This window comes from Flagellimonas eckloniae (assembly GCF_001413955.1).
Taxonomy (GTDB): Bacteria; Bacteroidota; Bacteroidia; order Flavobacteriales; family Flavobacteriaceae; genus Flagellimonas; species Flagellimonas eckloniae.
The window spans coordinates 1,036,697-1,094,367 of record NZ_LCTZ01000002.1 but is presented as its reverse complement, the minus strand read 5'-3'; the positions used below and the strand labels follow the sequence as shown (position 1 = coordinate 1,094,367).

The window sequence follows — 57,671 nt, the reverse complement described above, 5'->3', positions numbered from 1 at the left end:
CGTATCCTCATAGTTTTGAATTAATCTGGGTGTTACATTATAATCGGAAACGTGAATTTTTGACAATTCAAAACCTATGTCGCTAAGCTTTAAATTGGGAAGATTTACACTTTTAAACAGATTGGTAAAGTTGGAATAGGTATCGTAATTGACAAGATGGATTGAGGGGTTGAATTTTTCTTTCCATCGTTTTTTGTACGGTGTGTAAACCACATACGGGTTTCCATCATCTTTTACGATTTCATTTTCTTCAAAAATGACCTGATCTTTATAGGTTTTAAAAACAATTTGGTTCGATTTTAAAAAAGTCCTTACTTCCTCATCTCGTTTTTGGGCATAGGGTTCGTAATCATGGTTGGTATAGACAGTATCTATATTGAATTTGGTTAACAGTTGCTTTAGAATTTCGACGGGACTGCCAAAATATATTGCCAAACTACTTTGAAACTGATTTTGAAGTTCACTCCTTAACTTTTGAAGTTGTCCATGAATAAATGAGACACGAGCATCATCTTTTGGAAGTTTCTCCAGAATTTCCACATCAAAAATAAAAATGGGGACTACAGGAAACCTGTTTTGAAGGGCATGATATAAACCTACGTTATCGTTTAGGCGTAAGTCACGTCGAAACCAAAAAATTGATACCGCTTCCTTCATTAATTTATATTCAATGTGGACATGCCTCCATCAACACCTAAAATTTGTCCAGTCATCCAACCACTTTTATCACTTAACAAAAACACTGCTAGATTGGCAATGTCCAATGTATGGCCGTATCTTTTTAAAGGGTGCCTTTCAGACATGAGTTCTTTTTTTCTATCATTGTTTAGAAGACGTTTTGCCAAAGCGGTATCCACTAAGGAAGGGGCAATGGTATTTACACGAATATTTGGTGCATATTCCGCGGCCAATGATTTTGTAAACCCTTCAATGGCTCCTTTAGCGGCTGCAACACTAGTATGAAAAGGCATTCCCATGCTTACTGCAACTGTGCTGAAGAATACCATTGATGAACCAGTAGCCATTCTTGGGAGGATTGTTTTTACCACATTGACCAGTGCGAAAAAGTTTAGTTCCATATCCTCTTTAAAAGTATCTATGGAAAGCATTTTAAATGGTTTTAGGTTTATGCTTCCTGGGCAGTATGCGAACCCGTGAATTTCATTTGGAAGCTGCGCTTCATCAAGCGTATCCGTTGTGGCATCAAAAGAAATATAATTTACATCCAGATTTCCCAACTGCTCATTGGTCCTGGAAGCTACGTACACTGTATGTTCATCCAATAAATCCTTTGCAATTTCAAAACCTATTCCATGGGAACCACCAATCAGTAATATATTTTTACTCATTTTTAAATGGATTTTAATTCCAAAATATTTGGTACATCGTCTACTTTTCCGAAAAGCTCCACTAGTTTTTCTTCGCGATATTTAAAAATTTGGTGTAGTTGCTTTTTTACTAGAATTGGATATGCAATTTGGCCTAGAATTCCAAATGGAAGCTTTAAATCAATAATATCCTCCATTTCGACACCCTTCTTGGTTTCCTTCAAAAAATGCTTGTGATGCCATAGCGCATAAGGTCCAAAACGTTGCTCGTCAACAAAATACTCACCTTCTACCACATGGGTTATTTCTGTAACCCATTTGGTACTGAAGAATGGAAAAGGTTTAACAATATACTGTATTATTTGCCCTGAAAACATCGGTCTATCTGCACCCGAAAGTATGTGAAACCCCATATGGTCAGGAGTTATGACCTTTAAATTTTTAGGACTGGAAAGAAATTCCCAGGCCTTTTGCTTTGAAATGGGAAGCAATTGTTTTGAATAGAGTTGGTAGAGCTTCATTATTTTTTTTACAAATATAAATTCAATTTGTTTAATAAAAAATTAAATTAATTAAACAAAATATCAGATAATCTAGTATTTCCCTTCTTAATCGTTATGTTTTAGTAGAAATTGATTTATGGAATACCTTAGCGTCATGAGAAAGATTTCCATAATTCCATTATATATCTTTTTGATGTTCAATGTTTTCATCTATGGACAAAAAGATTTAGTGCAATTGGGAGCATTGGATGCTAGCATTAAAGAAACCTCGGGGCTTATCTACTACAACGGGAACCTTATTACTCATAATGATTCAGGAAACACACCACAGCTGTTTGAACTCAACCCAGAGAACGGGGAAATTTTAAGGACGGTTACCATTACCAATGCCCAAAATGTGGATTGGGAGGATTTGAGTCAAGATGAAAATTTTATTTACGTAGGTGATTTTGGTAATAATAGGGGAAATCGGGAAGATTTAGGATTCTACATCATAAATAAGAATGAGTATCAAAACTCCACCACGGTTTCAGCCGAACGGATTTCATTTGCTTATCCTGACCAGTTAGATTTTACTACTACCGTTAACAGTGATTGGGACGCCGAAGCTTTTTTTGTTTTGGATGATAATTTAATTGTGTTGACAAAACAATGGCAAGAAATGGGAACTGTAGCCTATAAAATTCCGAAAACGGCTGGTAACCATATAGCCCAACGAATGGATAGTTACCAAATTGATGGGCTCATTACCGGCTCCACGTACAATGAAACTGAAAACAAGTTAGTGCTAACGGGTTATTCAGAATTGTTGTTCCCATTCATTGTTGAGATTGATGGTGTGTCTGACACCACGATTTTTGCTGGTACGGTCTCCAAATCACCTTTGGATATTGGCATAGCACAGATAGAAGCAATTGCAAATTTTGAGGACACCTATTTTATTACATCTGAAGAATTTATAAATAGTACACCGCAAATAATCTCAACGTCACGTTTATTTTTATTTACACTAGAAAATATAGTTCAAGCGAATGAGAAACTGGTTCTATATCAGCCAGATGGCAATTTCTTGCTTAATTATCGATTGGATACTGAAGATGAAGTATTTGAGCAAGCAATTTTTGATGTTTCGGGCAGAAGGGTTTTCTATAATCCCATCGCAATTTTCAAAGATGGTTCAATAGATACTTCTTATTTGCGCCCGTCCCTTTATTTTCTATCATTTTTCTTGGAAGAAGGAAAAGTTGTAAAGCCATTTATAATAAATTGATGCTGTTTCTCTTTTAAGTGTTTCTTAACAAGTTGGACATCCCTTTATATTTAGTTTTGTTTCACTAACAAATCTAAAACACTTTTCAAATGAAAAAATTACTTTTATTACTATGTGTTGTATCCGTTTCCATTACCATGGAAGCCCAGATTACAACACCTGCGGCAAGCCCTGGCTCTAAATTGAAGCAAAAAGTAGGTTTAACCGATGTTACGGTAGATTATTCACGCCCTTCAATGCGTGGAAGAACAATTTTTGGAGACTTAGTTCCCTACAACAAATTATGGAGAACAGGAGCTAATGCATACACAAAAGTTAGCTTTAGTACTGATGTTACCATAGCCGGTACAGAAGTAAAAGCTGGAACATACTCCATTTTTACAAAGCCAGGTGAATCTAGTTGGGAAGTATTCTTTTATACTGATACTGAAGGTGGCGGAACTCCAAGAGAATGGGACGATAGTAAGGTAGCGGCAAAAACAACGGCTCAAGTTTACCCAATCCCTATGGATATTGAGACCTTTACTATAACTATTGATGATTTAACCAGCAATGGTGCTAATTTAGGATTGATGTGGGAAAAAGTTTATGTTGGAATTCCTTTTACTGTTCCTGCTGATTCTGCCGTTATGAAAGATATTGAAACAACCTTGGCCGGGCCAAGCGCTGGAGACTATTACACCGCGGCGGTTTATTACCTCAATGAGGATAAAGATATTTCCAAAGCTAAGGAGTGGATGGAAAAAGCAATGTCCATGACCAAAGAGCCTAGATTTTGGCAACTGCGTCAGCAGTCCTTGATTTATGCCAAAGCCGGGGATAAGAAAGCAGCCATTGAAACGGCTAAAAAATCACTAGCTGCATCTGAAACTGCAGGTAATGACGATTATGTGAAAATGAACAAAGATTCATTAAAGGAATGGGGAGCACTTTAAGAGCTTCAAACTTATAAGAAAATTGAGCCCACTTTTTAAAGTGGGCTTTTTTTATACTTTAATGGGAGGTTTCCTTAAAAACCAGTCAAAACCTTCAATAAGTATTGCTAATGCAATGACCAAAATACATCCAAAGGCATTGAGCCATAGGTAGGACATCCAATCAAAATACCAGCCAACAATAACAATAGCCTGTGTAATAAGGGCAGCAATAAAAACAGCATTCCCTTTAACAAACTTAAAAAAGAACGCGAGGAGAAAGATACCAAGTACATTACCATAAAATATGGAACCAATGATATTGACCAATTGTATGAGGTTATCAAAAAGGTTTGCGACGCAGGCAATCAGAATGGCAATTATTCCCCAAAGCAATGTGAATGCCTTAGTGGCAAGTACATAATGTTTCTCACCTTGTTCCCCTTTCTTATTTCGTTTATACAAATCTAGGGCGGTAATTGTACCAAGTGCATTTAATTCAGATGCTGTGGATGACATTGCTGCCGATAATATAACTGCCAAAAGAAGTCCTATCAAACCAACGGGAAGGTTGTCCAATATAAAATGAATAAACACATAATCCTTGTCATTGGTTTCTACTGACCCGTCTGCTTGGGCTATCAATGTTTTGGCTGCATCCCGGCTAGCTCTTTCTTTTTGATTTATTTTGATAATATCCTGTTTTGCTTGTTCTACAGCATTGTACTCCTTCAATTTAAGCGCGGCGGAAAAAGCGTTTTGGGCCATTTCCTTTTCTTGTTCCAAAATCAAATGTCCCTCTTGTAAAGCTTTGTAATCTTCTGAATATTCTGATTGCAGTACAGCCTCGGTAGCTGCCGGATTAAAACTTAATGGAGAGTGGTTGTATTGATAGAAAACAAAGACCATGGCTCCAACAAGTAGAATAAAAAATTGCATTGGAATTTTAAACACCCCATTAAAAATCAATCCTAATTGACTTTCCCTTACCGATTTTCCAGAAAGATAGCGTTGCACCTGACTTTGATCTGTGCCAAAATATGCCAACGCTAAAAAGAAACCTCCGGTGATGCCGCTCCAAAAAGTGTAACGGTTATTGGTGTCCAGACTAAAATCAAGGATTTGAAGTTTGTTGTTTGCCCCAGCAATCTTTAAGGCCTCTCCAAAAGAAACACCTGTTGGCAAGGAACCCAAGATAAAGAAGAAGGCAAAGAACATGCCCACCATTATAATGAACATTTGTTGTTTTTGTGTTACGCTTACTGCCTTCGTGCCTCCTGACACAGTATAAATAATCACCAAAATCCCGATAATGATGTTCAAGCTTCGCAAATCCCAACCCAGTACTGCCGATAGAATTATTGATGGTGCAAAGATTGTGATTCCTGCCGCGAGCCCCCGTTGAATTAAAAACAGAATGGCTGTAAGTGTACGGGTCTTTAAATCGAACCTGCCTTCCAGCATTTCATAAGCCGTAAAAACCTTAAGCTTTCTATAGATAGGTATAAAGACCAAGCAAATAACTACCATGGCCAAGGGCAATCCAAAATAAAACTGCACGAAACCGAGGCCATCATGAAACGCCTGGCCAGGTGTGGACAGAAACGTAATGGCACTTGCCTGGGTTGCCATGACCGAAAGCCCAATGGTCCACCATTTGGCATCATTCCCACCACGAATATAGTCGTCTACATTTTTACTGCCCCGCGTTTTCCATACTCCATAACCTACAATAAAAAGCAGGGTGCTCCCTAGAACAATCCAGTCTAATACTCCCATTCAGGTTTAATTATTTAGTATCATGATGAAGTAAAACAATATAATATAGAAGACGTTTAGCAGTAATACTGCTGTGTATTCTTTTTTCCAATTTAATTTATTGTTCATCTTATCCTTTGATATCACTTTCTGTTTTCACCTCACTTTTGCCAATGGAAAGCATATTTGCAAAAAGCTTATATGCTCCAGAAACTCCAGCGGGGAGTTCTCTAAAAAAGCTTAGACCTGTGTAGATATAATGGCCTTTTCCATGAGGAGCAACAAGAAGACTACCATCTTTTGGGGTTTCACCTTCATCTCCCATTGAAAGAATGGGGGTGAAATCCGAGCTCCACTTATTTGGAAAATACAAACCTCTTTCCTGTACCCAACCATCAAAATCACTTTCTTCTATCGTATTTGGAAAGTTAACCAATGAATGATCATTGGCAATGATATTTACTTTTGCCGTTTCGTCGGTAACACGATCTCTGGACAACGTAAGATTGTATGGAGCAATATTTTCAAATTGTTTACTCCATCTACCGGCAGTATTATATTGCACAATCATATTACCACCATTTTCAACATAATCAAACAATATCGGCTGCTTAAACTTTAAATCATCATCAACATTATAAGCTCTAATTCCCACAACTACGGCATCATATTTAGTGAGTGAGCCTTGTTTAATATCTTTTGGGTCGATGATATGAACCTGATATCCAATTTGTTCAAGACTTTCCGGCACTTTGTCTCCAGCCCCAACAATGTAGCCGATATGTTCTCCGGATTTTTGAATATTCATACGGACCACCTTGGCTTCAGAAGTCAATAAAACCGACTGTTTGGGTATATGGTCATACGCAATTTCCACAAGTTCCTTGTCAAAAGACTTAGTGGCCATGCTAATCTTAGGGACAATTTTTCCTTCACTATCTTCAGCGGGGGGCGTAACCTTAAAAGTAACCGTTTGCTCCTGTCCTTTTTGGGCAATTGAAAATGAAATATTTTTTGGAGAAACATTCCATCCACTAGGATGTTGTAATTCAATTTCACCAGATATGCTGTCTTTTCCCGCCTTTATATTGACCAATACATCTTTCGTTTTGGAATCTGAAAAGATTAAAACCTTTTCCAGAATTGTTGAAGTTGCATCGGGAAGTACCACAAATGGTTCATATAGTTCACCTTTATCAGGCTTTGAAAATCTATGAACAACTGGTTTTTGAAAATCAATTTCAGCACCATCAAAATCTAAAGTCAATTTCGCAGTAAAAGCGCTTGGTGTTTCCGCTTTTCCAATCATTTTTTGATCTCTAACTTCATACATGCCCAAACTACCCTGTTCTTTTAACCAATATGGGCCTGAAATCGTTGCCGTCTCTGGAATAGGGAATTCAATACTCAAGTTTTCTTTTTTGTTCTCTGCCAAAACTTTGTTCTGAATAGTATTAGTTTCTGTTCCCAACAACCTAATTTCCTTGAGAATAATGTTTTGTGAGCTTCGATTTAGAGCTTCCACATTAAGTTTCTGAGTATTGCCTGGGGTAGTGGAAGCGGACTCAGAGCTTACTTCTAAATACAAGCCTGAACACGCCAAAATTATGGACTCCAGTTCTTTTGATTTTAGAGTTTTCCAATGTTTATCTTCTATTTTTTGTAATAGTCGATATGCTTCAACCAGTTCGGGAACATGCTTTGAAGGGTTAGTAAAGTCAAACTCCTCTTCAACTTTGTAAAGAATATCGCCAATTGCTTTCCCGCCTTTTACTCTTGACCATGTTGTGTTTATTCCATCAAAAAGATCATTGTTTTGGGGAAGGTCTCCTTTTAATAATTCTACATATTCATCTTGCGAACCTCTCGTACTTATCCTTCCAAACCCCTGGCATAAGTGCTGACTACTAGCTAACGAAGCTATTTCGTTGTTGGAAAGACCCAAATCTGGATAAAATACACCAACATCCATCTTCAACAAATTGGACTTGTCCGCTTTTTCAAAATTTTCACGACTTCCATAAAACCACCATGAGGTGTTAAAAAATACCCGTTTGGGTTGCCATACTTGTGTGAGTTGTAATTGGTCTGCATATGCATTTGGGTCATTTGTCAAATCAAACGCTTCTAAACTCAACATAGCAGATGCCGTATGATGCCCGTGCGTGGATCCTGGAGTTCTATGATTGAATCTATTAATAATAACATCTGGCTTTATGTTTCGTATGGCCCAAACCACATCGCCCAAAACTTTTTCTCTGTCCCAAATTTTTAAGGTTTCATTGGGATGCTTTGAATATCCAAAATCATTGGCCCGTGTAAACCATTGTTCCCCGCCATCAACTCTTCTGGCCGCCAAAAGCTCCTGTGTTCTTAAAACACCTAAAAGTTCCCTTAATTCTGAACCTATCAAATTCTGCCCACCGTCTCCTCGAGTCAGGGAAAGATATGCGGTACGTGCTTTGGTCTTGTTGGATAAATATGAAATGAGTCGCGTGTTCTCATCATCTGGATGCGCAGCAATATAGAGTGCCGTACCCAAAAAATTCAATTTTTGAAGATTGTGATGTATTTCTGTAGAGGATAGTTTTTCCGGCCTTTGGGCTAAGGTATTTGAAACAACGGTAGCTATAGTCAGCACGCTGACCCAAAAGTTTCGCATAGGGAGTTTTTTAGTGGTTGCGCCAAATATAGAAAGATTAAAAGGAGGTGGAATGGAATTTAGAACATCTTTAACAGGGTTATTTCTGACAAAATCCAGCCCAAATTACAATCCCAAACTGTCCCTTAGTATCAAATCTTCGTTCCCATTCTGACCCCAGTAGGGAGTTTTTAGGGATTTTAATTTAGTTGCTTTCGTAGTCATCATTTTTGCTTTAGGACCAAAACCACTTTTAAATTCTTCGGACCAACTTTCAATAGTATGGGGGAATTCGGTTGTAAAATTGATGGTGAGGCTTCTTTCCAAATCAGGATAGTTAAGCGTATATGAGCTAATATCTCTTTTAGAGACCAGTGTTGCTTTTGCATTATACGCCTTTATTTCTTTGTGTCTGAGACGAATATATTCCAAAGATGGGATTAGCTTTAGATCGCCAACGGGCAAATCTTCAGGATGTATTCTAATTTTAGTCCAGATCTCATTTTCAAGAATGTTTTTTTCAAGGGACAGGTTTTGATCGGCCTCATTTTCAAAGTAGGAGTGCGATGTAAATTCAAACAGTTCCCTATTGTTGATTTGTGAATAAACATGCCCGCACCATTCTTGCATAGACAAACTAGTCTTTATGGCATGTTGGTTGTCATAGACAGGATAAAAAGTACTGCTCATTATGGAATAGGGGTAAATCCCGGTCAAGTAATTTTTTGTAGCATTCAGTTTTAATACATTGACATTGTCAGGATTATTTCCATCAGCTTTTACCTGTTTTCCCGGTAAAAAGGGTTCCGTGACATAAATCAGCACAGAATTCCCATCTCTTAGTTGGCCATAACGTGCCTGCTCCAATTTATAGGAAGTGATTTCGGCTTTTCCTGCATACCAGTATTTCTTAAAGTCTTCCGAAAGTTGCTTTTTTGGTATAGCAGCTGTCTTTAGTTCCTCGTTGGTGTTTAGCGCAATTTCTTTATTTGAGGCATTGGTTTTATCAATGCAGGAAGTTATAGTGGATAGACCAACTATTAGAGTTAGAACCTTAAATACAATTTTGGATGATTTTTTCATGGCAATAGGATTTTAGTAAAATTACGTATCCCCATCTAAGAAACCATGCTTGTTAACGTTTTGTAAACTAAATGAGTGGGTAATCCAACAACATTGGTATACGACCCCTTTATTTCCGAAATTCCAATCATGCCAATCCATTCCTGTATACCATAAGCTCCAGCTTTGTCGAATGGGTTACACGAATCAATGTAATAATTGATTTCATCATCTGTGAATTCAGTAAATTTCACTTTTGTTGTTTCATTTACGGTTTGTTGGGAAGTTTTTGTGGTAAAACATACGGAGGTTATTACTTCGTGCCAATCCCCAGATAAGGTGCGAAGCATTTCAAAAGCTTCATTTTTATCTGAAGCCTTGGCAAGGGACCTATTGTTGTGCCACACAACCGTATCGGAAGTAAGTACAATTTCATTCGATTTTAAGTTGGTTTTAAAAGGAGTGGCTTTTAATTCTGCCAAGTAATCCGATATTTCTTTTCCTTTTAAGTAATCCGGATAGATTTCTTCAACAGATTTTGGCTGTACTTTAAAATCCAATCCCATTTCCTCTAAAAACCTCTTTCTCCTAGGTGAACCTGAGCCTAGAATCAATGCATAATTTCTAATTTTTTTGTTTAATGGACTGGGTTCAATCATTTTTGGCGCTAAAATTATCATTCCAATCACCCCGTACCTTCAATACCTGTTCAATGATATCACGAACACAACCTTCCCCACCATTTTTGTGTGAAACGTAATCTGAAATTGCCTTTACTTCAGGCACTGCATTTTGCGGGGCAGCAGCAAGCGCTACCATTTTCATTGGAGGAATGTCAGGAAGGTCATCACCCATATAAACAACGCTTTCGGCATTGATATCATAAATATCCAGATATTCTTCCAAAGGATCTTGTTTATGGTGTGCACCCAAATAAATATCAGTTACCCCAAGGCCTTTTAAGCGTTCTTTTACACCCTGGTTAGTACCTCCTGTAATAATACAGACATTGTACCCTTTTTGTAAAGCGGTTTTAAGGGCGTAGCCATCTTTGACGTTCATTTTTCGCAGCATCTCACCGTCATTGGTGATTAAAATGGAGCCATCTGTGAAAACACCATCCACATCAAAAACAAAGGTGGTGATATTGGCCAATAGTTCCTTATAGTTCTTCTTCATACATTTTTTTTATGGCTTCACTGAATAAAGCGTAAAGTTCGGTTTGTTTTTCGTCTTTTAATAAATTTAAATGTCTTTCCAAGGTTTTTTTATTATTACGTCTAGCTGGCCCAGTCTGAGCATCTCTTGGTGATATGGATTGTACTTTTTCTGCCGTTTCAAGGATTAATGGTTGCAAAAGTTCAAATGGCAGGTCTTCTTGTTCGCAGATTTTCTCACTGATACTGTACAGATGATTGGTAAAGTTATTGGCAAAAACAGCTGCAAGATGTAGCCTCTTCCTTTTATTGGAATCAATTTCATGAATATTGTCCGATATGAGATTTCCCAACCTACGCAACACGCTAAGAGCTGATTCATGCTTTGCTTCAATACAAATGGGAATAGCGGTGAAATCCAACATTTTACCTTTGGTAAAAGTTTGAAGCGGATAAAACACGCCGCAATTCTCCAAACCAATAACATCCATTTCCACTGTTCCTGAAGTATGGGCAACAATTCCAGATTTTTTTGCAAGCAATTTGGAGACTGGTGCAATGGCGCTATCACTTACAGCAACAAGATAAATGTCTGCATCAGCAATTTGAGTGAAATCCGAGGAAATAGCGGATGTTGACCCAAAACTTTTAAGTGCATCCTGATTTCTGCCCACTACTTGTGCAACTTTTACTTCTCTCGATTTGGTAAAAGCATTGAACAAATGATTGGCAACATTTCCTGTGCCCACTATTACAATAGATAGCATGCCCAAAACTACGAATTTAGGTAGAAACCATTTTGTGGAATAATTAACAAATCTGTTTAAGCTTTTCTACTGCCATCAACGAAGTTAAATGGCAAAAAGATGGTATTTTTGCAAGCTGAAAACACATCTGCAATTAGATGATAGATATTCTTAAAAAGACCCTTTTCTCTACAAAACTTATGGCTGTTCTTTTTGTGGTATTTGCTACGGCAATGGCCATAGGAACTTTTGTGGAAAGTTGGTACAGCACGGAGACGGCCAGAATCTACATTTATAACGCCACTTGGTTTGAGGCCATTATGGTGTTTTTTATGATCAACTTTTTGGGAAATATGTTTCGTTATAAGCTTTTTAGCTGGAAAAAATGGCCTGTTCTTATATTACATCTTTCCTGGATTTTAATTATAATTGGCGCTTTTGTTACCCGTTACATCAGTTATGAAGGAATGATGCCCATTCGTGAAGGTAGCACTGAAAATCGATTTTATTCAGATAAAACATATTTAACGGTTTTCGTTGATGGAGATGTAAACGGAGAGACCAAAAGAAGAATTTTAGAAGATGATTTAATTGTTACCCAAGAAGGAAAACGTTCCAGCCTTCCTTGGAAATCAGATTTTAACGGACAACCTTTTACCATTTCCTATGTGGACTTTATTGAAGGTGCTGAAGAAGGATTGATTCCAGATGAAAATGGAAACGAATATCTTAAAATAGTTGAAGCGGGGGATGGGCAACGTCATGAACATTATCTGGAAAATGGAAAAGTAGCAAGTATTCACAATGTACTGTTTGCATTGAATAATGACACCCAAGGCGCCATAAACATTTATGCCAATGGGACTGACTATCAAATTAAGTCACCTTTTAAAGGTGGATTTATGCGAATGGCGGACCAATTTAAAGGAGATGTGGTCAATGATAGTCTACAGCAGTTTCAGTTACGTTCTTTATATACCATGGCAGGAATGCAATTTGTAATTCCAGAACCTATTGTTAAGGGAAAATACGGAGTTGTAAAAGTTCCGGATAGTGAGGTTACAGATGCTACTCAGGATGCATTGGTTGTTTCTATTTCTGCAAATGGGGAAACTATTGAGCAAAAACTGTTAGGTGGAAAGGGTAGTTCCAATTTTTCAGATAAGATAAAAGTAGGAGGGTTGGATTTTTCCTTGAATTATGGTTCCAAGGTTTATGAACTTCCTTTCTCCATTCAATTGAACGATTTTATTGCTGAAAAATACCCGGGTACTGAAACAGGTTATGCTTCTTTTATGAGTAAGATTACTGTGAACGACGATAGACCTTTTGATTATGATATTTTTATGAACCATGTTTTGGACCATAATGGATATCGATTTTTTCAATCCAGTTTTCATCCAGATGAAAAAGGAACTGTTTTATCAGTTAATCATGACTTTTGGGGTACATGGATTACCTATACTGGCTACTTTTTACTTTATCTAGGGCTAATGGGCATTATGTTTTTTGGAAAAACACGTTTTCGTGACCTCCAGAAATCTTTAGAAAAAATCAAAGTAAAAAAAGCGGCATTATCCGCAATTGCATTTTTGATGACCACAGCCTTGTCATTTGGACAGCATGATACTTCTGAAAATCATGGGCATGCGAACCTTCCCACCCAACAACAGGTAGATTCGATTATTAAATCTAGCATAGTTGCAAAAGAGCATGCTGAAAAATTCAGTGAATTGGTCATTCAAGACAGTGAAGGTAGAATGAAACCCATTCACACTTTTGCATCAGAAGTACTTCGTAAATTAAGCGGAAAGAGTACATATAATGGATTGACTGCAGACCAAGTGTTCCTATCCATGATGATGAATCCTGGTGTTTGGTACAATACGGAGTTCATTGCTTTGGCAAAAAAAGAAAATGACAGTATTCGAAAAATCATAGATGTTCCCAAAGGAACTGAATATGTAAAAGCTACCGATTTTTTTGATATCAAAGGGGTATACAAATTACAGCCCTATTTGGAAAAAGCTACATCTACAGCCAACCCTTCCAATTTTGAAAAGGATTTTAAGAAGGTTGGTGAGCGGTTAAGTTTGTTGAACATAGCGCTCAGTGGCCAAATCATTAAAATTTTTCCCTTATTGAATGATGAAAATAACAAATGGATTTCCGCAGTGGAATACCGTTCTGGACAATTCCAGGTTTCAGATTCATTGTACGCCAATTTTATTAAAAATTCAATACCCTATTACTTGAGCACACTTAAAAGTGCTATTGTAACCGGCGATTATAAAGAATCGGATAAACTGTTGGAGGCCTTTAAGCAAAATCAAAAAAACCATGGATTTGAGGTTTTACCAAATGAGAAAAAAATAAAGACAGAAATACTTTATAACAAACTGGACATTTTTAATCGCTTGTATAAATATTATGCGTTAATCGGGGTACTTCTCTTTCTTGTTTTGATTTTCAAAATCTTTAAGGACCGAGAAATTTGGAAGGCAACCGCCTATGCGCTTAAAGGATTGGTAATTATCTTATTTATTTGGCATACCGCTGGTTTGGTATTGCGATGGTATATTTCAGGGCACGCTCCGTGGAGCGATGCCTATGAAAGTATTTTATATGTTTCTTGGGCAACCATGGGTATAGGTTTGGCCTTTGGCCGCAAAAGCGAGCTTACTATTGCTGCAAGTGCTTTTGTAACCTCCATGTTGTTATGGATAGCACACCAAAGTTGGGTAGACCCCTCCATTGCCAATCTAGTACCGGTACTGGACAGTTATTGGTTAATGATACATGTGGCAGTAATTGTTGGTAGTTATGGACCATTGACAGTAGGTATGATTTTAGGGGTAGTTTCTTTGCTGTTGATTATCCTTACCACCGAGAAGAATAAAGAGCGCATGGAGCTCAATTTGAAGGAACTCATTATTATTAATGAACTCGCACTTACCGTTGGGCTCGTAATGCTAACTATTGGTAACTTTTTGGGTGGCCAATGGGCCAATGAGAGTTGGGGTCGTTATTGGGGCTGGGATCCCAAAGAAACTTGGGCCCTGATTTCCATTATGGTTTATGCCTTTGTTTTGCACATGCGTCTGGTTCCTGGACTAAGAGGAAATTGGATTTTTAATTTTGCCAGTATCATAGCGTTTGCCAGTATTATGATGACCTACTTCGGTGTCAACTTTTATTTGGTTGGGTTGCATAGCTATGCCAGTGGCGACCAAGTAATAACCCCCAGTTTTATTTGGTATACGGTACTTGGAGTCTTTGTTTTAGGAGGTATAAGTTTTTGGAGGTATAGAATACATTACATTAAATAATTCTTCCAAAAGTTATCTATTTCAAAAAAAGTTGCATATTTGTTTCATCATGAAGTTATAAGAATTATGTACACCATAGATGTCACCTTTGGTTTGGAGCCAAATAACTAACCGAAAATCCTTTTCGGCAGAGTGACATTTACCTTCTTTTTTAAACATAATTCTTTCAAAAATGACAAACTTTAATATACCTTCTTTAAAACAATTATTTAACTATTTCTGGATTGCGATATCTGGTAAAGAGACAGAATTTACATCCGGCAGTATCCGCAAGGCCATATTTATGCTTTCCATTCCCATGATTTTGGAAATGCTCATGGAATCCATCTTTGCTTTGGTGGATATAGCCTATGTTTCCCAAGTCAGTGTGAATGCAGTAGCGACCATTGGACTTACAGAGTCTGTAATTACCTTGATATATGCATTGGCCATAGGTTTAAGTATGGCAGCTACAGCGGTTGTTGCCCGAAGAATTGGCGAGAAAGACGTTCAAGGAGCTAAAGAGGCTGCAGTACAGGCTATAGGTTTGGGAATACTAATTTCTATTTTGCTTGGTATTTTCGGAATCTTATATGCAAAGGAAATATTAGCGCTAATGGGCGGTGAACCCGACCTGATTGCTGAAGGGTATGGCTATACCAAACTCTTAATAGGAGGTAACATAACCATAATGTTACTTTTTTTGATCAATGCTATTTTTCGAGGTGCCGGTGATGCGTCAATAGCCATGTGGACCTTGGTATTATCTAATGGATTGAATATTATTTTGGATCCTATCTTTATTTTTGGCTGGGGTCCGGTGCCCGAGTATGGGGTCATGGGTGCTGCAATAGCCACAAATATTGGACGTGGAACAGCAGTTTTATTTCAATTGGGAATTTTATTTTTTGGTTGGGGTAAAATAAAGCTGGCTTTAAAGGATTTGGTATTAAACTTTAAAGTCATGGTCAATTTGGTCAAAGTTTCCTTAGGCGGTATAGCCCAATTTTTAATAGGAACTTCCAGCTGGGTTTTCTTAATGCGCATTATGTCCGAGTTTGGAAGTGAGGTGCTGGCCGGCTATACCATTGCCATTAGGGTAATGATGTTTACGCTAATGCCGTCTTGGGGTATGAGCAATGCTGCGGCAACATTGGTCGGACAAAACCTAGGAGCTAAAAAACCTGAACGTGCAGAAATATCAGTTTGGAAAACTGGAAAGTACAACGCCTACTTTATGGGATTGGTTTCTTTGGTGTATCTATTGTTTGCCAAATCAATAATTTCATGGTTCAATGCAACACCAAGTGTGGTAGAAAATGGAGCATTATGTCTGCAAATTATTGCAGCTGGCTATATTTTCTATGCATATGGAATGGTACTGACCCAAGCATTTAATGGAGCGGGCGATACCAAAACACCTACCAAAATAAATTTTTTCTCCTTTTGGATGTTCCAGTTGCCAGTTGCATATACTGCCGCTTTGGTTTTGGACTGGGGTGCCACAGGGGTCTTTATTGCAATTACCGCTGCCGAGGTAGTATTGGCCATAATGGCAATGATATGGTTTAAAAAAGGAAACTGGAAAAAAGTAGAGGTGTAATACGTAGTCTTTTAGTGATTGTATTATTTTTATACATCACTTATTTGGGTAATGTACTTTTATAGATATTTATTTCCAATTTTTCTTGGGATGATTTTCAATGGTCATGCCCAGAACTTATTGGAAAAAGAAAATATCGTTCCGGCTAACGCAGCTGATGCCGAAAAAATATATGTACAGCTTAGTGGAAATACCTATAGCACCATAGAGACCATTTGGTTCAAGGCTATCGTAGTTAATGCCTTCAACAATACACCAACAACAAAAAGTGGTATCCTGCATGTGGAGCTAATTGATCTTTTGGACCAACGTATTGTTGATAATAAGCTTTTAAAAATAAACAGCGGTATCGCAGATAGTTTTTTTCAGCTGCATTCCAACTATCGTGAAGGTAAATATATAATTAGGGCCTATACGGAGTGGAATAAAAATTTTGGAACGGACTTTATATTTTCAACTCCCATAAATATCTATCAATTCCAGCTAAAGGAAAATAAACCAAACCCTATTAGGGATGTTGTTTTTACGAAGGACCTATCAGAAAATAAATTTACTATTTCCTCTAAGGTATTTCCCTTGGAACTGGACAGTCTTCATAAGGGTAAATCAATGGTATATCTAAATTGGGAAGGAGGTACCGATTCCATTGAAGTAAAACATAAAAAAAACCTAGGAACCTTAATTGAATACAATGTACCTCTTGATGCGCAGATAATTAATTATCAATTAAATACACAGAACAAGAAATTTATAAAATCTGTGGTGCTGGATGAGGAATATGGTTCTTTAAGTTTTTTTCCGGAAGGAGGATCATTGGTAAATGGTCTTGAGAGCAATGTTGGATTCAAATATCTAGATTATAGAGGGAAGGGAGCAAAAGTTGAGGGAATTGTGATGGATGAAGAGGAGAACAAAATCATAAGTTTTGAAAGCAATGCATTGGGCATGGGGAAAGTAGCTTTACAGCCCAAAGCAGGAAAAACCTATTATGGTGTTTTACAGACAAAATACGGAAATACGTTTAAATATGCATTGCCAAAGGCCAAAACGGAGGGTACGGTTCTTAACATTTCCAATACAAAAAGCTATCGGAATCTTTTTTTTCGGGCCAAGTCCAAAAAACCCGATAGTGTTTTTGTAAAGGTATTCCATAAGGGAAAGGATATTTTGTTTTTAAAATCGAAGTTAAAAAGGGGACGATTTGCCTATCGTATTATGAATGAACAATTACCTCACGGGGTAATTCGCGTCACCGTTTATGACAAAAATTATAAACCAATAAATGAACGTCATTTTTTCAATTCATTACCTAATGAAAATTTGAAAGTGTCAATTAAAATTGATAAACAGGAATATAAATTGAGGGATAGTGTTGTAGTTTCAATTGGCACACAAAAAAACAATACTCCAATTCCTGCATCAGTATCCGTAATGGCGATAGATTCAGCGTATTTTTCGGAAACCAATGTCAGTAGAAGTAGTATTATATCATATTTTTTATTGGAATCGGATATAAGAGGAGAAATAGAAAACCCATTCTATTATTTTCAAAACTATAAACACTTGTCAGATTTGGATGATTTAATGTTGACTCAGGGATGGAGCAACTATAAATATGATGAACCAAAAAAGGCCAAATATATTCAAGCGGAAAAGGGTCTGGAATTAACTGGTACCGTAGGAGGAGTACAGAGGGTCAAGAAAAGAAAAAAACTAAAAAATAATACGTATACCATCAATATGGTTTCCTTTAGTGACCCAATACAGGCGTATACCCAGGAAATTGACAGTACGGGATACTTTAAGTTTGCACTTAATGAAAGCTATGGAAATGGGATGAAATTTGTCATTCAACCAGCGGATTTACGTAACAAAAGCGATTTTTTCAAAGTAAATATTAAAAGACGCAAAATACCTGAGATAGCTTACGAACTTGACAAAGTTATTGTACCCGTTGATAGTATTATTGAAAAAAGGGTTGTTGAAAAAATGAAGGAGAACATTCGTTTGGATCCTTTTCTGTTGCCGAACACCATAGCGCTCAATGAAGTAGTTGTAAGCGATTATGAGCTTACCCCAAAAAGGACGGAAATGAAGGAGCTGCATGGTCTTCCGGATGTTGTCATTGATAACAATGAGCTTATAAAAAATAAAAAGAATTGGACAGGACAGTTATATCAATGGCTATTGTTCAATTATCCAGAAGAATTGGAAGTCATAAGGGTAGGTCCAGGGGGAGGTTTTCAGATAGCACGTGTGCATGGGGCAGGATTCACGTATGTTGTAGTTGATGGAATCCCAGTGGATATAGATAATTATGATATCATTGGTAATATTCCATTGGAAGCAATAAAAAGTGCAGAGATTTTAAGAACCGCTTCTACTGCCAATAGGTACTGTTTGGAAGTTTTTAACTCTCCTTGCATATCCCCACCTGAATTTCCAGCTATTTTGGCCTTATATACCTACTCGGGCAAAGGACTTTTCGGTGCCTTTCCTAAAAAAACCAGCCTGCTAAAGGACACTGCACCCCAATATTCACCGAAAAGGGAATTTTATGCACCCGAGTATACGAATCCTTCCAGCATAGATTGGAGTGCGCCAGACCTTAGAACTCTACTTCATTGGCAACCCAATATTAGTACCAATAAAGATGGTACTGCTGACATAACTTTCTTTAATGGGGATACCACCGGAAAAATGATAGTAATTTGCGAAGGTATAACGGTAGATGGGAGCGTGGGCTATTCAGAAATAACATATGAAATTGTGGAATGATTAAACCACTAAATTTTGTAACTTCATTTCTCTATTAAATCAGGGAGAGTAGAAGGAAAATCTTTTGTAGTAATTATTTTGATAATTTATATGGACCAAAAAGGAGTAAATACGGTTTGCATACATACTGGGGAATTGGAGGATAAAGAATTCAAGGGAGTCATTTCCCCTTTGTACATGAGTACTTCTTATGCTTTTGAAGATGTTGATGTAAAACGTTATCCAAGATATTTTAATACACCGAACCAAGAAGCATTGTGTAAAAAATTAGCAGCATTGGAACATGCCGAAGCGGCAATGATTTTTGGAAGTGGGATGGCGGCCATTAGTACAGGACTGATGACTTTTTTACAAGCAGGGGACCATATTGTCTTGCAACAGACTCTTTATGGTGGCACTTATAATTTTGTAGCTACCCAACTGGAGAAGTACGGCATTGGGTATTCATTTACCAGTGGATGGGCGGTTGAGGATTTTGAAAAAGAAATCAAACCAAACACCAAGGTGATTTATATTGAAACTCCCTCAAATCCGTTATTGACGATAACCAATTTAAGGGAAGTTTCAAACTTGGCTAGGCAGCGTGGCATTTTAACAATGATTGATAATACTTTTGCCAGTCCCGTTAATCAAAACCCTATTGATTTTGGTATAGATGTGGTGCTCCATAGTGCAACAAAATACATGGGTGGCCATTCGGACATCTGCGCAGGAGTTATTGCATCATCCGAAGAAAATATGGAGAAGGTTTTTCAGACCGCTATTTGTTTTGGTGGTAGTTTAAGCGACTATACCGTTTGGCTTTTAGAACGAAGTATCAAGACAATGGGAATTCGAGTTAATGCCCAAAATGAAAATGCCATGAAGATGGCGATGTATTTAAGTAGCAACAAAGATGTTGAAAATGTGTACTACCCTGGTCTTGAATCCCATAATGATCACAACTTGGCCAAATCCCAAATGAAAGGGTATGGAGGAATGCTCACCTTTGAATTAAATTCAGATATTGATGTTTCTTTGTTTTTTAAGAGCCTTAAACTAATTAAACCTGCAATGAGCCTAGCGGGAGTGGAAAGCACAGTGTCATCTCCAGTGCATACTTCACATGCACTTATGAGTCCTGAAGACCGAATAAAACAAGGAATCAATAGTTCCCAGGTGCGTTTTTCGTTAGGAATAGAAGAAATTGAGGACTTAGTAACCGATATTGAACAGGCCATCGCCAAAGTTAAATCTGCGACAGTTCCCGCATAACAGAATAGTAATGAAATTAGACATTTTAGTATTTGGAGCCCATCCAGATGACGCAGAGCTTGGAGCTGGCGGAACAATTGCAAAAGAAGTAGCTAGAGGCAAGAAAGTTGGTATTATTGATTTGACCAGGGGTGAATTGGGAACGAGGGGGTCGGCTGAAATCAGAGATAAAGAGGCCGAAAAAGCTGCAAATATTTTAGGAGTATCCGTGCGGGAAAATATGGAATTTGCTGATGGTTTCTTCGTAAATGACAAAAAACACCAAATGGAGGTCATTAAAATGATTCGAAAATATTGTCCGGAAATTGTATTGTGCAATGCTATTGATGACAGACATATTGACCATCCAAAAGGGAGTAGATTAGTTAGTGATGCATGCTTCTTAAGCGGTTTAGTTAAAATCGACACAATATTGGCAGGTGAAGACCAATGGCAGGAGGCTTGGCGACCAAAAAAGGTATATCACTATATCCAATGGAAAAATCTGGAACCTGACTTTGCCGTTGACGTTTCCGGTTTTATTACTAAAAAGACAGAATCCATTTTAGCGTATTCCTCACAATTTTTTGACCCGAAAAGCGATGAACCTGAAACTCCAATAAGTAGTAAAAATTTTATTGACAGTGTTAATTATAGAGCTAGGGATTTAGGAAGACTTATAGGTGTGGAACATGCCGAAGGCTTTACCGTAGAACGTATCCCTACAGTGGATAATCTAGATGATTTAATTTGATGTACTAGCCAGCTTTTTGATATCTTTTTTCCGCTTTTGGTACAGTAAAGAAAAAAGTTGAGCCTTTTCTGAGTGCACTTTCTACCCAGATTTCACCCTTGTTCATTTGAATCATTTCTTTACATAACGAAAGGCCTAAGCCTGTACCTTTTTCATTATTGGTTCCGTAGGTGGTAATGTTGGTTGTGTCGGTAAATATCTTTTTTTGGATATCCTTGTTCATCCCAATTCCAGTATCCCGTATCATCACTTGGAAAACATCCCTCTTTTCTTCCAATTCAATTGTAATAAGACCATTTTCGGGCGTAAATTTAATAGCGTTGCTCAGCAAATTTCTAACGGCGATATCTATTTGATTTTGATCCGCCCAAATAAGCTGGCTTTCATTAAACTCTTGAGTGATTATTTTTATTGATTTACTGGCTGCTAGTTCGGACAGCAATTTCACATTTCCGGATATTATTTTATCTATGGAAGTTCTTCTGGGTTTGGTAGTTACACCATTAAGTTGGGTTTGTCCCCATGACAAAAGATTGTTCAAAGAGAATGATATGTGCTCAACATCAGCCTTTAATTTTGGAATGAACGAGATAAACTCGTCTTTTCCAATTTCGCCATCTGTGAATAATTTAAGCATTCCCTGGAGTGCCCCAATAGGACCTCTTAGATCATGGGCTATTATTGAGAAGAGTTTGGTTTTGGTTCTATTTATTTCATGTAATTCGGATTCTCGTTCACTTACCACTTCGGATTTTTCATGCAACTCCTTGTTTAACTTCTTTTGAATATTCTCACTTCGTCTTATCAAGAATGTAACAACGGCTAAAATTAATAGGATGATGACCGTAAAGTAGATGTAATTGCGCTGTTTGGCCAAGGCTGTTTTATTTGAAGCAATAAGCTCTTTTTTTTCCTGTTCATATCCTATTTTTGCTTCCAATAAAGACAGACTTTGTCTATTCTTATCCAGTGAAAGTGAATCTGAAAGTTTTTTGAAGATTTCAAGATAGTTTAAAGCAACAGAATGGTTTTCATTGTTTTTATGAAGTTCATATAGGGTCTCCGCACATTCTATCTGTCCCTGTAAAGTTTTAATTTTCTGTGATAATTGTAAGCCTTCGTTAGCGTATTGTAAAGCAAGACTATCTCTGCCCAAACCTAAATATACTTTTGCCATCCCCTTTAAAAGCTGAATTTTAGCTCTTTCGTCATCAAGGTGTTGCCTATGTAGCATATCACTTTGATCGTACCAATATAAGGCCCATTGGTATTTTTTTTGTTCAAGATAGACATCCCCTTTTACGGCATAGGCATAGGCTAACCAGTCATAAATTTTATGCTTTTCAAAAGTTATAATACTCTTGTTAACATTAAACATGGCATAGTCAAAGTTTTTTGCCTCCTTATACAGGTAGGCCATATTACTTTGGGTTTCGGCATGAATTTTATCATTCCCCAATTGTTTGTTTATTGCTATAACGGTATCATAAAAACTCAATGCATTTTTAAAGTCCTTTTGGTCAGCATACAGATTGGCAATACTTTCGTTCAAAATGGAAAGCATATGTTTATTATCTATTTGCTTAGCAACATCAATTCCTTGTAAGAAAAGATTAAGGGCCTGAGCGTAATTACCTTCATAACTATAATCATGTGCAAGACCGTTGATAAGGTTTAATTCGCTTTTTTTATCCTGGGTTTCCTTACAAAGTTTGAGTGCTTTCTTGAATATGAATTTTGATTTCTCTCTATCTCCTTCATCTGAATAGTAATTCCCAATGTTCTCCAAAGCTTTTATTTCTCCATGTACAAAACCAATGGCCTTACTGAATTTTAAGGCCCTCTGCGATATATTTTTCAAACTATCGTTGTTTATAAAACGGTACACATGGGCAAGGTCGGCAAGTAAGTTTATATGGGTGGTATCCTTTGGATTGAACTTATTTGCGGTTTCCAATCGTTTTAATCTGAATGTGAGGCTATCCCTTTTGTTTTGTTGACCTTGTGATGGGAGTGCAAAAAGGAGCACGCAAAAAAGCATGATTGCTTTTCCAAGGAATTTTCGGAGATTAAAGTAATTCGCCATTTGGGACATAAGACATTTAAATCTTAAATAGTAAAAATAGTTTTGAGGTTCATTGTTTTGAAGTATTTGTTGTGAAAGTGCAAAAAATGTGTGTTTTGGCCATGAAAAAGTGTATTTCGTCGATGATAGGCAACAAAAGCTTTTCTAAATCTTGAAATATAGGCTAGGAGTTATAAAGTCAATTTGAACAATTAATAAGTTGATGGCACCAAAAAATTTGGTTTTACAAGTTGTTTAAAATTTACCTTTAGGTAAACAGTAATTTATTTTGGTTGAATTGATAAAAAAGGTATTTTTGCAACCGCTAAAATGGTGGTTGTAGCTCAGCTGGTTAGAGCATCGGTTTGTGGTACCGAGGGTCGCGGGTTCGAATCCCGTCTTCCACCCTTTATAAACAAAGTAAATCCTGGCAAAATTCCTTGCCAGGATTTTTTGTTTTTCTAAGTTTTTGAAATAAAAAAGCCTAAGTTTTTCAAGGCTTTTTTATGGATGACCTAATTATACTTTAATTATTCACTGGTGAAGAGCGGGTATAGCTCATATCTCCAAATGAATTGGAAATTGAATCAAAGGTTAAGGTTAAATAGATATCTTCTTCTACGAGCCAAACCCCAAGGGATTTTCCTTCCAAGAATTGAAATCTCAGAGTATCAAAATCAAGATACTCCTCTTCGTTTCCTTCTACACCAAAGTCATCAATAATCCGAATTAGGTCAAAATTTCCATCCAGTATATCACAGATTGAAGCAATATTATTTAAACTATAAAAATGGGTTGGGTCGCCTAGGGTACCATATAAGTTAAAATTATCCCATGCTTTTGTTTCCCCACCTTGCTCCAAAATAGCCCAACGAACACCTTGGGGACCACCTGCAGGTTCAGCAGTGCCAATATTGGCAACTGGCTCAGAATCTCTACCTTTATATTCCCATTCAAGGTCCTCATTTTCAGTAGGTACTTGAGTAATTTCATTTACCCACCAAGATATATTGGTTATATAACCATTGTTTGATCGGGTTAGGGAGACGTTTTCTGTTAACTGGTCATGGAATTGACTACCATCAACCCAGTTCGTTAGCCCTCCAGGTTTGGAGAACTGCATATCTGGTCCTGTCCATATAACGGCTTTGACCAATTCAATGCCATCACAATTATTGTCGATACCATCATTGGCTATTTCTGTTGTGTCTGGATTAATGTTGGGATTAGTGTCATCACAATCAAAAGTGGTATCATTATCTGTATATAAATCTTCATCAGGATTTTTGCAGAATGATAAGGGATCACCAACACCAAAACCATCATTATCTTCATCCAAATAAAAAACCAAATCGCATCCAGGATTAATGTTTGGGTCATTGTCATTGGTATCACCATCCTTGGTAACATATTGCCCCACAGCTGTAGTTGGTGCTTTACAGGCAGAAGTGGATTCTATTCCACCAAAACCATCTAGGTCTTTATCAAGGTAGAAGGTTTGGGTAGTGCAATTGTCATCGTTGCTGCAAGAAATCATAACAAAAAGGGCAATACCGACAAAGCTTGCCCTAAAAATTGAGGAATAACTAGTTTTCATTACTAATGAAATTAAGGTTGATAAAAAAATAAGAACACAGTAAAATTAGAGATGAGGAGTATTGTACTGGAGGATAAATTGGCGGTTGGCCTGTTTGGGTTGACAGATAATGTTATTTGACCAATTATCCGATGAAAGGATAAGAATATACGTTGACCTGCAATTTGAATTTGAATAGTATTCAACTAATAAAAGGTCTAAGAATCAAAAATAATCTTGTATCATAAAAAAGCCCTCTTTTAAAGAGGGCTTTTTTTATGTTTTAAGTATACCTTTCTTTATTTGGCTGCTTTGTCTACCACAACTTTATTTTCTCTATTGGCCACTTCCCATGCTGTATAGAAAACAAGTCGAGTTCTATTTTCCAATAGATCGTAGTTTATCTTGTCCGGTGTATCTCCGGGCCTATGGTAGTCTGCATGTGTTCCATTAAAATAGAATATGATCGGAATGTTGTTTTTGGCAAAGTTGTAATGATCACTTCTATAATAAAACCGGTTTGGATCATTTTCATCATTGTAAGTATAATCCAGTTCAATGTTCATATATTTTTCATTTACTGCTTCGGAAAGCTCATGTAGCTCTGTACTAAGTTTATCCGATCCAATTAGATAAACATAGTTTCTATCACCATCACGTTTTGGGTCGATTCTACCTATCATATCTATATTAAGGTTGGCCACTGTTTGTGCCAATGGTAGAATAGGTTCATAATCTGTATAATATTTTGAACCCAAAAGACCTTTTTCCTCACCGGTAACATGTAAAAAAACTATGGAACGTTTAGGTCCTTCACCAGCATCAGCAGCTTTTTTAAATGCTTCTGCAATTTCAAGCAACGCCACACTTCCAGAACCATCATCATCTGCTCCATTGTTGATTTGACCATCTGAAGAGATGCCTATATGATCCAAGTGGGAGGAAATTACAATATATTCATCAGGTTTTTCGGAACCTTTAAGTATGGCAGCTACGTTCTCAGAACTTACTTCATCATTCCCACTAGTTATATCAAGTATAATATTGGTTGAAACTACCTTGGGAGTATCGTCATTTTCAATATCGGATTTGATGGTACCAACGGCTGTTTTGTTCAACAAAATCATAAAATCATCACTTGCCTCATCCTTCAATGTCATTTTTCCACTCTGGTTTTTTTTCATGTAATTAAAATAACCTTTGAAACGCGAAAAATTTTGTGCATCAAAATAGAGAACCCCAGCAGCCCCTTTGTCTAGGGCTATCTTATTTTTTTTGCCAACTCCTTCAGACATATTGCTCCATGCCGATTTTTCATTGGTTTTTGATAAAGTATAGGTGCCATCGGCATTTTTTGGCTCTCCTGACTTGATCAATACCAATTTTCCTTCTACATCGATTCCGTTGTAGTCTGAATAATCTCCATCTTCAATACCATAACCGAGATAAACAATTTCATTATAGGTGCCTTTAGCTGAACTAAATGTGACCAAATCTTCCCCTATTTGAAAAGCTGTCCCATTAAAAGTTGCATTTCCCGTGGGCACATTAGCCACTTGCAATGGAACATTTTGGAAATAATCACCGTCTTTTTTTGCAGCGGGAATACCCAGAGCCTCATATTGTTTCTTAAGGTATTCAACCGCTTTTTTCTGCCCTGGCTGGCCAGTTTCCCGACCTTCAAACTCATCGGATGCATAGGTGTAAAGATGGCCTTTTAATTCATCTTGGGTTATTGTTTGGGCATATGTGATGGGACTAATTTCTTTTGTTTTAGCAGGAGTTTCTGAAACTGTTTTTTGTGAAGTATTACACGAAAAAACTGATGCTAGAACGACCAGAGCTATTTTTTTCATATTTAAATTTATTAAGCAAAATTTTCCAAAAATAATCAAAAGATTGCTAAAGAAATGGTATTGAATCAGTTTACTTTTTCATGCTCATTTGTGTATCTTGGTATAACATAAAAACTTTTAAATTTCCTAGTAGATGAAATGGAGTGGAGTTATGCCAGCTGTTACAACCAAGTTTACCCAAAAAGATGATTTGGATTTAGAAATGTTCAGCATAAATATCAAGGCACAGGTAGATGCCGGTGTACATGCAATTATTCTTGGCGGTACTTTGGGAGAGGCAAGTACGTTGGATGATGATGAGAAAAAGATTTTAATTGAGCATACAGTTAATCTGGTTGAAGGTAGGATACCGGTTGTTATCAATATAGCCGAGCAAACCACCAAGAATTCCATAAAATCTGCAGAAAATGCAGAGAAATATGGTGCTACGGGAATTATGATGCTTCCCCCAATGCGTTATAAATCTACAGATAATGAAACCCTGGCCTATTTTAAAGCCGTTGCAAAAAGTACTTCCCTACCTATAATGATTTATAATAATCCGGTCGATTATAAAATTGAAGTGACCTTGGAAATGTTCGAGGAACTTTTGAAATGCGAAAATATTAAAGCTGTAAAAGACTCTACCCGAGATATTACAAACATAACCCGAATTAGAAATAGATTTGGAAATCGGTTGAAAGTTCTGTGTGGGGTAGATACTCTTGCCATGGAAAGCTTACTAATGGGGGCCGATGGTTGGGTTGCCGGTTTGGTCTGTGCATTTCCAAAGGAAACAGTTGCCATTTTTGAGCTGATTAGAAGCGGAAGGGTAGAAGAAGCGCTTGAAATTTATCGTTGGTTTATGCCTTTACTGGAATTGGATATTAGCCCACAATTGGTTCAAAATATAAAATTGGCCGAAGTTGCGACCGGGATTGGAACTGAAAATGTTCGCTTACCACGATTACCTCTGCAAGGAAAGGAACGGGATAGGGTGCTTTCAATCATTGAAAATGGTATGAAAACAAGACCAAAACTCCCTATGCTATAATGGGTGTACACACTTTTAAATGCATTGATGCACATACCTGCGGAAACCCAGTTCGCTTGGTGATGGAAGGTGGTCCAAAACTTCAAGGGAACACCATAGAAGAAAAAAGACAGCATTTTATTAAGGAATTCGATTGGATAAGAACAGGATTGATGTTTGAACCTAGAGGTCATGACATGATGAGTGGGAGTATTTTATATCCACCCGCCAATCCAGATAACGATATAGCGGTCCTTTTTATTGAAACAAGTGGTTGCTTGCCGATGTGTGGTCATGGAACAATTGGAACAATAACCATAGCACTGGAAGAGGGATTGTTGGAACCCAAAATACATGGAAAGATAAAGTTGGAAACCCCAGCAGGTTTGGTTGAAATTGATTATCACAAACCAGCTGCAAAGGTTGAATGGGTTAAACTTACCAATATTAAAAGCTATCTGGCTGGTGAAAATCTTACCGTCAACTCTTCTGTACTTGGTGAATTAGTCTTTGATGTAGCGTTTGGTGGAAATTTTTATGCCATTATTGATCCGCAAAAAAACTTCTCTGGAATACAGGATTTTACAGCCAGTCAGTTGATTGGTTTTTCACAAGAAATCAGGAAGAAAATAAATGAGGCGTATCCAACAGATTTTATTCATCCTGAAAACTCTAGCATAAATCAAGTATCTCATATTTTATGGACCGGTAATCCAATCGATAAAAATTCATCGGGTAGAAATGCTGTTTTTTATGGTGATAAAGCAATAGACAGATCACCTTGTGGTACCGGAACCTCGGCGCGAATGGCGCAGTTGTACTCAAAAGGGCATTTAAAATTAGGAGACGAATATATTCACGAAAGCTATATAGGTTCTAAATTTGTAGGAAAGGTGGAACAAGAAACAATGATTGGCAATACCAAGGCAATTATACCAAGTATTAAAGGGTGGGCCAAGATTTATGGAAGGAATACAATTACAATAGATACTGATGATGACCCATATGCTTATGGGTTTCAAGTAATTTAATATGGGGAAAAATAAAAATGTAATAGTTGTTGGAGGAGGTATTGTAGGCCTTTCCACCGCTTATTTTTTACAAAAAGAAGGGCATCAGGTAACAGTATTGGACAAGTCAAATATGGATTCTGGTGCTTCTTATGTAAATGCTGGGTATATAACACCAAGCCATATAATTCCCTTGGCCTCACCGGGAATGATTACAAAAGGAATCAAATATATGTTCAATTCTTCCAGTCCATTTTATATGAAACCACGTTTGGACAAGGATTTTATAAAATGGGCCTGGTACTTCAAAAAATCTTCAACAAAACATAAGGTCGAACGTGCAATGCCCATCATTCGGGACATAAATCTTTTGAGTAGGGAACTGTACGAAGGAATAAAGGCATCTGGAAATTTAGGTAACTTTCATTTGGAACGCAAGGGATTATTGATGGTATATCAAACCGAAAAAGCAAGAGATCATGAACTTGAAGTTGCACAAAAGGCAGATGATCTAGGCTTGGAAGTAAGCAATTTAGATAGTAACGGATTACAAAAAATAGAACCCAATATTAAACTCAACGCCAAAGGTGCTATTTATTATGAATGTGATGGACATACAACCCCAACACAATTTATGAACCGGATGATAGACTATTTATCGGAAAATGGAGTTGTCATTCAAAAAAATGAAGAAGTATTGGACGTTGTTTTCAATGGTGACCAGCTAAACGAAGTAAAAACAAGTAAGAATAGTTACAAAGTTGATGAAGTGGTTTTAGCTGCAGGTTCATGGACCACAGGCCTTTCAAAAAAGCTAAATATTGATTTGCCATTGCAGGCTGGAAAGGGTTATAGAATTAATGTAGGGACACCCACAAATATTTCCATGCCAGCAATTTTAATGGAAGCAAAGATGGCTGTAACCCCTATGGAAGGCTATACACGTTTTGCAGGAACAATGGAGTTTTCCGGAATCAACAATATTATTCGAAAAGAAAGGGTAGAAGCCATTGCAAAAGGTGCTGAACGTTATTACAAGGGGCTAAAAATTTCTGAAGAAGACAAAAGTCAGGCGCAATGTGGGTTAAGACCTGTTACTCCGGATGGCTTACCTTACATTGGGAAATCGAAACAATATAAAAACCTAACCTTTGCAACAGGTCATGCAATGATGGGCTGGAGTTTGGGGCCAGCCACAGGGAAATTGGTCTCAGAACTGATCTCTGAAAGGAACCTCTCCATGGATATAACACCCTTTGATCCGCAACGTAAGTTTTAGCGCGTATTATTTTCTTTACGTTATTTTCGATATCAAACACGTTTTTAATTTTTTAATTGCTTCAGTAAGAAGTAATTTTGCAACATGCTGAAAAATTACCCTTTACTTTTAGTATTGTTGTTCAATCTTAATTTGTGGTCTCAAGAGATACAAATATTTAAGGTTCAAGATTTTGATCTTAAAGGGAATGTAAAATCATGTTTGGTTATTACCAATTATGGCAAGGAACAATTTGAATTCAACCAAGACGGATTTTTAACAAAGACAATTACCCAGTACAACGATACAGATCAGGATATTACCTATTATAAATACAGCAATGGTGTACTTCTTGAAAAGCGGATGGAAAGCTACAAGGGTAATGTGCTGGATGCGGCAACATCAATGGTAAATTTTTATTCTGTCGATACTACCAATCAAAAAAAGATTTTTGAAAAAATTATTTCTTACGATAAGGAATTCTTGGAGCAGCAAGAATATATTTATAATGAGAAAGATAGATTAACCAAGATTGTGACTTCCAATGCTGGGGGGGTGGACGAAACCACTTTGGACTATGTGACCGTTAAAAATGAGACAACTACTAGCTACTATATTAATGGCATAGTTGAAAAATCCATTCGTATTTCAGAAAGAAAAAAGGCAAACAAATCCCAAAAAGTTGTTTTGACCAAAGAATATATAGATGGCGATCCCCATATGGCCACTGAAGAAGTATTTGATATGGATGGAAAGTTGATATCGAAAGAAATTTTTATTTATAATCTTGAAAAGAAAGCATTTGACTCTGAGAAAAAACTATTCCATTTTTACGATTTGGAGGGAATGCTCACAAAGGTCATTACAAAAACTAAAACTTCAGAAGCCTTCAAAGAATATATTTTTCAGTTTGATAATAGCGAGGAAAAGAATTGGGTAAAACAAATCATTACTCCTGAGAATACATACACAACGCGCAAAATATCCTATTACCCCGCTGGGATGAATCAAGAAGCTCCAAATTAATAGACTCAATTTGGGTTTGGAATATTTTTAAATGAGGCTTTTAATTATTTCTGGCTTTATTTCATGGCCGCCACTAAACATTTCTATTTCTGCATTTCCTTTAAATAAAGAATCCACTTTGACCTTTTCTGATTTTAAACGCACTGTATTTAAATACTCATCAGATTCGCCATAAATAACCTTGACTTCTGTTGTGTTGAAATCCAAATGTTCAAAATCTTTTTCAGTTAACTCATTAGGAATACCTCCTGCATAAAGAATCAATTTTTTACAGTGTATTTTTCTTTGGGCTACCCATCTGGCAACAACTGAGACACCTTGCGAGAATCCAAAAAGGATAAGATTTAGATGAGCTGGTATTTTTTCGGTCTCAAAAACGGTATCAACATAAGTAATGACATTGTCTATTTCTGTTGAAGTATTTTCCTTGGTCAACCAGCTAGCACCAACATATTTATACTCATCTTTTAAATAATACTTTGAGGGAGCCTGTGGTGCCACAATATAGTTTTCCTCGGAATTCAGACTTTCAAAATGTTTTATAAAGTATTTACTCAAATAACCTATCCCGTGAAATACAAACCAAACGTTTTTGGTTTTTTGTGTAATTGTATTTAAGGTAACATAGGTATTCTTTGTAGTGTAGGATATCGTCTTTTCCATTTGATGCATTATTGCGATAGCTTTGCGTAATTTTACAAAAATTTGGAGGATGAACGAGCATAAAGAAAAAATTCTATCCATCTGCAATGGTATATGCAAGGATACTTTGATGGAAACTTTGGATATTACCTATATAGATGTTGGAGAAAATTTTTTGGTGGCCAGAATGCCCGTTACCTCAAAAGTCCATCAACCTGATGGTGTTTTGCATGGAGGAGCCTCAGTTGCTTTGGCAGAGAGTGTAGGCAGCGCAGCTTCCTACGTTTTTTTGGATGGACAGAAATTTTATGTAAGAGGTATTGAAATTGCCGCAAATCACGTGAAATCAATTCGTGATGGGCATGTTTATGCCAAGGCTACCATAATCCATCATGGAAGAACTACCCAACTTTGGGAAATAAAAATCACGAATGAAGCTGGAGATTTAATTTCCAACTGTAAACTGACTACCATTGCCTTACCAAAAGAATAAGGGTTTTTACGCACTTTTAAATCTGGCAAAGGTTAGTTTGGAACAAAATCTACCATTTTGTTTGTACCGAAAGCCTACTGAAACTTTGGTAAATGGTGTTTTTCAATCTAATAGCGAACTTAATCATACGGTTACCTTTACTGAAAAAGGATTTGTTTTTGCTCCTTTTGATTTAAATAATGATGCTGTTCTTATAGCTCCGGATAAAATTGTTGTTGCTTCTTTTGAGGTTGAAGAAGTTGTAAATTCCAGTAAAGATTTTATAAATGATTCAGGAAGGAGTTCTCATATTGAACTGGTTGAAAAAGGAATAAACGCGATTAAGAAGGGAGCACTCAAAAAAGTAGTGCTTTCACGGAAAATAGAAATACTACTTTCAAAAAAGCCCTTAGAGGTTTTTCAATCCCTATTGGGAAAGTACCCAAATGCCTTTTGTTATTTATTTTTTCATCCAAAATTGGGGATGTGGTGTGGTGCTACCCCAGAAACTTTGGTACATATAGAGGGAGAAAAATTGCGAACAATGTCCCTGGCAGCAACAGTACCTGTAAACGATTCAACCAAACCAGAGTGGGGTAGTAAGGAAGTTGAGGAACAGAAGATGGTAACCAATTATATTAAGCAGAAGCTACATTCTAGCATGAAAGAGCTGCAAGTTGAAGATCCGGTATCAATAAAAGCAGGGAAACTTTGGCATTTAAAATCTGAGATTAAAGGAAGCATAACACCCAAAACGACCATTAAAGAAATTATAGAAACTTTGCATCCAACCCCTGCCGTATGCGGTATACCAACCCAAGAAGCCAAGACCTTCATTCAGAAAAATGAAAACTACCAACGTACTTTTTATACTGGTTTTTTGGGAGAATTAAATCTTTCAAAAGAAAAACAGGCCGCGTTATTCGTAAACTTACGGTGTATGGAACTAAAAAATGGAAAAGCTTCCGTTTTTGTAGGTGGAGGAATAACAGAAGCATCAATTCCTGAGAATGAATGGACTGAAACCCAGAACAAGAGCAAAACCATGTTGAGCATTACATAATTTGTTTGGGGTAATAGCTTTTTCAAGTGTATTTTTGTAGTCAATGATGTATTCAGATATTCCCTCGGCGCAGACTCTCGTTCTTTATTTTAAATCTAGGGGTATTCAAAATATTGTTATTTCCCCTGGTTCCCGAAATGCGCCATTGACACTTAGTTTTACAAAAAACCCCTTTTTTAAATGTTTTAGTATTGTTGATGAAAGATGCGCTGGTTTTTTTGCTTTGGGCATGGCACAACAACTCCAAAAACCGGTTGCGCTGGTGTGTACATCTGGTAGTGCTCTTTTAAATTATTATCCAGCCGTTGCGGAAGCGTTTTATAGTGATATTCCTTTAATTGTAGTTTCAGCAGATAGGCCAAACTATAAGATTGATGTAGGAGACGGGCAGACCATTAGACAAGAAAATGTTTTTGAAAGACATATAGGTTTTCAGGCTAATGTGAAACAAGATGTTTCACATGCCACCGAAACAATGCAGTTTTTTCTTAAAGACGGTTTTGCGGAAACTCAGGAAGAAATTCAGAAGTACAATGAGATAGAAATAGCAGCTGCTTTGGACCAAGCCATCCTTGAGTGTAGCCCTGTTCATATAAACATCCCTTTTGAGGAACCTTTATACGGTCAGGCTGATGAGGTTACGGTAAGGCCTCCAGAAGTGTTCAACTTTCCTCTAGATACTGCGGAGGTGGACAATTTGGAAAGGCTAGTTTCAATTTGGAATACTAGCAAACGCAAGATGATTCTTGTTGGGGTTAACGCTCCCAACACTATTGAAGCAAGTATTATAAACTCACTTGCCAGTGACGATAGTATTCTGGTATTTACTGAGACCACTTCCAATCTGCATCATCCCAATTTTTTTCCAAGCATTGACAGTATTATTGCACCTATTGAGAAATCCGAAAGGCAGGAGGAATTATTTCAATTGCTCCAGCCAGATTTGTTGGTGACCTTTGGTGGATTGATTGTTTCCAAAAAAATCAAAGCCTTTTTAAGGAAGTATCAACCCAATACGCATTGGCACATCGACACAAAAAAAGCTTATGATACTTTTTTCTGTCTTTCTGAACATGTAAAATTGAATCCAAATGAGTTTTTTAAGTCCATTTTTAATCAGGAAGCAAAGAGGTACGGATGCAATTACAGAACGTATTGGGATGGAGTAAAGAATAAATATTTGATAAAGCGGGAAGGATACCTAAAACAGATAGATTTCTCAGATTTCTCTGCCTTCAACTCAATATTAAAATCTATACCAAGTAAATTCCAAGTACACTTGGCAAACAGTTCTACAGTTCGGTACGCTCAACTTTTCCCCATGGATAAATCATTGAGAGTTTATTGCAATAGGGGAACCAGTGGCATAGACGGAAGTACTTCAACTGCGGTAGGAGCATCAATTCATAATGAACCACCAACCTTGTTGATTACCGGGGATTTGAGTTTTTTCTATGACAGTAATGGATTGTGGAACGAGTATATAAAATCTGATTTCAGAATAATTATCATCAATAATTCCGGTGGAGGGATTTTTAGGATTTTACCTGGATCTGAAGAAACTAATGAATTCTCCACTTTTTTTGAAACAAACCACGAGCATACAGCGGAACATTTGGCTAAAATGCACAAGTTTGATTACAAGAAAGTAGATAGTTTAGAGAAACTGGAAAGTAGCTTGCTTAACTTTTACGATGTTTCTGAAAACCCTAAAGTTTTAGAAATTATGACCCCTCGTCTACTAAACGACAAAATTTTGCTCGGTTACTTTGATTTTATATCTTAGAAGCTAACTAATTAGTATAATAACTATAGAACACTAACAATCATGAGTAAAAGAGATGAATTAATTGTAAAGTATGCGGCCGACATTAAGGACAAGTTTGGTGAGACTCCTGACATGGACCTTTTGACCAAGGTGGCTATTGGGCTTGGACCAGCCATTTATAACTTGGATGCCTCAAAAGTTTCGGGATCGGATGATAAGGAATTAGAGACGGTTAAAAACAATTTTTTAATTAAGAAATTGGGACTTTCTGACAGTTCAGATTTAATGAGTGCTATAAATGCCGTGATAGATAGATACGGTAAGTCCAATAAGAACAAGCATCGTGCAGTGATATACTATATGTTGGCAAAGCATTTTGGAAAAGAATCTATTTACAATTAGTATAACGGATACCTTTAAAATATAAGCTGCCTTTTGGCAGCTTTTTTTATCCTTAAATTTCAATATAACTTTGCCACATGATAGAATTGGGAAATTATAATGTTTTAAAAGTATTGAGAAGCACAAGTGTTGGTCTTTTTTTAGGTGATGCCGAAGGAACGGAAGTTCTTCTGCCCAATAAATATGTTCCCAATGATTTTGAGATTGATGGTGATTTGAAAGTATTTTGCTACTTGGATAGCAACGAACGACCTGTAGCAACTAATCTTGAACCCTATGTTACCAGGAACAACTTTGCATTTTTGGAAGTAGTGGAAGTTGGTTCTTATGGTGCATTTTTAGATTGGGGGTTGGAAAAACATCTTTTGGTGCCTTTTCGTGAACAAGGAGTTAGAATGGAGGAGGGGAAAAAATATATTGTTCATTGTTATTTGGATGAAGAGACTTTTAGGTTGACAGCCTCAAGCCGATTAAATCGTTATTTATCCAATGTAGATTTTAATATTGAAGTAAACAGCGAGGTAGATTTATTGGTAAGCAGAAAAACCCCTATGGGGTGGGAAGTGATCATAGAGAATAAATTTAAAGGCTTGGTATTTGACAGTGATGTTTTCAAAGCCATAGCCGTTGGGGACAGATTGAAAGGGTACATTAAAAATATAAGACAGGATAATAAGATAGATGTTTCATTACAGCAGATAGGGGCAAAAATGTTGGAGCCCACCGCCGAGATGATTTTTGAAAAATTAAAAGCAGAAGGCGGTTTTCTGGCATTGCATGATAAATCTTCCCCTGAAGAAATTAAAGAGCTATTGCATTTGAGCAAAAAAGCTTTTAAAAAGGCAATTGGGACACTCTACAAGGAACGAAAGATTACAATTGCCAATGACGGAATTTATTTAGTGTGATCTGTTGATACAATTATGTTTTAAAATCGTTAATTTTAAGTGCAGTTAATTTAGTGCAGTTGATTTTTTTGTTTCATCAAAAATTTTACATTTGCAAAAGCAGATATTAATCCATTGAAAGTTATGCCTTTAGCGTAAGTTCAGAACACACTCACAGCATATGCCTTTTATTGAAGAAAGTGATTTATTAGACCTTCACAAGGATATAGACAAGGCCCAAATCATTAACGAAAGACTTTTAGATCAAATAAAAATTAAGAATAAAGATGTCCGAAAAATACGATTGCAGCGTAACATTCTTTTAGGTCTAACAACCATTTTTTTGGTAGGAACTTTGGCCATTACTTCTTTTACGGCAGGGTTGAGTAGTAAAAAATCCTTTGAGAACCAAAACAATTTGATAGTCTCCATTGACAGTTTGGATGCGATAAAAACCAGAATAGATAATCTAAAAGTTCAAAATGAAGAGCTTAGTTTGGTCCGGGAATTTTATTTGGCCAAAGCATTTTTAGAAAAAGATAAAATATATTCTGTTCAAATAAAATCGTTTGTAGATAACAATTTAACTTTGGCCTCAGAGGCATTGACAAACACCTTATTTGTCAAAACCAATCCTTTTTATGCATATTCTCTAGGCAACTTTGAGACTTTGGATGAAGCTCGGTCTTTTAGAAAACAATTGGTAGATATGGGCTTTAAGGATGCATTTGTTGCATCATACCAAGATGGTAAAAGAGTCAAAATAGAAGATCCGTATTAACTTTGAGTAGCATAAAGGCTTGGATAAAGGCTGCTAGATTACGTACACTTCCGTTATCCCTTTCCGGTATCATTGTAGGCACTGCATTGGCTAGGAAAAATGATTTTTTTGAGATTTCCATTTTTGTTCTGGCACTATTGACCACAATAGGGTTTCAGGTAACTTCTAATTTTGCCAATGATTATGGAGATGGTGTAAAAGGAACGGATAATGAAGATAGGATTGGACCAGCAAGGGCGCTTCAAAGTGGTTTGCTGACCAAAAAAATTCTTAAGCAAGGGATTCTTATTGCTTCAATCATAAGCATGCTATTGGCCATAGCCCTTATCTATTTAGCCTTTTGGAATGGTGCACGTCAATATTTCATTCTATTTCTGGCACTAGGTGTACTATGCGTCTGGGCGGCCATTAGGTATACCATGGGTTCACAACCTTATGGTTATAAAGGTTTGGGAGATATATTTGTATTTCTTTTTTTTGGTCTTGTAGGTGTTTTGGGTAGCATGTTCCTGTATACCAAATCAATAAATTTAGTTGCATTGTTCCCTGCAATCACCATTGGCCTTCTTTGTGTCGGTGTCTTAAACTTGAATAATTTGAGAGACGTTGTTTCGGACAAGAAATCTGGAAAGAACACCCTAGTAGTTAAAATGGGGTTTGAGAATGGAAAACGTTATCATTTTCTTTTAATTACAATTGCGTTTAGCTGTCTTATTGCATATACTTTGATTGAGGGATTGGCGCTTACGGAGTCATTTTATTTAATCGCTTTTGTCCCTATCTTTCTTCACCTCCGTACCGTGATGATAACTAAGGAACCCATAAAATTGGATGTAGAGTTGAAAAAATTGGCATTGAGCACTTTTCTACTTTCAATACTCTTCCACATAGCTGTTAATAATTTTTTGTAATTTTGATTCATAACCCACTAAACCTTTTCACAACTTGGAGCAACCCATTAAAATATTAATTGTTGAGGATAATGTCATCATCGCCGATGACATGCAATCCATGCTGGAAGAAATTGGCTATGAGATTGTTGATAATGTAATTGTATATGAACAGGCTGTTGAAGTTTTAAAAAACAACCATGTTGACTTAGTGCTTATTGATATCATTTTAGCTTCGGATAAAACAGGGATTGATCTTGGAAAACATATTAGGGATGTGTATAACATTCCTTTCATCTTTGTAACATCGAACTCGGATAGGGCAACTGTTGAAAATGCCAAATTAGTTAAACCAGATGGCTATTTGGTAAAACCATTTGAGCAACAAGATTTATACACATCAATTGAGATTGCTTTGTCTAACTTTAACTATTCCAAAAAAGAGAATAGCAAAGAGATTGCTGGCAGTGATGGTGATGCTTTTACATCTAACTCTGTCTTAAAGGATTCTATTTTTGTAAAAAAACAACATCTTTACTATAGAATTCAGTTTGGTGACATTCAATTCATCAAAGCGGATAATGTATATTTAGAAGTAAACACGGTTGACAAGAAATTTTTGGTAAGGTCTCCACTTAAGGATTATTTGGAAAAGCTACCAAAGAATAAATTCTACAGAGCCCATAAGTCTTACATTGTAAATGTAGACCACATTGATGCTATCAACTCAAAAGATATTATGATAAACAATAACTTGATTCCTATTTCCAAGGATTTTAAGGAGTTCATTATTTCTTCAATGAATAGTTAATAGTAAAATCAATGTAACGATATAAAAAGTGCTTTAGGGCACTTTTTTTTATGAAATAATGTCAAATAGAAAAATAACCACAACTTTTATCCAGTTCACAACAATATTTTTCTACTGGGCAAGGATGCCTGTACATTAGCAGTGTTATTAATTCAAAAAGTAAATTTTTTCATTTTCATATAGTGTTCTCGTAAAAGGGTCTTGTCAATTTGGCAAGGCCTTTTTTAGTAAATGCCCTCTTTTCAAACAGTTCAGTTCCATGAAATGCACAAAACACCGATAAAAAGCTTTTTTACATACTCTTAAATAGCTTTCACAACAGAAATCGGCACTTTCACAACAATACTGAATAACTCTTTTAGAATGGATTTAATTTTGATGCTAAACTAGCGTTCTTTATATAGAAGATTATAGGAACGAAAAACAACAATCATAAAACGATTAAATCACAAAATTTCAAATCTTTCGTATTAGCACCGATTAAATTAATGATGCACAACCTCAAAAAAATCGTATCAATATTGTGTTGCGTTCTAGTATTGAATGTATCTGCCCAATCAACACAAAACGATGAAGGTAGTACGTTAACGGAGTTTCAAAATACCAATGTCCCCCAAGATCGGTTCGATGTTTTTTTCAACGCTGTAAACAGATATAATGTAAACTCGGCCTATGATTGGTTGGATACCATTAAAGTGTATCTCTCCAACGCTCAAAAACTCAAGGATACGGCTGCTATACAACTTTACAAGCTTATGCAGACCCAAGTGTATAATGACTTGGGAGAATATGACAAGAGTACCGCTTTGGCAAAGGAACTATATTCAGCGAAAGACTCCTTGGATTCAACCTCTAAAAAGATTGTCCTGAATGTTTTGGATGATAACTATGCCAATCTTCAATTATACGACAAGCAAATAGAAATCAGAAAGGAAAAGCGGGAACTTGGCTTCACCGAGAATGTTGCTTTTTACGATATCTATAGCAACCTAGGCCTACACAGAAAGGCTAGAAATCAATATATAATGGAAGTTAAGCCTACCATTGCTGATAATGATTCATATGGTCTGGCGATATATCATAGCAAGGTTGGGAATTATTTGCGATTGGACAATTCTGCACCAACGGCATTAAGTGAGCTAAAAAAAGCAAAAGCCTATTTAGATGTTTTTATCAATGATATTTCCAAACAAAAAACAGAGGAACAGCTTTTTGAAAGTGACCTCTTAAAAGCTGAGATCGAAGGGAACATTGGAAAATGTCATGTGCAGTTAAATGAATATGAGGAAGCAATACCGTTACTTGAGAAGAGTATAGAGATTTTGAGTTCTTCCTCTAAGAAGGCCCATAAAAGTGAAGTAATAGAAAACACTTTAAATCTATCTGATGCCAATTTACAACTGGAAAGATTCAGTGAGGCCAAGAAAAACTTGGATATAGATTTTGAGAACATCAGTATTCTTCAAAACATTAAGCGCAATAGTTTATTGGCGGCGTATTATGATAAAGTAGAGAGTTTTAAGAATGCAGCGATGTATTATAAGCGGAATGAGCGGATAAAAGATTCCCTGAACAAAAAGCAATCCTCTTTAATAAAACAACAACTGGTTACCATTGTTGCCAATGAAGATTTGGTGAACTCCCAACGGTTGATAGACGAGCAAAAAAGAATAAATGAACTTGCCCGCAGTGAGATGAAAGCTAAGGACGAGCGAATAAACCTTGTATTTATTTCCTTGATTTTCACACTTTTGGGTTTTGCGGGATTGGTTTATGCCTATTTAAAAAGTATAAAGAACCAACGTTTGATTGCCGAGCAGAAGCATATTATTGAAAATGCTTTGGTGGAAAAAGATTCGTTGCTCAAAGAGATTCACCATAGGGTCAAGAATAACCTTCAAATGGTCTCCAGTTTATTAAGCTTACAGACTAAAAATACCCGAAGTAAATCTGCGATAGAGGCTTTGGAAGAAGGGAAGAGTAGGGTAAAGGCTATGGCCTTGATTCACCAAAAGCTCTATCAGAATGATGATTTATCTGTGATAGAGATGCAGGGATACATAGAGAGCTTGATCAACAGTGTACAATCAGTTTATAAAAAGGGCGGACATAATATCAGCATAACCATTGACGCCGAAGGAACGGAATTGGACATTGATAGAGCCATTCCATTTGGTTTAATTTTGAACGAGCTGGTTTCAAACTCCTTTAAGTACGCCTTTCCAGAAAATGATGAGAACGGCAAAATATATATCCATCTACGCAAAAATGGAGACCAAGGTTATTTTGAATATACGGACAATGGTATAGGACTTCCGGAAGATACTGAAGAACGCACCCACTCCTCAATGGGGATTCGATTGATGAATAGACTCGTTAATCAACTACAATCCAAATTAAACATAGACAAAGCAAGCGAAGGTGTGCGCTTTTGGTTTAATTTCAACTGATTTATTTCTCTAACTCTTTTTGACTAACTCTGTATTCCTATAATTGGTAGGCTATCCTGTATTTTAGATTTAAAATATGACTAAATTTGGAGCTATTGGATGAAGGCTACCTATAAAAAGTACATTCTTAATTTCAAAATACCTAGCGGAACATCACGCGGTGTAATGACCGAAAAGGAAACGTGGTTTCTTATTCTTGAAGATGATACTAATTTCGGATTAGGTGAATGTGGTATTCTAAAAGGTTTAAGTTGTGATGATGTTCCCAACTATGAATCCAAGCTTTCTTGGGTCTGTGCAAATATTGGGCTGGGCAAGACAGCATTATTGAAGGAACTAAAAGAATTTCCATCCATTCAATTTGGTATAGAGCAGGCTTTTTTGTCTTTAAATTCAGATAACCCATTTGAATTGTTTCCTTCGGAATTTACCAGGAATGAATCGCCCATTTCAATAAATGGCTTAATTTGGATGGGCAACGAAGCATTTATGCTCAAACAATTGAAACAGAAATTGACAGATGGTTTTGATTGTATTAAAATGAAAATCGGTGCTATTGATTTTAAAAAAGAAATAGCCATTCTAAAAACGATTCGCTCCAATTTCACTAAAGAGGAAATAGAGCTACGTGTTGATGCAAATGGTGCTTTTTCTAAAGAGGATGCATTGGAAAAATTACATCAATTATCAGAATATCAAATACACTCCATTGAGCAACCCGTTAAACCCAAACAATGGGATCTAATGGCGGAATTGTGCAAAGAGACCCCATTATCAATTGCTTTGGACGAGGAATTAATTGGTATTTATGATGTAACGGAAAAGGAGAGATTGCTACAAACAATCCAACCACAATACATTATTTTAAAACCAAGTTTGGTTGGAGGTTTTAGTGGCTCGCAAGAATGGATAGGTTTGGCAAAAAAGCATAATATAGATTGGTGGGTGACCAGTGCTTTGGAAAGCAATGTGGGGCTTAACGCCATTTCGCAATGGACATACACGTTGAATACCATTATGCCACAAGGCCTTGGAACTGGTAGTTTATATACAAACAATATTGATAGCCCGTTAGAAGTTACCAATGGAAAACTTTACTATCGAAAAGGGAAAAACTGGAAGACTAATTTAATAGAACATTTATGTACATAGAACAAGGGTATAAAGGAGACATAGGAATTTGGAAATACTTTATTATTCCGAGCTGTTTTATTGGCTTTATGGCACTTAATTATATAGCTACAATAAATTCTCCGATTAATGTTGAGGATGCCATGCAGCAAATGATTGACCAACTGGGCTCCAATATAGTTTTGATAATTCTATTGGCTCCATTGGCGGTCGGCCTGTTTATAGTTTTAGGTTGGACATACATTGTCCATAGACAATCCATTACGTCATTGACAACATCCAGAAAAAAGATTGATTGGAAACGAATTTTCTTTGCCTTTGGGCTATGGGGAGGTGTAACCATTTTGCTAACGCTAATAGACGTTTACTTTTCTCCTGAAGATTATGTTTTCAATTTTAATATGTCCAAATTTATACCCCTGGCCATTATTGCAATCCTTTTGATTCCTATGCAAACTAGTTTTGAAGAGTATCTTTTTAGGGGGCATATGATGCAAGGATTGGGAATTCTCGCTAAAAATAGATGGGTACCCTTGGTGGTGACTTCAGTTTTGTTTGGGCTGATGCACATTGCAAACCCCGAAGTGGAAAAACTCGGTTATGGCATTATGATCTATTATATAGGAACTGGTTTTTTCTTAGGAATATTGACTTTAATGGATGAAGGGTTGGAATTGGCACTTGGTTTTCACGCCGCTAATAATTTGATAACCGCACTTTTGGTTACTGCGGATTGGACAGCTTTCCAAACAGATTCTATCTATCGAGATATTTCTGAACCTATTTTAGGTTGGGATGTTTTAATCCCCGTTTTTGTTGTCTTTCCAATTCTATTGTTCTTTTTTTCTAAAAAATACGGTTGGAAGAATTGGAATGAAAAATTGTTTGGTAAAGTACTGAGCAAGGATGAATTTGTAGCCCTTTCTGCGAATGAATCCGACCTGGCATAATATTCATCCACATTTTAAACTGAATGGAATCCATTACAGTATTGATGAGCTACCGGAAATTGGATATAGTCTTATAAAAGAAGGCAAACCATTTGAAGGTTTAATAGGTGACTTTTTATTGGATTGGATAAGTGAATCTCCAACTTTGGAAGTTCTTACCTCTGGTTCAACAGGAAAACCAAAGAAAATCGTGCTCAAAAAAGAGCATATGGTCAATTCGGCAATGGCCACCGGAAGCCATTTTAATATGGATTCTGGAAAGAAAGCATTGCTCTGTTTGCCATGTTCAGGAATTGCAGGAAAAATGATGTTGGTACGTGCTATGGTTTTGGGTTGGGAATTGGACTATATGGAACCATCTTCAGAACCTTTGGCGAATACTACTAAAGTATATGACTTTTCTGCAATGGTACCTCTCCAAGCAGAAAAATCCTTGGAAAAACTGTCTCAAATAAAAACACTGATCATAGGTGGTGCTTCAATCTCGTCTAATTTAAAAGAAAAGCTATACTCCATTCCAAGCAATATATTTGAAACGTATGGAATGACTGAGACCATTACCCATATTGCAGTAAAACGAATTGATGATAGCTCTGTCAGGTCGAGCGGAGTCGAGACCTACTTCAATACACTGCCTAACATAAAAGTTTCAACAGATGAAAGAGGTTGCTTAGTTATAGATGCGCCTACCATTGCCAATGCAAAGGTGGTAACCAATGATATAGTTGAACTTATTGATGAAACCCATTTTAAATGGCTGGGGAGATATGACTCGATCATAAATTCTGGAGGAGTAAAACTTATCCCAGAACAAATAGAGGAAAAATTATCTAAAATCATCATGTCCCGTTTTTTTATAGCAGGTATTCCAGATGAAGCGTTAGGGCAGAAATTAGTTTTATTGGTAGAAGTTGAAAATTTGGACAAGGAAGAACTACTACAAAAAATTAAAGCATTGGATTCAATAACTAGGTATGAGGTTCCAAAAGAAATATATGCCATATCATCTTTTGTTGAAACTAAAAGCAACAAGGTAAATCGTTCCAAAACAATGGAAACCTTATTTGGATAAACTCATTCAAAAGGAGCATTCACTTTAAAATTATACCCTTAAACTAATTTCCGGTTTTTTCATTTTGTAATTGATAATAGGTTAGCGGTAAATCTAAAAACCACTTCAATTATGAAAAATTTAATCATTCTTTTTATCGTATCCTCGACATTCCAAGTAACTGCACAAACAAATACTATTACTGGAGTGGTAACTGATACTAGCAACCAACCTTTACCTGGTGTAAACGTAATGGTTGAAGGTACTTCCCAAGGTACACAAACTGATTTTGATGGGAAGTACAGTATTAATGCCTATCAAGGACAGACATTGGTTTTTAACTATATCGGGTTTAAAACTTCAAAAATAAAAATTGGAATCAGCAACATTATAAATGTAAGTATGGAAGAGGATATACAGGCACTTGAGGAAGTAATTGTTGTTGGCTATGGAACTACTAAAAGGAAAAACATGACCGCTTCCGTAACTAGTGTAGTACCTTCTAAGGCGCAACTTAAAAGACAAAAACAAAAGGCTTATCACAATTCCATCTCACAAGCTTTACAAGGTCAGGTAGCTGGAGTGCAGTTAACAAACAAAAATGTCACTTCCAATACTGCAGCTAACATAAAAATTAGAGGTGTTGGTTCTATTAAGAGAGGCAAAGAACCATTATATATTGTTGATGGGGTGCCTATTCATAAAATGAACAATAGTGTTATTTCTAACATAAATCCAAAAGAAGTAGAAAAAGTAAATGTTTATAAAGGAGCAAAAGCCAGACAATTGTTTGGTTCTTCGGCAAGCAACGGATGTGTGGTAATAACGACCAAAAATGGAAATTATCAAATTCAGAATGACGAAAACTATGCCCACATAACCGAAAATAAGTTTGAACATGTTAGTCTAAGCCCTCTGTCAACATTTTCAGTTGATGTTGATAAGGCTTCCTATAGCAATGTTAGAAGAATGATCAACAATGGTCAGCAGATTCCTGTAGATGCAGTCAAAGTTGAAGAAATGATAAACTACTTCAATTATGATTACCCTCAACCTACAGAACATCCATTTTCAATCAACACTGAAGTTGTACAAACCCCTTGGAACATGAATACCAAATTGGTGCGGATAGGATTGCAGGGAAAATCATACACTGATGAAGAATTACCTCCTTCAAACCTAACTTTTTTAATAGATGTATCCGGTTCTATGGGAAGCGCCAATAAATTACCTTTATTAAAATCAGCTTTTAAGCTTTTGGTAAATCAGTTACGTGAAAAAGACAAAGTAGCTATTGTTGTTTATGCCGGTGCTGCTGGTGAGGTTTTAAAACCAACACGCGGCAACAAAAAGGAGGAAATAATAAATGCTTTGGAAAACCTGGAATCAGGAGGGTCAACTGCCGGCGGTGCAGGTATTGAACTTGCCTATAAACTGGCACAAAAGAACTTTATTAAAAATGGAAACAATCGTGTGATATTGGCTACGGATGGTGATTTCAATGTAGGTCCGTCAAGTGATAAGGCCATGGTTGAATTGATTGAGGAAAAAAGAAAAACAGGAGTATTCTTATCAGTTTTGGGTTTTGGAATGGGAAATTACAAAGATTCCAAAATGGAAAAACTTGCGGATAAGGGTAACGGCAACCATGCATACATTGATACTATGCAAGAGGCACAAAAGGTTTTCGGGCAAGAGTTTGGCGGGACATTATACACTATAGCCAAAGACGTGAAGATTCAGGTTGAGTTTAACCCACAAGCCGTCAAAGGATACAGATTGATAGGATATGAGAATAGATTGTTGGATGACGAAGATTTTATTGATGACACCAAAGATGCGGGGGAATTGGGGAGTGGCCATACGGTAACAGCACTATATGAGGTCATTCCATCTGGGGTGGATAGTCCTTACCTTAAAGAAGTACATAATTTAAAATATTCCGATACAATTATTAAAGGGAATCCAGATGAATTCTTAACGGTAAAATTCAGATATAAAAAACCTGATGGCTCCGTAAGCACTGAGATAAATCAAGTATTGGAAAATGAAATGGAAACCATTTCTCCTGACTTCAGTTTTGCAGCATCAGTTGCGCTGTTTGGGCTTCATTTAAGGAAATCTCAATATATAAACACTACTACTTTGAATGATGTAATCGTTTTAGCCGAAAATGGAATGGCAAATGACCCACAAGGATATAAAGCGGAGTTTGTACGGCTCGTAAAATCGTATATGGACAGTATGTAAATTAAAGTGCCTTTGGGCACTTTTTTTATGCATAAAATGACGTATTTTCAAGGAAAAGATTTTAAATGAAAAATTCTATACGCTGTTTTTTCCTTCTTCTTTCCCCAATTTTAGTAGCACAACAAATTCTTCCAGAATCTGAGCGTGCGCGAGTTGTAGATGAAATTTTGGAAGAACGCTTCAACACCCTGCTTCCAGAATTGATGGATCATACCGAGATTGACATGTGGATTGTAATTTCACGAGAGTACAATGAAGACCCAGTGCTAAAAACAATGCTACCAGCCACTTGGTTGAACGCAAGACGAAGGACAATACTGCTCTTTTATCGAAATAAAGAGAAGAATACTATTGATAAACTGGCCGTAGCCCGGTACAATGTAGGCAAGAGTATAGCATCTGCATGGGATAAAGAAAAAGAACCCAATCAATGGAAAAGACTAATGCAACTTATTGAAGGGCGAAACCCGAAAAAGATTGGGCTCAATTTTTCCAGAGATCATAATATTGCCGATGGTTTGGATAAGACTGATTATGATGAGTTTATGGCAAATCTTCCCAAGGCATATCGTTCTAAGGTAATATCGGCGGAGCAATTGGCAGTCCGGTGGATTGAAACACGTACAGAACGGGAAATGATAACCTACAATCAGTTGGTAGATATTACCCACGATATTATTGCCGAAGCCTTTTCCGAAAAAGTAATTACCCCAGGCGTTACAACCACAACAGAAGTAGAGTGGTGGATGCGCCAAAAGGTGACGGATTTAGGGTTGGAAACCTGGTTTCATCCTACAGTGGATGTGCAACGCACAAGCGAAGAACTTGTTGGACATCTCTATTCATTCTCCGGTAGGCCAGATGATTTGATTATTCAGCCTGGTGATTTGCTGCATTGTGATTTCGGAATTACTTATTTACGGCTAAATACCGATTGTCAGGAACTGGCCTATGTGTTAAAACCCAACGAAAAAGAAGCACCAATGTTTTTAGTAAACGCATTGAAAGATGGGAACCGAGTCCAAGACTTTTTAACACAAAATATGGTTACTGGAAGAACAGGAAACGAAATTTTGTCCAAGTCCCTACAAGAAGCAAAAGATGAGGGCCTACAACCTGCAATTTATACCCATCCATTGGGAAGCTATGGACATTCAGCCGGAACAACAATTGGCATGTGGGATTCGCAAGGTGGGGTCATGAAAGATGATGGTGATAGCTATCCACTTAACCCAAATACAGTGTATGCAATAGAACTAAATACAACAGTCAACATACCGGAATGGAAAAGAGATATTCGGATTATGTTGGAAGAAGCTGGTTTCTACGGTAAAGACGGTTTTCGTTATGTAAATGGAAGGCAGACAGATTTGTTGTTGATTCCAAGAATTAAGGAATATTTAAGAGATTGAAAATATGTTTTTATTAGCTTTTAAAGTAAATTTAAGTTGTTGATAGCTAAGCAAATAATTCATATAAATTTAAATTGAATCGGATGAGGACACTAGCCATATTCTTATTTTCTTTCCTTACTTTTTCCCTTAGTTTTTCACAAGAGAGAAAAATAACAGGCAAAATAACCGTTGGGGAGAAACCGTTATCAGAGGTGATTATTAAAAATTTAGATACGGGCCTGTCGTCTATTACTGATAAAAATGGGAAGTATACCATAATTGCAAATAAGGGTGAAGTTTTAGAATACACTGAAACTGCCATGAAGACAGTGATAATAAGGGTTGAAGATGTTACTAGGGTTTTAAATCTTGCCATGCAATACAATGCAACCCAATTGGATGAGGTGGTACTAGTTGAAGATTTAAAGAAAAGGTCACCTGAAAAGTATTTGGAAAGCCAGTATTTAAAAAATGATAAAATCATTTATACGAGATACGGTTACATGGATGCATCTGTGTCACCTGTCAATATTCAAGTAATATCTGGAAAACGATTGGGTCTTAGCGGAACGTGTTTTTTAAGTTTATTGGAATCAAGGTTCCCTAACTTGATTGTACAAGGCGATTGCGCCAGAGGAGCTATTGTAACTACTAGAAGAGGTATTGGTTTTGGAAATTCCAATGGATTTGTTTCTGACGCTATAGGTGACAACCCCAATGGTGTAATTTTTGATGTCGATGGGCAGATATTCCGCGAAGCACCAACATGGTTGTTCTCTACTGATATAGAACGTATAGCATTTATCAATGGAAGGTCAAATGCAAGCTTTTATAGTGTTCTTGGAGCTAGTGCTGTAATAATCATCAACACAATACATTCCATCCCTATCGGCCTTAACAAAGGCAATGTTGTTTTAAAGGACTCAAAAATGATATTTTCGGTATTGGATAAAGAACAAGTTCGTACAAATTGGCCAAACTATTTAAAGGAACTCCATGCATCATCGTCCTACGAACAAGCTAAAAAAGTTTATGACAAACTAAAAGACCGTCATTCGGGATCTGCATTCTTTTTTTTGGATGCCTATCGTTATTTCCATGATAATTGGAATGAGAAAGAATATGCCGATACAATTATTAATGACAATATTTTTAGATTTCAGGACAATCCAGTGCATCTAAAAGCCTTGGCGTATATCTACGATGGTCAAAATAGATTCAAAATGTCCAACAGAATTTATAAAGAAGTATTCATTCTAAGGCCAAACTATACCCAAAGCTATTATGATATGGCCAATAGCTATTTAAATACAAATGAGCCAGAAAAGGCAATTTCCATTTATGCACGATATGACTATTTACTGACAGAAGGATTTATGCAAGCCGATGTTCTTGGCTTTTCACCTATTATTAAAAGGGATTACGAAAACCTTATTTTTTTAAATGATATCGATAATGCCATGGTAGATGATATAGAAAATAATCTAAGGGGAAAAACAAGAGTGACCTTTGAGTGGAGTGATAGTGAAGCTGAATTTGAAATAAGTTTTATCAATGCTAAAAAACATTTTAGCAAGTTTACGCATAACATAGCCGATAATGCGGATAAGGTGCTACGCTCAAAAGATTATGGATACAGTATTTTTGAACGTTTTTTGGAGAGTTCCACAACTGATGACTGGACGATATATGCTACTTATTTAGGAAATAAAAGTTTGACTCCAAGCTATCTTAAAGTAACATTGTTTCATAATTACGGAGAAAAAAATCAAAGAAGAGAGGTACAGACTTTTAAACTATTCATAAAAAATAAGACCAAGGAATTAATTAGAGTAAAAAACAATGAAACGCTGGTTATGCAATAAAATGACTATAAAATATACCCGTTTCTTTCTAGTTGGTCTTTTTATATCACTTAGTGGATTTGCACAAAAAGATTATAAAGGTATTATACTAGATGCCAATACTAAGGAACCCATTCCATATGTAAATATTGCGATTGTTGAAGATCGTCTAGGTACTGTGAGTAATGAAGAAGGAATATTTCATTTAGAAATGAATCCTGTGGACTTTAAGGGTAAAAAAATTCAATTTTCTTGCCTTGGCTACGAGACGAAGGAAATACATGTGGAATCAGCCGAAATGATATTCAACGGCTATCCTAGGATTTTGATGAAGCCATATGTTCATGCATTGGAAGGGATATTACTGACTGATGCCAATGGGAGGTTTTTTAATGATGAGATTGGGTATAGGAATTATGGTAACAATATTTTTGGATATTGGAAGGAAGGTACTAGTCTTGGTGCTGAACTTGCCACTCGTATCAAGGCGAAAAAAGGTCTACGAAAGCTAAAGACATTTGAATTTGAGGTTTGGCACACAAATTTGGACAGCCTTTTAGTAAGGATAAATTTCTATGACGTCAATAGAAAAAAGGGAGGTAAGCCTGGTGTAAATTTGAATAAGTCTAGAAAAAATATCCTTTTTACCATTACAAAGAACACCAAAATTGCTAAAATCCACCTAGAATCTTTTAATATTTACACAGAGAATGATTTTATAGCATCTCTAGAGTTATTAGAAGTCTTTGGAGAGGGCGATATAGAACTGATGTTGGCAGGAACTTTAAATACACCCGGATCTTTTAGAAGGTATACGAGCATGGGCCAATGGGAGAGACTCAGTCATTCCATGGCTTACCATATAAGTTCAGATCTATTTGTTGAAGATGGTAAGTATCAGAGAGTTGAAAATAAAGCCAAAAGGTCAGAGTCCAAAAAAAGTTATATAACTGGATTTGTATTGGAAATGGGAAGGCCGGTGGCCAATGTGAAAGTAAGTAATACCAATACCAAAGCTGTAGTTGTAACTGATGCAAATGGGAGATATAAAATTGAAGCCAATAGAAATGACACCCTCCATTTTTTCAAAGATGGATTTAAACAAGCATATAAACAAGTGGGGAATAAACCAACACTAAATGCAAATCTTTACAGGGAAGCTAAATGAAGGTTACTTTAAACCTGCAAAACCCCCATATTAAAAGGCTTCTCAATGGGTGCATGGTTCGCGGCTTCAATTCCCATGGATATCCATTTTCGCGTCTCTAGTGGGTCAATAATGGCATCCGTCCAAAGCCTGGAAGCTGCATAATAGGGTGAAACCTGATTATCATACCTGTTTTTTATTCGGTTGAACAAGGCCTTCTCCTTTTCTGCAGTAATTTTCTCCCCTTTCTTTTCCAACGAGGCTTTTTCTATTTGCAATAATACCTTGGCAGCGGAATTTCCGCTCATAACCGCCAATTCTGCACTGGGCCAAGCTACTATAAGCCTTGGGTCATAGGCTTTACCGCACATGGCGTAGTTTCCCGCTCCATAGCTGTTTCCAATAACTACGGTAAATTTTGGGACCACGGAATTACTAACGGCATTCACCATTTTGGCCCCATCTTTAATAATGCCGCCATGTTCACTTTTGCTACCCACCATAAAACCGGTCACATCTTGTAGAAAGACTAATGGAATTTTCTTTTGGTTACAGTTGGCAATAAAACGGGTGGCTTTATCAGCAGAATCAGAATAGATTACCCCACCAAACTGCATTTCTCCCTTTTTGGTCTTTACCACTTTACGCTGATTGGCCACTATCCCAACAGCCCACCCATCAATACGGGCATAACCTGTTAGAATGGTCTTTCCAAAGCCTTCTTTGTATTGCTCAAATTCAGAATTATCAACCAAGCGTTTAATAACCTCCAACATATCGTATTGGTCGCTCCTCGAAGCAGGAAGAATACCGTAAATATCTTCTTGGTTTTCTATTGGATTTTTTGTTTCAATACGATTGAAACCCGCTTTGTCAAAATCTCCAATTTTACCTACAATGTTTTTTATCTTATCCAAGGCATCCTTATCATCTTTGGTCTTATAATCAATTACACCGCTAATTTCGGAATGCGTAGTAGCACCGCCCAAGGTTTCATTATCGATACTTTCCCCAATAGCGGCCTTGACCAAATAACTACCGGCTAGAAAAATGCTTCCGGTTTTATCAACAATTAAAGCCTCATCGCTCATTATGGGCAAATAGGCCCCACCTGCAACGCAGCTACCCATAACAGCGGAAATTTGAGTAATTCCCATACTACTCATGATGGCATTGTTCCTGAAAATTCGGCCAAAATGTTCTTTATCTGGAAAGATTTCATCTTGCATAGGCAGATAGACACCTGCGCTATCTACCAGATAAATCATGGGGAGTTTGTTTTCAATGGAAATTTCCTGTGCTCTCAAATTTTTCTTTCCGGTTATGGGAAACCATGCACCTGCTTTTACGGTAGCATCATTGCCAACAACAACACATTGTTTACCCTGGACATATCCAATTTTCACAATAACTCCGGCTGAAGGGCACCCTCCGTGTTCTTCGTACATGCCATCCCCCGCAAATGCCCCAATTTCAATGACATCTGTATCGGAATCCAAAAGATAATCGATACGCTCACGTGCTGTCATTTTTCCTTTGGAATGATGCTTTTCAATCCGTTTTTTACCACCTCCAAGCTTTACCTCGGTCAGTTTTTTGCGCAGCTCAGAAAGTTTTAATTTATTGTGGTCTTCGTTCTTATTGAAGTTAATATCCATAGCTTGTAACCCAATTTCATCTTGTTGGATAAAGATAAGGAGTTATAATCATTACTTTTGATTTCTTATGGAAAGTAAAACTAGATGGGGCATCATAGGCCCGGGAAATATCGCCAGAAAGTTTACATCGGATCTGCAGCTTATGGAAGATGCCGAAATTTCTGCCGTTGCATCAAGAACTTTACCTAATGCTCAAAAGTTTGCTGATGAGTTCAACATCACAAATGTATTTGGCAACTATGACGAGCTTTTTGTTTCAGACAAGGTGGATATTGTTTACATAGCCACTCCCCATAATTTTCATAAGGATTTGGCCATTAAGGCTATGGAATCTGGGAAACATGTACTTTGTGAAAAGCCTTTGGGAGTTAACAGAGCTGAAGTATTGGAATTGATTGAAGCTGCAAAGAAAAATGGAGTTTTCTTAATGGAAGGTCTATGGTCCAGATTTAATCCATCAATTCAAAAAATAAAAAATATTATTGATGATGGAGGTATAGGCGAGATATCGTATTTGCATGCAGATTTTGCCTTTTATGGTTTGGATAGGGGGCTGGATTCAAGGCTATTGAACCCTAATTTGGCCTCTGGATCATTATTGGACATAGGAATTTACCCTATTTTCCTATCGTATTTGATATTGGGCATGCCAAAAGAAATCAGTGCATTTTCAAATTTTCACGAGAATGGAACTGAACTACAGACTTCAATGATTTTTCAATATTCAAATGCACAGGCCATATTGTATAGCGGACTGACAAGCAAATCGAAAATGGAGGCAGAAATTTCTGGTAGCGATGGAGAATTGTTTGTTCATCCCAGATGGCATGAGGCGAATAGCTGTTCTATGGAAAAAGATGGGGAAACCAAAATATTTGAACTTCCTATCAAAGGGAATGGATTTGTATATGAAATTGAAGAGGTGCATAAATGTTTAAAGGCGAAAAAACTGCAAAGTGATTTATGGTCGCATCAAAACAGTTTGGATTTATCAGAATTATTGGATGCAGTACGTGGGAAAGCAGGCATAAAATTTCCCTTTGAACTATAAACATCCCAATAGATAATAAGATTTTATCAATTTTTACGATATTTGATTTTCTACTGAACGATATATATGGGAATGAATAAAAATACAGTGCTGGCATGGGCCACATTTATCATGATTTTTGTGGGTATTGGCATGATAGCGCTTGGTGCTTTTAAGTATGATGATATTGCCGGATGGGGTTTTGCAGCTGTAGGTGTTGGATTTTTGGCAATTGCCTGGGTTTTTAATGCACTTAAGGGTAGGGTTTAGCTTTCCATTTTCTTAATTAAAAAACAATCAAATGTCAGACGACAAGAAGGTCATTTTTTCAATGTCCGGGGTCACCAAGACCTTTAAAACGGCCAACACACCTGTTTTAAAAAATATCTACCTAAGCTTTTTCTATGGTGCCAAAATTGGAATTTTAGGGCTAAACGGTTCCGGTAAATCAACCTTATTGAAAATAATTGCGGGAGTCGATAAAAACTATCAAGGTGATGTAGTCTTCTCTCCAGGCTATTCGGTGGGTTATTTGGAACAGGAACCTCAGTTGGATGATGAAAAGACAGTTCTTGAAATCGTAAAAGAAGGTGTTGCAGAGACTGTTGCTGTACTTGACGAGTACAATAAAATCAATGACATGTTTGGTTTGCCCGAGGTTTATGAGGATGCAGATAAAATGCAGAAGTTGATGGACAAACAAGCCGCACTTCAGGATAAAATTGATGCTTCCAATGCGTGGGAATTGGATACTAAGCTGGAAATTGCAATGGATGCCCTACGCACACCAGAATCTGATAAGAAGATTGGAGTACTATCCGGAGGTGAAAAAAGAAGGGTGGCCTTGTGCCGATTGTTGCTTCAAGAACCAGATGTATTATTGTTGGATGAGCCAACTAACCATTTAGATGCCGAGTCCGTGCATTGGTTGGAACACCATTTAGCGCAATACAAAGGAACTGTTATCGCAGTAACGCACGACCGTTATTTTCTGGATAACGTTGCGGGGTGGATTTTGGAGTTGGACAGGGGAGAAGGGATTCCTTGGAAAGGAAATTATTCCAGTTGGCTGGACCAAAAATCCAAACGACTGGCGCAGGAAAGTAAACAAGCTTCCAAACGCCAAAAAACCTTGGAAAGGGAATTGGAGTGGGTACGTCAAGGGGCCAAAGGAAGACAGACCAAGCAAAAGGCTCGTTTAAAGAATTATGACAAGCTTTTAAGTCAAGATCAGAAGCAGTTAGAAGAAAAATTGGAGATATACATTCCAAATGGACCACGGTTGGGGACCAATGTAATTGAATCCAAGGGTGTAAGTAAGGCATATGGGGATAAATTATTATACGAGGATTTAAGCTTCAATCTTCCCCAAGCAGGCATTGTTGGTATTATTGGCCCTAACGGTGCTGGTAAGACCACTATTTTTAGAATGATTATGGGTGAAGAAACCCCGGATAAAGGTGAGTTTGTTGTTGGGGATACCGCCAAGTTGGCCTATGTGGACCAAAGCCATTCCAATATAGATCCAAATAAAACCATTTGGGAGAATTTCAGTGACGGACAGGAATTGGTAATGATGGGAGGGAAGCAGGTAAATTCGAGAGCATACCTTAGCCGCTTTAATTTTTCTGGAAGTGAACAAAACAAGAAAGTAAATATGCTTTCTGGTGGGGAACGCAACCGCCTGCATCTGGCTATGACCTTAAAAGAAGAAGGAAATGTTTTACTTCTGGATGAACCTACAAACGATCTGGATGTAAATACATTACGTGCGTTGGAAGAAGGCTTGGAAAACTTTGCAGGTTGTGCGGTTATCATATCTCACGATAGATGGTTCTTAGACCGTATCTGCACACATATCCTTGCATTTGAAGGTGATTCACAAGTGTATTTCTTTGAAGGCTCTTTCTCGGATTATGAGGAAAACAAAAAGAAACGCCTGGGAACGGATATCATGCCCAAGCGTATTAAGTACAAAAAATTGATTCGTTAGTCCGAACTAATTTTCTTCTTCAAGTGCTTTTAATCCTTTTTCAAGTAATTCTTTAGCTTCTTGCAAGTATGCTTTTTGATGGGATACTAGGCTATTTGAGTCATTATCCTTGTCGGATGTGCTATGGTCAAAGGACTTTGAGAATACTACCAGTTGTTCTATGGCTTTTTTGGTAGATTTCAGTTTGTCCTGTGCATGCTTATCAAAAACTTTTACCATCTCTAATTCCATGGATTCCTGATTAGCTTCATCAGAATCCACATAGGCCTCATTCTCAATGGTACTATTGGCACTATCTTCCACAACAACGGGGGTACCTAAAGTACATTCATCTAAAATGGTAATTAATTCATTGATGATGCCCATTGACTTTTTAGAAAAATAGCGCCCTGCATCCCAATCAACGGGTTCAATGGCCTTGTTCAAACTTTCAATGGCATCCAAGGTTTTGTCCTCAGATTTTTCGCATCCACATTCGGACATATACGCTTTTGATTTCTCAAGTGCAGTCAATGCTCTTTCTGCATAGTACATTTGATGTTCAAAATTGGTTGCACTCAATGCCTTCTTAGTATGGCTTAGGCCATAAGTCACCTTGGCGTAAAAATTATCGCACTGATTTGAAAATGAAATATTTACAATAAGGAATAATGCAAATACGGTTAATGTATATGATTTGGGTATCATGGCTAAGTATTGATTTGGTTGAATCAATTACATAAACGATAATAATCCATCAATATTTCATAAAATCAAAAATCATTATTTGGATACCAATCCAGTTGGATCACCTTTATGTCAGGGTTGCCCTTGTTTACAATTTCTTTGAACTTGTTCACATTGCTTACATTGGGCCTTCCTCGATAGTGATATGGGTATATTTCTTTGGGCTTAAACGCTAAAACCGCATCGGCTGCACTTTCTTCCGTCATGGTGTATGGAAGGTTCATGCAGATAAAAGCTTTGTCAATATTTGGTAAGGCACGCATTTCAGGTATGCCTTCCGTATCTCCAGAAAAGTAGATACGTTGTCCATCAATATTAAGTACATACCCGTTACCTCTTCCTTTGGAATGAAATTTTAAGGCCTCCTCCCTTAAATTATACATAGGAATGGCTTCAACTGTAATTCCATAACGCTCTTTGGAATCCCCGTTGTTCAAAACGTCTATTTGCGGTGTAAATTCCTCAGGTATTTTGTCCGCAACGGCCTGGGGAACCATAATTTTAGCTTTTTCGGTATTCAATTCCTGCAATGTCTCTAAACTGAAATGATCTCCATGGATATCGGTAATCAAAATTAAATCGGGAAGTTTTTGATTTTCAAAAGCTTTTTTCCCACCTACAGGGTCTATATATATGGTGATGTCTTTCCACTCCAGAATTGTGGTAGCATGCTCAATAGGAATGATTTTCAACGCATTCAAGGCAGTTTGCGCTGTAATTTGGGTACAAGAAACAAGAAAGAGCAAACAAAATACAGTAGATGTGATATTTTTTTTCATGATTGTACTATTTGGTAGTTCCTTTAAAATTAAGGCTTCTACAGGTTTTAAAGCTAATTTTTCAGCATTATTTCATCTGATATAATCCAAAACAAACACATACCCGTATATAAACCAAACACAATTGATCAGATACACTTAAAAACATAAAGATCAATTAATTTAAAAGATATGACTGAAACAAAAAGTAACAACGGATTAAAGGTAATAGCTGGCTTACTTGGAGTGGTTCTTTTAGGAACTATTATTTATACTGTAAGTCTTTACCAAGATAAAAAGAAGACCACTACTGCGCTTACGCAGGAAAAAGAATTGGTTGTTGAAGATTTGAATAGCTTAAAATCTGAATATGATAAAGCTATTTTGGAAAGCAATGCTACAAACGAAGAATTGGTAGCTGCTAGGGACAATATTGCAAAATACATTGATTCTGTAAGTGGAATGAAGGCTGATATTGCATCACTTTCTAGATACAGAAGACAAGTTAGCGTTCTTAAAGCCGAAAGAGAAGCATTGTTAAAGCAGGTTGATTCTTTAACATCTTCCAACACCTTGTTGGCCATGCAGAGAGACAGCACATTTGTTGAGCTTGAAAAGCAAACTGTATTTAATGATTCTCTTGTAGTTCAAAACACACAATTGGCTGATGCCGTTGAAAGAGGTTCTGCGCTAAGCCTTACTACTTTTACTGTCG

General features: G+C 36.9%; 47 protein-coding genes and 1 tRNA gene (2 of these 48 running past the window's edge). 32 read left to right on the top strand and 16 right to left on the bottom strand.

Annotated features, from left to right (window positions below):
* The 3 genes in view from AAY42_RS04830 to AAY42_RS04820 are tightly spaced (at most 2 nt apart) and all read right to left on the bottom strand, a layout consistent with a single transcriptional unit that may run on beyond the window.
* A protein-coding gene (locus AAY42_RS04830) for a cryptochrome/photolyase family protein (protein WP_055392920.1) crosses the window boundary here: on the bottom strand, window positions 1-657 show its 5' portion. It extends 654 nt beyond the left edge of the window; only the first 657 of its 1,311 coding nucleotides appear in the window; it begins with the start codon at window positions 655-657; the stop codon falls past the left edge of the window.
* Window positions 657-1,349 (bottom strand): SDR family NAD(P)-dependent oxidoreductase, encoded by a 693-nt coding sequence (locus tag AAY42_RS04825; protein WP_055392919.1) that lies wholly within the window; start codon window positions 1,347-1,349, stop codon window positions 657-659. Before AAY42_RS04825 ends, AAY42_RS04830 begins: the two co-directional genes overlap by 1 nt.
* A 2-nt stretch (window positions 1,350-1,351) precedes the next feature.
* Entirely contained in the window at window positions 1,352-1,849 is a 498-nt protein-coding gene (locus AAY42_RS04820; protein ID WP_055392917.1) for an SRPBCC family protein, read from the bottom strand.
* 118 nt (window positions 1,850-1,967) lie between these two features.
* Here AAY42_RS04820 and AAY42_RS04815 point away from each other — a divergent pair, with 118 nt between their 5' ends.
* Both AAY42_RS04815 and AAY42_RS04810 read left to right on the top strand, forming a co-directional pair.
* Complete coding sequence (locus tag AAY42_RS04815; protein WP_175288726.1) at window positions 1,968-3,101, top strand: T9SS C-terminal target domain-containing protein; 1,134 nt, start codon at window positions 1,968-1,970, stop codon at window positions 3,099-3,101.
* Between the two features lie 89 nt (window positions 3,102-3,190).
* Window positions 3,191-4,036, top strand: coding sequence for a DUF2911 domain-containing protein (locus AAY42_RS04810; protein ID WP_055392913.1), 846 nt, complete (start codon window positions 3,191-3,193; stop codon window positions 4,034-4,036).
* Between the two features lie 51 nt (window positions 4,037-4,087).
* Here the strand turns inward: AAY42_RS04810 and AAY42_RS04805 are convergent, their stop codons facing one another.
* From AAY42_RS04805 to AAY42_RS04780, 6 genes are all read right to left on the bottom strand, one after another.
* Window positions 4,088-5,794 (bottom strand): sodium:solute symporter family protein, encoded by a 1,707-nt coding sequence (locus tag AAY42_RS04805; RefSeq protein ID WP_055392912.1) that lies wholly within the window; start codon window positions 5,792-5,794, stop codon window positions 4,088-4,090.
* A gap of 109 nt (window positions 5,795-5,903) precedes the next feature.
* On the bottom strand, window positions 5,904-8,435 hold the full coding sequence (locus AAY42_RS04800) for a PIG-L family deacetylase (protein ID WP_055392910.1): 2,532 nt from the start codon (window positions 8,433-8,435) through the stop codon (window positions 5,904-5,906).
* A gap of 105 nt (window positions 8,436-8,540) precedes the next feature.
* Window positions 8,541-9,497: a hypothetical protein gene (locus tag AAY42_RS04795; RefSeq protein ID WP_055392908.1), complete on the bottom strand. Its 957-nt coding sequence runs from the start codon at window positions 9,495-9,497 to the stop codon at window positions 8,541-8,543.
* Window positions 9,498-9,532: 35 nt separating this feature from the next.
* Complete coding sequence (locus tag AAY42_RS04790; protein WP_055397724.1) at window positions 9,533-10,135, bottom strand: Maf family nucleotide pyrophosphatase; 603 nt, start codon at window positions 10,133-10,135, stop codon at window positions 9,533-9,535.
* A complete protein-coding gene (locus tag AAY42_RS04785) occupies window positions 10,128-10,655 on the bottom strand; it encodes a KdsC family phosphatase (RefSeq protein WP_055392906.1) in 528 nt (175 codons plus the stop codon). Before AAY42_RS04785 ends, AAY42_RS04790 begins: the two co-directional genes overlap by 8 nt.
* The gene (locus AAY42_RS04780; protein ID WP_055392905.1) at window positions 10,639-11,400 is read right to left on the bottom strand and encodes a Rossmann-like and DUF2520 domain-containing protein; all 762 of its coding nucleotides are present in this window, start codon (window positions 11,398-11,400) and stop codon (window positions 10,639-10,641) included. The genes AAY42_RS04785 and AAY42_RS04780 overlap by 17 nt, the downstream gene beginning before the upstream one ends.
* Before the next feature lie 137 nt (window positions 11,401-11,537).
* Here AAY42_RS04780 and AAY42_RS04775 point away from each other — a divergent pair, with 137 nt between their 5' ends.
* The 5 genes from AAY42_RS04775 (at window position 11,538) to bshB1 (ending at window position 21,055) form a co-directional block, all read left to right on the top strand.
* Complete coding sequence (locus AAY42_RS04775; RefSeq protein ID WP_055392903.1) at window positions 11,538-14,708, top strand: cytochrome c biogenesis protein CcsA; 3,171 nt, start codon at window positions 11,538-11,540, stop codon at window positions 14,706-14,708.
* A 172-nt stretch (window positions 14,709-14,880) separates the two neighbouring features.
* Window positions 14,881-16,290: an MATE family efflux transporter gene (locus AAY42_RS04770; protein ID WP_055392901.1), complete on the top strand. Its 1,410-nt coding sequence runs from the start codon at window positions 14,881-14,883 to the stop codon at window positions 16,288-16,290.
* A 90-nt stretch (window positions 16,291-16,380) separates the two neighbouring features.
* On the top strand, window positions 16,381-19,068 hold the full coding sequence (locus tag AAY42_RS04765; RefSeq protein WP_139063649.1) for a Plug domain-containing protein: 2,688 nt from the start codon (window positions 16,381-16,383) through the stop codon (window positions 19,066-19,068).
* 90 nt (window positions 19,069-19,158) lie between these two features.
* Window positions 19,159-20,322 carry a trans-sulfuration enzyme family protein gene (locus AAY42_RS04760; protein ID WP_055392897.1) on the top strand — a complete coding sequence of 388 codons (1,164 nt, stop codon included), beginning with the start codon at window positions 19,159-19,161 and terminating at the stop codon, window positions 20,320-20,322.
* Window positions 20,323-20,332: 10 nt separating this feature from the next.
* Window positions 20,333-21,055, top strand: a complete 723-nt coding sequence (bshB1, locus tag AAY42_RS04755) for a bacillithiol biosynthesis deacetylase BshB1 (protein WP_055392895.1) — start codon at window positions 20,333-20,335, stop codon at window positions 21,053-21,055.
* Window positions 21,056-21,059: 4 nt separating this feature from the next.
* Here bshB1 and AAY42_RS04750 read toward each other — a convergent pair whose 3' ends face one another.
* On the bottom strand, window positions 21,060-23,141 hold the full coding sequence (locus tag AAY42_RS04750) for an ATP-binding protein (RefSeq protein WP_245625590.1): 2,082 nt from the start codon (window positions 23,139-23,141) through the stop codon (window positions 21,060-21,062).
* Window positions 23,142-23,452: 311 nt separating this feature from the next.
* Between AAY42_RS04750 and AAY42_RS04745 the strand changes: the two genes are divergently transcribed.
* Window positions 23,453-23,528 (top strand) — tRNA-His (locus AAY42_RS04745).
* A 118-nt stretch (window positions 23,529-23,646) separates the two neighbouring features.
* On the opposite strand, the gene AAY42_RS04740 is transcribed toward AAY42_RS04745, so the two are convergent.
* Window positions 23,647-24,717, bottom strand: coding sequence for a putative metal-binding motif-containing protein (locus AAY42_RS04740; RefSeq protein WP_055392893.1), 1,071 nt, complete (start codon window positions 24,715-24,717; stop codon window positions 23,647-23,649).
* 278 nt (window positions 24,718-24,995) lie between these two features.
* Complete coding sequence (locus AAY42_RS04735) at window positions 24,996-26,552, bottom strand: M28 family peptidase (RefSeq protein ID WP_055392891.1); 1,557 nt, start codon at window positions 26,550-26,552, stop codon at window positions 24,996-24,998.
* Window positions 26,553-26,685: 133 nt separating this feature from the next.
* Here AAY42_RS04735 and AAY42_RS04730 point away from each other — a divergent pair, with 133 nt between their 5' ends.
* The 4 genes from AAY42_RS04730 to AAY42_RS04715 all read left to right on the top strand — a co-directional run bounded on the left by AAY42_RS04730 (window position 26,686) and on the right by AAY42_RS04715 (window position 30,858).
* Window positions 26,686-27,585 carry a dihydrodipicolinate synthase family protein gene (locus AAY42_RS04730; RefSeq protein WP_055392889.1) on the top strand — a complete coding sequence of 300 codons (900 nt, stop codon included), beginning with the start codon at window positions 26,686-26,688 and terminating at the stop codon, window positions 27,583-27,585.
* Window positions 27,585-28,595 (top strand): 4-hydroxyproline epimerase, encoded by a 1,011-nt coding sequence (locus tag AAY42_RS04725; RefSeq protein ID WP_055392887.1) that lies wholly within the window; start codon window positions 27,585-27,587, stop codon window positions 28,593-28,595. Before AAY42_RS04730 ends, AAY42_RS04725 begins: the two co-directional genes overlap by 1 nt.
* 1 nt (window position 28,596) lies before the next feature.
* On the top strand, window positions 28,597-29,853 hold the full coding sequence (locus AAY42_RS04720) for an NAD(P)/FAD-dependent oxidoreductase (protein WP_055392885.1): 1,257 nt from the start codon (window positions 28,597-28,599) through the stop codon (window positions 29,851-29,853).
* Between the two features lie 84 nt (window positions 29,854-29,937).
* On the top strand, window positions 29,938-30,858 hold the full coding sequence (locus tag AAY42_RS04715) for a hypothetical protein (RefSeq protein ID WP_055392883.1): 921 nt from the start codon (window positions 29,938-29,940) through the stop codon (window positions 30,856-30,858).
* Window positions 30,859-30,885: 27 nt separating this feature from the next.
* Here AAY42_RS04715 and AAY42_RS04710 read toward each other — a convergent pair whose 3' ends face one another.
* Window positions 30,886-31,521, bottom strand: a complete 636-nt coding sequence (locus tag AAY42_RS04710) for an alpha/beta hydrolase (RefSeq protein ID WP_313777872.1) — start codon at window positions 31,519-31,521, stop codon at window positions 30,886-30,888.
* 49 nt (window positions 31,522-31,570) lie between these two features.
* Here AAY42_RS04710 and AAY42_RS04705 point away from each other — a divergent pair, with 49 nt between their 5' ends.
* The 16 genes from AAY42_RS04705 to AAY42_RS04630 all read left to right on the top strand — a co-directional run bounded on the left by AAY42_RS04705 (window position 31,571) and on the right by AAY42_RS04630 (window position 50,812).
* Complete coding sequence (locus AAY42_RS04705; RefSeq protein WP_055392880.1) at window positions 31,571-31,993, top strand: PaaI family thioesterase; 423 nt, start codon at window positions 31,571-31,573, stop codon at window positions 31,991-31,993.
* Between the two features lie 37 nt (window positions 31,994-32,030).
* Window positions 32,031-33,035 carry a chorismate-binding protein gene (locus AAY42_RS04700; RefSeq protein ID WP_245625589.1) on the top strand — a complete coding sequence of 335 codons (1,005 nt, stop codon included), beginning with the start codon at window positions 32,031-32,033 and terminating at the stop codon, window positions 33,033-33,035.
* 43 nt (window positions 33,036-33,078) lie between these two features.
* The gene (gene menD / locus AAY42_RS04695; protein ID WP_055392876.1) at window positions 33,079-34,821 is read left to right on the top strand and encodes a 2-succinyl-5-enolpyruvyl-6-hydroxy-3-cyclohexene-1-carboxylic-acid synthase; all 1,743 of its coding nucleotides are present in this window, start codon (window positions 33,079-33,081) and stop codon (window positions 34,819-34,821) included.
* 42 nt (window positions 34,822-34,863) lie between these two features.
* Complete coding sequence (locus tag AAY42_RS04690; protein WP_055392875.1) at window positions 34,864-35,205, top strand: DUF2853 family protein; 342 nt, start codon at window positions 34,864-34,866, stop codon at window positions 35,203-35,205.
* A 77-nt stretch (window positions 35,206-35,282) separates the two neighbouring features.
* Window positions 35,283-36,113, top strand: coding sequence for a CvfB family protein (locus AAY42_RS04685; protein ID WP_055392873.1), 831 nt, complete (start codon window positions 35,283-35,285; stop codon window positions 36,111-36,113).
* 160 nt (window positions 36,114-36,273) lie between these two features.
* Window positions 36,274-36,873 carry an SPOR domain-containing protein gene (locus tag AAY42_RS04680; protein WP_055392871.1) on the top strand — a complete coding sequence of 200 codons (600 nt, stop codon included), beginning with the start codon at window positions 36,274-36,276 and terminating at the stop codon, window positions 36,871-36,873.
* Between the two features lie 2 nt (window positions 36,874-36,875).
* The gene (gene menA / locus AAY42_RS04675; protein ID WP_055392869.1) at window positions 36,876-37,784 is read left to right on the top strand and encodes a 1,4-dihydroxy-2-naphthoate octaprenyltransferase; all 909 of its coding nucleotides are present in this window, start codon (window positions 36,876-36,878) and stop codon (window positions 37,782-37,784) included.
* Between the two features lie 34 nt (window positions 37,785-37,818).
* The gene (locus AAY42_RS04670; RefSeq protein WP_055392867.1) at window positions 37,819-38,574 is read left to right on the top strand and encodes a LytR/AlgR family response regulator transcription factor; all 756 of its coding nucleotides are present in this window, start codon (window positions 37,819-37,821) and stop codon (window positions 38,572-38,574) included.
* Window positions 38,575-39,062: 488 nt separating this feature from the next.
* Window positions 39,063-41,024, top strand: a complete 1,962-nt coding sequence (locus tag AAY42_RS04665; protein ID WP_055392865.1) for a sensor histidine kinase — start codon at window positions 39,063-39,065, stop codon at window positions 41,022-41,024.
* Window positions 41,025-41,123: 99 nt separating this feature from the next.
* Window positions 41,124-42,176 (top strand): o-succinylbenzoate synthase, encoded by a 1,053-nt coding sequence (locus tag AAY42_RS04660; RefSeq protein WP_055392863.1) that lies wholly within the window; start codon window positions 41,124-41,126, stop codon window positions 42,174-42,176.
* Window positions 42,167-43,105: a CPBP family intramembrane glutamic endopeptidase gene (locus tag AAY42_RS04655; RefSeq protein WP_055392861.1), complete on the top strand. Its 939-nt coding sequence runs from the start codon at window positions 42,167-42,169 to the stop codon at window positions 43,103-43,105. Before AAY42_RS04660 ends, AAY42_RS04655 begins: the two co-directional genes overlap by 10 nt.
* Window positions 43,086-44,177 (top strand): AMP-binding protein, encoded by a 1,092-nt coding sequence (locus AAY42_RS04650; protein ID WP_055392859.1) that lies wholly within the window; start codon window positions 43,086-43,088, stop codon window positions 44,175-44,177. Before AAY42_RS04655 ends, AAY42_RS04650 begins: the two co-directional genes overlap by 20 nt.
* Window positions 44,178-44,288: 111 nt before the next feature.
* A complete protein-coding gene (locus tag AAY42_RS04645; RefSeq protein WP_055392857.1) occupies window positions 44,289-46,406 on the top strand; it encodes a VWA domain-containing protein in 2,118 nt (705 codons plus the stop codon).
* A gap of 65 nt (window positions 46,407-46,471) precedes the next feature.
* Entirely contained in the window at window positions 46,472-47,818 is a 1,347-nt protein-coding gene (locus AAY42_RS04640) for a M24 family metallopeptidase (RefSeq protein WP_055392855.1), read from the top strand.
* Window positions 47,819-47,901: 83 nt separating this feature from the next.
* Window positions 47,902-49,665, top strand: a complete 1,764-nt coding sequence (locus AAY42_RS04635) for a tetratricopeptide repeat protein (protein WP_055392853.1) — start codon at window positions 47,902-47,904, stop codon at window positions 49,663-49,665.
* A complete protein-coding gene (locus tag AAY42_RS04630) occupies window positions 49,643-50,812 on the top strand; it encodes a carboxypeptidase-like regulatory domain-containing protein (RefSeq protein WP_055392851.1) in 1,170 nt (389 codons plus the stop codon). Before AAY42_RS04635 ends, AAY42_RS04630 begins: the two co-directional genes overlap by 23 nt.
* Before the next feature lie 8 nt (window positions 50,813-50,820).
* Here the strand turns inward: AAY42_RS04630 and AAY42_RS04625 are convergent, their stop codons facing one another.
* On the bottom strand, window positions 50,821-52,449 hold the full coding sequence (locus AAY42_RS04625) for an acyl-CoA carboxylase subunit beta (protein WP_055392849.1): 1,629 nt from the start codon (window positions 52,447-52,449) through the stop codon (window positions 50,821-50,823).
* Window positions 52,450-52,516: 67 nt separating this feature from the next.
* Between AAY42_RS04625 and AAY42_RS04620 the strand changes: the two genes are divergently transcribed.
* From AAY42_RS04620 to ettA, 3 genes are all read left to right on the top strand, one after another.
* Window positions 52,517-53,500 (top strand): Gfo/Idh/MocA family protein, encoded by a 984-nt coding sequence (locus AAY42_RS04620; RefSeq protein ID WP_055392847.1) that lies wholly within the window; start codon window positions 52,517-52,519, stop codon window positions 53,498-53,500.
* 66 nt (window positions 53,501-53,566) lie between these two features.
* Window positions 53,567-53,749, top strand: a complete 183-nt coding sequence (locus AAY42_RS04615) for a CAL67264 family membrane protein (protein WP_055392846.1) — start codon at window positions 53,567-53,569, stop codon at window positions 53,747-53,749.
* 31 nt (window positions 53,750-53,780) lie between these two features.
* Complete coding sequence (gene ettA / locus AAY42_RS04610) at window positions 53,781-55,472, top strand: energy-dependent translational throttle protein EttA (RefSeq protein ID WP_055392844.1); 1,692 nt, start codon at window positions 53,781-53,783, stop codon at window positions 55,470-55,472.
* A gap of 6 nt (window positions 55,473-55,478) precedes the next feature.
* Here the strand turns inward: ettA and AAY42_RS04605 are convergent, their stop codons facing one another.
* Window positions 55,479-56,159, bottom strand: a complete 681-nt coding sequence (locus tag AAY42_RS04605; RefSeq protein ID WP_055392843.1) for a hypothetical protein — start codon at window positions 56,157-56,159, stop codon at window positions 55,479-55,481.
* A gap of 65 nt (window positions 56,160-56,224) precedes the next feature.
* Window positions 56,225-56,977 carry an MBL fold metallo-hydrolase gene (locus AAY42_RS04600; RefSeq protein ID WP_055392841.1) on the bottom strand — a complete coding sequence of 251 codons (753 nt, stop codon included), beginning with the start codon at window positions 56,975-56,977 and terminating at the stop codon, window positions 56,225-56,227.
* Window positions 56,978-57,148: 171 nt separating this feature from the next.
* Between AAY42_RS04600 and AAY42_RS04595 the strand changes: the two genes are divergently transcribed.
* Window positions 57,149-57,671, top strand: the 5' portion of a protein-coding gene (locus tag AAY42_RS04595; RefSeq protein WP_055392839.1) for a hypothetical protein. The gene runs 365 nt beyond the window's last position; only the first 523 of its 888 coding nucleotides appear in the window; the start codon lies at window positions 57,149-57,151; the stop codon falls past the right edge of the window.

Bases quoted from the DNA above. Each gene is read 5' to 3' on its own strand.
- AAY42_RS04825 (WP_055392919.1), bottom strand. From the start codon at position 1,349: ATGAGTAAAAATATATTACTGATTGGTGGTTCCCATGGAATAGGTTTT.
- AAY42_RS04820 (WP_055392917.1), bottom strand. From the start codon at position 1,849: ATGAAGCTCTACCAACTCTATTCAAAACAATTGCTTCCCATTTCAAAG.
- AAY42_RS04815 (WP_175288726.1), top strand. From the start codon at position 1,968: ATGGAATACCTTAGCGTCATGAGAAAGATTTCCATAATTCCATTATAT.
- AAY42_RS04810 (WP_055392913.1), top strand. From the start codon at position 3,191: ATGAAAAAATTACTTTTATTACTATGTGTTGTATCCGTTTCCATTACC.
- AAY42_RS04805 (WP_055392912.1), bottom strand. From the start codon at position 5,794: ATGGGAGTATTAGACTGGATTGTTCTAGGGAGCACCCTGCTTTTTATT.
- AAY42_RS04800 (WP_055392910.1), bottom strand. From the start codon at position 8,435: ATGCGAAACTTTTGGGTCAGCGTGCTGACTATAGCTACCGTTGTTTCA.
- AAY42_RS04795 (WP_055392908.1), bottom strand. From the start codon at position 9,497: ATGAAAAAATCATCCAAAATTGTATTTAAGGTTCTAACTCTAATAGTT.
- AAY42_RS04790 (WP_055397724.1), bottom strand. From the start codon at position 10,135: ATGATTGAACCCAGTCCATTAAACAAAAAAATTAGAAATTATGCATTG.
- AAY42_RS04785 (WP_055392906.1), bottom strand. From the start codon at position 10,655: ATGAAGAAGAACTATAAGGAACTATTGGCCAATATCACCACCTTTGTT.
- AAY42_RS04780 (WP_055392905.1), bottom strand. From the start codon at position 11,400: ATGCTATCTATTGTAATAGTGGGCACAGGAAATGTTGCCAATCATTTG.
- AAY42_RS04775 (WP_055392903.1), top strand. From the start codon at position 11,538: ATGATAGATATTCTTAAAAAGACCCTTTTCTCTACAAAACTTATGGCT.
- AAY42_RS04770 (WP_055392901.1), top strand. From the start codon at position 14,881: ATGACAAACTTTAATATACCTTCTTTAAAACAATTATTTAACTATTTC.
- AAY42_RS04765 (WP_139063649.1), top strand. From the start codon at position 16,381: ATGATTTTCAATGGTCATGCCCAGAACTTATTGGAAAAAGAAAATATC.
- AAY42_RS04760 (WP_055392897.1), top strand. From the start codon at position 19,159: ATGGACCAAAAAGGAGTAAATACGGTTTGCATACATACTGGGGAATTG.
- bshB1 (WP_055392895.1), top strand. From the start codon at position 20,333: ATGAAATTAGACATTTTAGTATTTGGAGCCCATCCAGATGACGCAGAG.
- AAY42_RS04750 (WP_245625590.1), bottom strand. From the start codon at position 23,141: ATGGCGAATTACTTTAATCTCCGAAAATTCCTTGGAAAAGCAATCATG.
- AAY42_RS04740 (WP_055392893.1), bottom strand. From the start codon at position 24,717: ATGAAAACTAGTTATTCCTCAATTTTTAGGGCAAGCTTTGTCGGTATT.
- AAY42_RS04735 (WP_055392891.1), bottom strand. From the start codon at position 26,552: ATGAAAAAAATAGCTCTGGTCGTTCTAGCATCAGTTTTTTCGTGTAAT.
- AAY42_RS04730 (WP_055392889.1), top strand. From the start codon at position 26,686: ATGAAATGGAGTGGAGTTATGCCAGCTGTTACAACCAAGTTTACCCAA.
- AAY42_RS04725 (WP_055392887.1), top strand. From the start codon at position 27,585: ATGGGTGTACACACTTTTAAATGCATTGATGCACATACCTGCGGAAAC.
- AAY42_RS04720 (WP_055392885.1), top strand. From the start codon at position 28,597: ATGGGGAAAAATAAAAATGTAATAGTTGTTGGAGGAGGTATTGTAGGC.
- AAY42_RS04715 (WP_055392883.1), top strand. From the start codon at position 29,938: ATGCTGAAAAATTACCCTTTACTTTTAGTATTGTTGTTCAATCTTAAT.
- AAY42_RS04710 (WP_313777872.1), bottom strand. From the start codon at position 31,521: ATGGAAAAGACGATATCCTACACTACAAAGAATACCTATGTTACCTTA.
- AAY42_RS04705 (WP_055392880.1), top strand. From the start codon at position 31,571: ATGAACGAGCATAAAGAAAAAATTCTATCCATCTGCAATGGTATATGC.
- menD (WP_055392876.1), top strand. From the start codon at position 33,079: ATGATGTATTCAGATATTCCCTCGGCGCAGACTCTCGTTCTTTATTTT.
- AAY42_RS04690 (WP_055392875.1), top strand. From the start codon at position 34,864: ATGAGTAAAAGAGATGAATTAATTGTAAAGTATGCGGCCGACATTAAG.
- AAY42_RS04685 (WP_055392873.1), top strand. From the start codon at position 35,283: ATGATAGAATTGGGAAATTATAATGTTTTAAAAGTATTGAGAAGCACA.
- AAY42_RS04680 (WP_055392871.1), top strand. From the start codon at position 36,274: ATGCCTTTTATTGAAGAAAGTGATTTATTAGACCTTCACAAGGATATA.
- AAY42_RS04665 (WP_055392865.1), top strand. From the start codon at position 39,063: ATGATGCACAACCTCAAAAAAATCGTATCAATATTGTGTTGCGTTCTA.
- AAY42_RS04660 (WP_055392863.1), top strand. From the start codon at position 41,124: ATGAAGGCTACCTATAAAAAGTACATTCTTAATTTCAAAATACCTAGC.
- AAY42_RS04655 (WP_055392861.1), top strand. From the start codon at position 42,167: ATGTACATAGAACAAGGGTATAAAGGAGACATAGGAATTTGGAAATAC.
- AAY42_RS04650 (WP_055392859.1), top strand. From the start codon at position 43,086: ATGAATCCGACCTGGCATAATATTCATCCACATTTTAAACTGAATGGA.
- AAY42_RS04645 (WP_055392857.1), top strand. From the start codon at position 44,289: ATGAAAAATTTAATCATTCTTTTTATCGTATCCTCGACATTCCAAGTA.
- AAY42_RS04640 (WP_055392855.1), top strand. From the start codon at position 46,472: ATGAAAAATTCTATACGCTGTTTTTTCCTTCTTCTTTCCCCAATTTTA.
- AAY42_RS04635 (WP_055392853.1), top strand. From the start codon at position 47,902: ATGAGGACACTAGCCATATTCTTATTTTCTTTCCTTACTTTTTCCCTT.
- AAY42_RS04630 (WP_055392851.1), top strand. From the start codon at position 49,643: ATGAAACGCTGGTTATGCAATAAAATGACTATAAAATATACCCGTTTC.
- AAY42_RS04625 (WP_055392849.1), bottom strand. From the start codon at position 52,449: ATGGATATTAACTTCAATAAGAACGAAGACCACAATAAATTAAAACTT.
- AAY42_RS04620 (WP_055392847.1), top strand. From the start codon at position 52,517: ATGGAAAGTAAAACTAGATGGGGCATCATAGGCCCGGGAAATATCGCC.
- AAY42_RS04615 (WP_055392846.1), top strand. From the start codon at position 53,567: ATGGGAATGAATAAAAATACAGTGCTGGCATGGGCCACATTTATCATG.
- ettA (WP_055392844.1), top strand. From the start codon at position 53,781: ATGTCAGACGACAAGAAGGTCATTTTTTCAATGTCCGGGGTCACCAAG.
- AAY42_RS04605 (WP_055392843.1), bottom strand. From the start codon at position 56,159: ATGATACCCAAATCATATACATTAACCGTATTTGCATTATTCCTTATT.
- AAY42_RS04600 (WP_055392841.1), bottom strand. From the start codon at position 56,977: ATGAAAAAAAATATCACATCTACTGTATTTTGTTTGCTCTTTCTTGTT.